The sequence below is a fragment of the Amycolatopsis sp. MEPSY49 genome (genome assembly GCF_051337345.1).
GTDB lineage: Bacteria > Actinomycetota > Actinomycetes > Mycobacteriales > Pseudonocardiaceae > Amycolatopsis.
Genome location: NZ_JBDLYJ010000004.1, coordinates 1 through 57671 on the forward strand (window position 1 = coordinate 1; position 57671 = coordinate 57671).

Here is a 57671-nt window from a genome sequence, read left to right on the forward strand (position 1 = left end):
ACGCGGTGGATGATCATTCCCGGCTGGCCTACAGCGAGATCCTGCCGGATGAAACCAAGGAAACCGCGGTCGCGTTCTGGGTACGAGCTCAGGCGTTCTTCGCCGCCGCCGAGGTCACCGTCACGCGGGTGCTGACCGACAACGGGTCCTGCTACAAGTCCTATCTCTGGCGCGACACGCTGCGCGACGCGCACATCGCCCACCAACGCACCCGTCCCTACCGGCCGCAGACGAACGGGAAGGTCGAGCGGTTCAACCGCACCCTGCTCGAAGAGTGGGCCTACGCCCGCCCTTACCGCTCAGAACGCGAGCGGCGGGAGGCCTACCCGGGGTGGTTGCACACCTACAATCACCACCGCGGCCACACCGCACTCGGCGGCAAACCACCCGCCAGCCGCGTCCCCAACCTCACAGGGCACTACACCTAGGCGATCCGCTGCGCCTCCCGCAGGTCGAGCTTGGAGAGCTTCCCGGTCCCCGTCTTCGGCAGCACGGGCAGGAAGATGAATTCGTCGGGCAGCCACCACTTCGCGACCAGCGGCGTCAGGTGCCGCAGGAGGTCGTCGGCCGTGGTGGCGCTGCCCTCGCGCAAGGCGACGTAGGCGACGGGCCGTTCCATCCACCGCGGGTCCGGGCGGCCGATCACCGCCACCTCGACGACGTCGGGGTGCGCCGCGATCGCGGCCTCCAGCTCGACCGAGGAGATCCACTCGCCGCCGGACTTGATCAGGTCCTTGATCCGGTCCACCAGCCGCAGGTAGCCCGCGCCGTCGATGGTGGCCAGGTCGCCGGTGCGCAGCCAGCCGTCGCCGGTGAAGCTGCCGGCGGCGTCCACCCGGAAGTAGCCGCCGGCCACCCACGGGCCCGCGACCTGCAGCTCGCCGACGGCGCGTCCGTCGCGCGGCAGCTCGTCGCCGGTCTCGACGTCGACGATCCGGACGTTCACCAGCGGCAGCGGCTGGCCTTGGGCGGCCCGCACGGCCACCTGCTCGGACTCGGCGAGACCAGCGTGCTGGGACCGCGTACCGCCGATGACCCCGACCGGGCTGATCTCCGTCATCCCCCAGGAGTGCGTGATGGGGACGCCGATCGCGGCCCGGTAGGTCTCCGACAGCGCCGGGGGAACGGCGGAGCCGCCACCGAGGAGGAACCGCGTCGCGCTCAGGTCGTGCGCGCCCAGCTCGGGAGCGAGGCTCGTCCAGACCGTCGGGACGGCGCCGGCGACGGTCACCCGCTCGGCCGCCATCAACCGCAGCAGGTGCGCCGGTTCCGCGGACGGGCCGGGCAGCACCAGCGACGCGCCCGCCATCATCGCGCCGTAGGGCAGGCCCCACGCGTTGGCGTGGAACATCGGGACGATCGGGAGCACGACGTCGCTTTCGCAGAGGCCGATCAGGCCGGCCGCGAGGGTGCCCAGGCAGTGCAGCACCGTGGACCGGTGGCTGTAGAGCACGCCTTTGGGCGGTCCGGTCGTGCCGGAGGTGTAGCAGAGGCCGGCGGCCAGGTTCTCCTCCGCGAGCGTGAAGCCGGCCTCGAACGAGCCCGTGACCGGCTCGGCCGCCGAGATCAGCTCGTCGTAGTCCAGAATCCGGGGGTCCGCGGGGAGTTCGGTGTCGGTGCCGTCGGGCAGCACCACCCAGTGCCGCACCTTCGGCAGTTTCCCGGCGCTCGGCCAGATCCGCGGGAGCAGCCCGCGGTCGACGAACACCACGTCGTCCTCGGCGTGGCCGACGATGTACTCGAGGTGCTCCGCCGAGAGCCGGATGTTGATCGAGTGCAGCACCCGCTTGGTGGCCGGCGCGGCGAGGTAGAGCTCCAGGTGGCGGCGGGTGTTGCTCGCGAACGTCCCGACGCGCGCGCCTGCCGGGACGCCCAGTGCGTCCAGTGCGGCGGCGAGGCGGCGGACGTCGCCCAGCACGTCGGCGTACGTGCGCCGTTCGTCCGGCGTCACGACTTCCTTGTGCGCGAAGAGCCGCTCAGCCCGGTCCAGGATGTGGGCGATGGTGAGCGGCCGCGGCTGCATCAGCCCGTCCATGATCGTCTCTTTCGGTCGTCGGGTTGCCGGCAGGCACGACCTTAAGCGCGGTCACGGGAAGCCGAAGAGGGCGGAAGATCCCACTCATCCGCCCTCTTCGGTGTCAGCTACCTCCACTCAGCCGCACGCCTTCCCGTCGACCGCGAAGGCCGAGGGGTTCGTGTTGGTTCCGGTGTAGCTGCCGTTGAAGCCGATCGACGCCGACTGACCCGGCGCCAGCGAACCGTTCCAGGGCAGGGACGCGGCGGTCACGTTCGCGCCCGACTGCGCCCACGTCGCCGACCACCCCTGCGTCACCTTCTGGCTGCCCGGGAACGTGAAGCCCAGTTTCCAGCTCGTCCACGGCGTCGTGCCGGTGTTCTTCACCGTGACGGCCGCCGTGAACCCGCCGTTCCACGTGTTCGCGGAGTACGTCACCGCGCAGCCGCCCGCCGGTGTCGCGGGCTGGGTCGTGAACTGCGCCGACGGCGAGTCCTGGCTCGTCAGGCCCGCGCCGTTGCGGGCCACGACGACGACGGTGTACGCGGTCGACGGCGCGAGGCCGGTGAGCGTCGCCGTCGTGCCGGTGACGGTGGCGAGGACCGTCCGAGTCGAGCCGGCCACGCGGACCACGTCGTAGCCCTTGACGCCGCTCTCGGGGTCCGCGGAAGCCGGCCAGGTCACCGTGGCGCCGCCGCTCGTCACCGCGGACACGGCGGGGGTACCCGGCGCGGCGGGCGCCGTCGTGTCCACAGTGGACGACGTCTTCTCGGCTACCCAGCCGGAAAGCCAGGCCAGCGCCGAGTTCCAGTTGATCGCGACCTCGTTCACCGAGTACGCCTGGATGTCGTCGACGAAGCAACGCTGGGGCGCGCACCCGGCGAGCAGCCGCGCCGCGGTCGGGTCCTGCAGGCCGCTGTTGGGGCCGCCGGACAACGCGCCGGGCGGGGCGGTCGGCAGCGACGCGTCCAGCTGGTGCGCCCAGAACCGGTGGTGCACGTTGCGCACCGGCTGGTCGCCGTGACCGGAGACGTACGAGTAGTTCGCCGGGTTGCGGCCGAGCAGGTAGTCCATCGCCGCGAACGCGCCGTCGCGGTACTTGTCCTGCTTGGTGAAGTCGTACGCCAGCGCGAGCACGACGCCGTTGTTGGCCACCAGGCCGTTGGAACCCCATTCGTACGTGCCGTCGGCCGTCCGGTACGGCGCCGGGTAGCCCATGGTCGCCAGCTGCGCCAGGTGGCTGTCGGCGGTCGTGGTGATGGCCGTCCTGATCGCGGCGACGTCCGCCACGGGCAGGTCGGTGGGTACCAGGGCCAGGGTGATGTCGCCGAGCGCGCCCGTCGAGGCCCAGTCGAAGCCGTGCGTGGTGAAGCTCTTCCCGCGGTAGAGCGCCGAGCCGGTGACGTCGGTGCGGTACGCGCTCTTGCCGGTGGTGGCGAACAGTTCCGCGGCCGCCCAGTAGAACTCGTCGGTCACGGTGTTGTCGCTGTAGGTGCCGCCGCCGGTGCCGTCGTTCGGGTCGGCCAGGACGTTCGGGTTGGCCTTCGCCGCCGCATAGGCCTTCTCGGCCGCGGCGAGCAGCTTCGCCGAGTACGTGGGATCGATGGTCTGCCACAGCCGGGACGCCTGCGCCGCGACCGCGGCCATGTTCAGCGTCGCCGCCGTGCTCGGCGCCGACAGCCGGCGCGGCTGGCTGTCCTGCTCGGGCCGGGTGGGCAGGGCCGTCCACTCCGCGTCGTGGATCTTGTGGTGCACCATGCCCGCCTTCGGCTGGCCGTCGGGCACCTGCATCGAGAGCAGGAAGTCGACCTCCCAGCGGGCCTCGTCGAGGATGTCGGGCACGCCGTTGGCGCGTTCCGGGATCGCCAGCTTGCCGTCGCCCAGCGCGCTCGCGTCGCCCAGGCGCACCGCGCGCTCGTACTCGTCGAGCAGCTCCCACGCGGCGATCCCGCCGTTGACGACGTACTTGCCGTGGTCACCGGCGTCGTACCAGCCGCCGCGCACGTCGAGGGTGTACCCGCAGTTCAGGTCCGACCGGCAGGGGACGTTGTCGTCACCCTGGTTCGGCGCCACGTTGACGTGCCCGGCGGGACGCGCGTAGTCGGCGCCGACGTACGCGGCGTCGATCGCGATCCCGCTGCGCTGGTGGTAGAAGAACGCCAGCGAGTCGTACCGCAGCTTCTGCGGCCCGGCCGTGGAGATGTCGAACGGGAAGCTGGTCTCGGACCCGACGCTCAGCGTGTAGCCGGTCCCCGCGGTGTCGTAGGCGGAGAAGTCGATTTCGTGCACGTTCTCGCCGGACGCCGCGTCCGCGCCGCGCGGGCGGGTCTGGCCGGCGGCGACGGCGGTGCCGGCGGAGTTCTTCAGCGTCCAGGTCTGCGCGGTGGCCGAGTCGCTGATCAGCGTGGCCCGCTTGGGCAGGCCGGGCGCGTAGCTTTCCTGGTTCACGCGGATGCCACTGGTCGGCGGCAGGCCGCCGGGCGGGACGACGCCGCCGATGAGCGAGATGTTGTCCAGGCACACGGTGTTGGCGGCGGCCTGGCCGCCGAACCAGAACGCCAGCTGGCCGTTGCCCGCGGCCGGGAAGTCCAAAGTGGACGTGAAAGTTACACTGAAGTGCTGCGTCGAGGGGGTGACCGTCAGGTCGGTCCGCGAGATCTGCCGGTACGGCGAAACGGCTTCGCCCGCGACGGCGGAGATCTGCTGGGTGGTCGTCGCGTGCGCGTCGAACGTCAGGGTGTACTGCTGCCCCGCCTCGAACGGCACGCCGTTCTGGCCGGCCAGCGCGTCGTACCCGTTGGCCGTGCCGCCGGGGACGTCGGTGCAGAACTCGCCGGCGGTGACGTGGCCGGTCGTGCCCGACCCGGCCCACCACGGGTCGAGGGTGCCGCCGGAGAACGTGCCGTTGAGCAGCCGCTCGTAGTCCGCGGCGGCCGCGGGCGCGGTGCCTCCCGCCAGCCCGAGCGCCACCGCGACCAGCAGGGCCGGTCCGGCCCGCAGCTTTCTTGCCCGCATTCGCCATCTCCTCGTCTTCGTCGGCGTAACGATGGTGATCCCGGACTGAGAGCGCTCCCAGGTGACGGTAACCGCTTCTCCTCGCGATTGGCAATGACGGCGAAACTTTCGAAGGGTGCCCGGAAAATTGATCACCGATCAGGTCTTTGCTCGCCGGTTCCGGTGTGGTTTCATCGAGAACGGTCCGAGCTGAGAGCGCTCCCAGAAGCGTTCCCCACGACGAAGTGGAGCGGCACGTGAAACTGAAGCACGCCCTGTCCGCGGTCGCCCTGTTCACGGCCGGCCTGCTGGCCCCGGTCGTCGGCACGGCGCCGGCCGCCCAGGCGGACACCCTGATCTGCGACCAGTACGGCTCGACCACGATCGGCGGCCGGTACGTGGTCATGAACAACCGCTGGGGCAGCAGCGCCCAGCAGTGCATCAACGTCACGGGCAGCGGGTTCCGCATCCAGACCCAGCAGGGCTCGACCAGCGGCGGCGCGCCCCTGTCGTACCCCGCGGTCTACCTCGGGTGCCACTACGGGAACTGCTCCCCCGGCTCACCCCTGCCGCGGCAGCTGAGCCGGATCGGCAGCGCGTCCTCCTCGATCTCCTACACCTACGTCGGCGGCTCGACCTTCGACGCCTCCTACGACATCTGGATGGACCCGACCGCGAAGACCAACGGCGTCAACCAGATGGAGCTGATGATCTGGTTCAACCGCGTCGGCGGGGTCCAGCCGGTCGGCGGCCGGGTCGGCACGACCAGCATCGGCGGCCGGAGCTGGGAAGTGTGGCAGGGCAACAACGGCGGCAACGACGTGGTCTCCTACGTGGCCCAGTCCGCGATTTCGGGCTGGTCGTTCAACGTCATGGACTTCGTCAACGACGTCGACAACCGCACCCGCGTGGACCGGTCCTGGTACCTGACCAGCATCCAGGCCGGGTTCGAGCCGTGGAGCGGCGGCGTCGGCCTCGCGGTCAACTCCTTCTCCGCGAACATCGGTTGAGGCGGCCATGAAACCCGCATCGCGCGCAGCGCTCGCATCCGCGTTCTTGGCGACGTCGCTCGGGGTCTCGCTGGTGCTGGCCACCTCCGCCGGGGCGGCTTCGACGCTCGGCGCGTCGGCCGCCCAGACGGGCCGGTACTTCGGCACCGCCGTCTCGGCCGGAAAGCTCGGCGACTCGACGTACGTCGGCATCCTCGACCGCGAATTCACTATGGTGACGCCGGAAAACGAGATGAAGTGGGACGCGACCGAGCCCAGCCAGGGCCAGTTCTCGTACTCGGGCGGCGACCGCATCCTGAACCAGGCGGTCAGCACCGGCAAACGCGTGCGCGGCCACGCTTTGCTGTGGCACCAGCAGCAACCCGGCTGGGCTCAGGGCCTCAGCGGTTCCGCCCTTCGCCAGGCCGCGATCAACCACGTCACGCAGGTCGCCACCCACTACAAGGGGAAGATCTACGCGTGGGACGTCGTTAACGAAGCCTTCGCCGACGGCGGTGGTGGCGGGCGGCGCGACTCGAACCTGCAGCGCACCGGCAACGACTGGATCGAGGCCGCCTTCCGCGCCGCGAGGGCCGCCGATCCCGGCGCGAAGCTCTGCTACAACGACTACAACACCGACGGGGTCAACGCGAAGAGCACCGGCATCTACAACATGGTGCAGGACTTCAAGGCCCGCGGCGTGCCGATCGACTGCGTCGGCTTCCAGTCGCACCTCAGCAACTCCGCGCCGAGCGACTACCAGGCCAACCTGCAGCGGTTCGCCAACCTCGGCGTCGAGGTCCAGATCACCGAGCTGGACATCTCCGGGTCGAACCAGGCCGCGGTGTACGGCACGGTCACCCGGGCCTGCCTGGCCGTTTCCCGGTGCGCCGGCATCACGGTCTGGGGCATCCGCGACACCGATTCGTGGCGCACCGGCGAGAACCCGCTCCTGTTCGACGGCAACGGGAACAAGAAGGCGGCGTACACCAGTGTCCTCGACGCGCTGAACGCCGGCGGCACCACCACGACGCCGACCACACCCACCACCCCGACGACCCCGACCACGCCGACGACCCTCACGACCCCGGGGCCGAGCGGCTGCACCAGCTCGGTGTCGCTCAACTCGTGGAACGGCGGTTTCGTGGCGACCGTGCGGGTGACGGCCGGGTCGAGCGCCCTCACCGGCTGGTCGGTGACGACGAACCTGCCGGCGGGCGCGGCCGTCACCAACGGCTGGAGCGCCGGGAACAGCGGCACCAGCGGGGCGGTGACCTGGACCAACGTGAGCTACAACGGCAGCGTCGCGGCCGGTCAGTCCACCGAGTTCGGTTTCCAGGGCACGGGCAGCGCCGACGGCGTCACGTCGACCTGCGCGGCTCGCTGACCTCCACTGTGGACAGAGCGTCGCCCGGGCGTCACGCCGCCCGGGCGACGCTCACCGCTGCCACGGGCTCGCCGGGCGCGCCGAGCTTCTCGCCCTTGCGGTAGCCGCCGAAGATCAGTCCGAGCACGACGATGACGACGACGATCACCAGGATCCACAGCCACACGGACTTGCGCACACCGGACACCGTACCGCCGGGCCCGCTTGACCGCGCGCCGACCTGGGTAACCTTCCGGCATGGGTGCTTGGGGCAAGCGGCTGGTCGCGGCCGGGGTGGCAGTGGTCCTTTTGGCGGTGGCGGTGCTCGTCGCGTCGGCGGTGCACCTGTTACCCCAGTTGCGCAACCCGTTCGCCGAGAAGACCGAGGAGCGCTCGGGTCCGGTGCTGCTGCAGTCGATCGTCGAGCTGTCCCGCTACGAGGCCGCGAGCGGGTCGTTCCAGGTGATCGTCGACATCGAGACGAGTTCGATCCTGCCGAGCTTCCTGGTGGGCAGCGACACGATGTTCGTCGGCGTGGGCACGGACAACGCGTACGTGGACTTCTCGGGCCTGAAGGGCGAGGCGGTCAAGGTCTCCGAAGACCGCCAGTCGGCCACGATCACCCTGGGCCACGCCCAGCTGGAGCCGGCGACCCTGGACGTCAAGGAGTCCTATGTGTACGCGCAGCAGCAGGGCCTGTTCACCCGGATCAACGACTTCCTGAACGGCAACCCGAATTCGCAGCAGGCGCTGTACGAGCTGGCCCAGAAGAAGATCCAGGAGGCGGCCGGCAAGAGCACGCTGGTGGCCGACGCGGAGCGGAACACGAAGACGATGCTGGTCGGGTTGCTGCAGTCCCTCGGGTTCAAGAACGTCACGGTGACCTACGCGGACAACGCGACCGGCTGACCGGCCTCGGCCGGACGAGGGCCCGGGCCGAAGCCCGGGCGCCCCGCCGAGGTCAGCCGGCCGACATCCGTTCCCGCAGGCTGCGGGGACGCATGTCGGTCCACACCTCGTCCACGTGGTCCATGCACTCCTGCCGGGTCCCGCGCGTGCCGTCGGGCCGCCAGCCGGCCGGGACCTCCTTGTCCGCCGGCCAGAGGGAGTACTGGCCCTCGTCGTTGACCAGGACCTGGCAGGTGGTGTTCTCGTCCATCAGGACTCCTTGTTGTTGACGGTTTCGACATCGGACACGGACGGGAAGCCGCGCAGGGTCCGGCTGAACGTCGTCAGCACGGTGACCGCCGCGATCGCCCCCGCGCAGGTGAGCACGGCGGCCGGGTCGGGGAGCAGGTCGACGAGCCAGCCGCCGAGCGCCGGGCCGAGCGCCGCGGCCAGCCCGCCCGTCACGCCCATCACGCCGCCGAGGCGGCCGCGCAGCTCGTCGGGCGTGAAGAGCAGCTGGTAGGTGTTGATGGTCGTGTTCGCCGCCGGGGCCAGGAACGCCATCGCCGCGAACAGCAGGCCCATCAGGTAGCCGTCGTGGACGAACACCGCCAGCGGCGTCAGCAGCGTCAGCCCCCAGAACACGCCGATGATCAGCGCGTACGGGCTGAGTTTGCGGTGCAGGTACGGCGCGGCGAGCGCCCCGGCGATGCCGCCGCCGCCGAGCATCGCGGCCATCACGCCGATCTCGCCGGGCGGTACGCCGCGCTCGTTCGCCAGCACGATGATCACCAGGTAGTACGCCGCGAAGAACAGGTTGAGGACGATCGCGCACACCGCCGTGACGCGCACGCGCGGCTGGTGCCACACCCAGCGCAGCCCCTTGACGATCTCCCGGCCCAGGTGCGCGGGCGGGCGCTCTTCCGCCGGCTCCGGGCGCGCGGGCAGGCGGACGAACACCAGCGACACGAACGCGACCACGTGCGCGACGACGTCGAAGACGAACGGCACGAGCCGGCCCAGCGCGAACAGGAACCCGCCGAGCGCCGTGCCCGACAGCTGGCCGGCGCTCGTGCGCGCCGCGTTCAGCGCCACCGCCGACGGGACCTGCCCGGTGCTCACCAGGTGCGGCAGGCTGGCTTCCTCGGCGGGCTCGAACAACGCCCGGCACAGCCCCATCACGACGGCGACGACGACGAGCTGCGCCACCCCGGCCACGCCCCACCACAGCGCGAGCACGAGGCTCGCCGCCCCGAGCGCCTGCACGGCCTCGCAGCCGAGCATGATCCGCTTGCGCGACCAGCGGTCCACCAGGGCGCCGGCCGGCAGCCCGGCGACCAGCTGCGCGATCGCGATCGCGCCGAGCACCAGCCCGGACTGCGCGGCCGAGCCCGTGATCGCCAGCACCAGGAGGGGAAACGCGATCGTCGTGGTGCTGAACCCGGCCTCGGACACGACCTGGCCGGTCCACAGCAGCCGGTAGTCCCGGTTGCGGGACAGCTTCACCTCGCTCGGCGCGCTCACGCTTCCTCCCCCCGGCAGTCGGCGGCGATGCGCCGCAAGGCTTCCGCGAAACCGGCGGCGACGGCCTCGACCGTCGCGCGGTCGTGCCGGTCCGGCCGGAAGAACCAGGTGAACTCCAGCCGGCCCGCCCGCACGCCGCCGACCACCTCGAGCAGGTGCGCGGGGACGTTCGCCGGGTCCTGCTCGCGGCCGATCGGCGGGTGCGACGCGCGGAAGAGGCCGTCGCCGCCGCCCGTGCCGTCGCCCTGGCCGAGGTAGTTGAACGCCAGCTGCGGGGTGTTCGCGCCGAGCTCCGGGAACCGGTAGGAGCGCAGGACGCCGTGGCCGAACCCGTTGCCCGGCACCGCCCGCAGCTGCCGCCGCACGGACTTGACCAGCGCGCGCCAGTCGGCGTCCGGGTCGATCGTCAGCCCGACCGGGAACAGCGTGGTGAACCAGCCGACCGTCCGGGACAGGTCCACGCCGTCGAAGACCTCCTCGCGGCCGTGGCCCTCCAGGTCGATCGCGACCGAGTCCTGCCCGGTCCACCGGCGGACGGCCCACGCGAGCGCGCTGAGCAGCACGTCGTTGATCCTCGTCCGGTACGCCCCGGGCGCCAGGTGCAACAGGGCGTCGGTGTCGCGCTCGCCGACCTCGAGCGGCACGGACTCGACCGCGGCCGGCCCGTCGCCGGTGTGGTCGAGCGGGAGCGCACAGCCCGGCAGGTCGCGCGCCCAGAACGCGCGCTGGTCGTCCAGGCCGCCGCCTTCGGCGAACTCGCGCAACCGCCGCGCCCAGTCACGGAACGACGTCGTCTTCGGACCGAGGTCCGCCTTCTCCCCCGCCTGGATCTGCCCGTAGGCGCGTTCGACGTCCTCCACGAGGATGCTCCACGACACCGCGTCGACGACCAGGTGGTGCGCCGCGAGGAAGAGCCGGTCCGGCTCGAACAGCACCGCCCGCAGCTGCGGTGGCCGCGCGAGGTCGAAGCTCGCGTGCACTTCGTCGGCGACGGCTTCGAGGTCCGAAGTGGACACTGTCCGCAGGGGGACCGCCGCTTCGGGCGCGTCGTTGTGCTGCCGCCACTGCCCGCCGTCCCGGGTGAACCGCAGGCGCAGGGCGTCGTGGTGGGCGACGACGGCGTCAAGCGCCTGCTGCAACGCCTCCTCGTTCGGCGGCCCGGCCAGTTCGAGCAGGACAGATTGGGTGAAGTGGGCCGGGTTCGCCGGCTCCGCGTCGAGGAACCACCGCTGGATCGGCGTGAGCGGCACGTCGCCGACGACGGCTTCGTGCTGCGCCCGTTCGTCGTCGGCCGCGGTGACCACGGTCGCCAGCGACGCGACGGTCTGGTGGGCGAACAGGTCCTTCGAGCGCATCCGCAGTCCCGCCAGCCGCGCGCGGTGCACGATCTGGATGCTGAGGATCGAATCCCCGCCCAGCTCGAAGAAGTTGTCCCGCGCACCGACCCGCTCGCGGCCCAGCACCTCGGCCCAGATCGCCGCCAGCGCCGTCTCGACCGGACCGTCCGGTTCGACGTACCGGTGCTCTTCCGCGTCGGCGTCCGGCAGCGCGGCCCGGTCCAGCTTCCCGTTGCGGGTCACCGGCAAGGCGTCCAGCGCGACGATCGCCGAGGGCAGCATGTACTCCGGCAACGACCGCCCGAGGAACTCGCGCAGGTCCGGTTCGGCGTCCGGCACGACGTAGGCGATCAGCCGTCCGTCCCGCGCGAGCACGGCCGCGTCGGTGACCGCGGGGTGCGCCCGCAGCGCGGCCTCGATCTCGCCGGGTTCGATGCGGTGGCCGCGGATCTTGACCTGCTCGTCGGCGCGGCCGTGGTAGACCAGTTCGCCGTCCGGCCGCCGGGTCACCCGGTCGCCGGAGCGGTACATCCGCTCCCCCGGCGGCCCGAACGGGCAGGCGACGAACCGCGACGCCGTGAGCCCCGGCCGGTCGAGGTAGCCGCGGGCGAGCCCATCGCCGGCGATGTACAGCTCGCCGGGGATGCCCGGCGGCACCGGGTTCAGCCCAGCGTCGAGCACGTAGAGCCGGGTGTTGCGGATCGGGTGGCCGATGGGAACCGGGCCGGCGGGGACGGCGTCCCCGGGTTCGACGCGGTACTCCATGCAGCCGACCGTCGTTTCGGTCGGTCCGTACTCGTTGATCACGGTCGCGGCCGGGTGCGCCTGCCGCCACCGGTCGAGCACGTCGCCGAGCAGCTGCTCGCCGCCGACGACGAGGTCCCGCGGGTCGCCCACCAGGACGGGCAGGTGGCTGGGCGTCGCCTTGAGGAACGTGCACGGCACGGGCTCGGCCTCCAGCACGTCGGCGACCCGGATGCGGCCGCCGGCCAGGAGCGGGCCGAACAGCGTCGTGACGGTGAGGTCGAACGACACCGAGGAGTGCAGCACGGCGGTGCCGCCGAGGCCCGGGTACGCGGCCACGGCCCAGCGCAGGTAGTTCGCCGCCGCGCGGTGGCTCACGACCACGCCCTTGGGCCGGCCGGTCGAGCCGGACGTGTAGATGACGTAGGCCGGGTGCTCCGGGTCGAGGGCGACTTCCGGGGCGTGATCCGGGAAACCGGCCGCGTCGACGTCCTCGACCACGCAGACCGGACGCGCGTCTTCGAGCATGTAGGCGATCCGGTCGGCCGGGTAGCCCGGGTCGATCGGGACGTACGCCGCCCCCGTCTTGAGCACCGCCAGCAGCGCCACCAGCAGGTCCGCGGACCGCGGCAGCAGCACCCCGACCCGCGTCTCCGGGCCGGCCCCGGCGGCGATCAGCTTGTGCGCCAGCCGGTTGGCTCGGACGTCCAGTTCGCGGTGGCTGAGGGAGACTCGGTCGTCGGACACGGCGACGTCGTCGGAGTCGTGGCGCAGCAAGGCGGGCAGGGCGACATCCGGCAGCGGGTCGGGCGGGGCCGTGGCCAGCACGTCCTCGCGCTCGCCCGGCAGGAACAGCGAAAGGTCGCCGACGGGCCGGTCCGGGTCCGTCGCGGCTTCGGTCAGCAGGACCCGCAGCCGTGCGGCCACCCGCTCGATCGCGGCCGTGTCGAACAGGCCGGTGCTGTAGTTGATCGCGCCGCGCAGCGCGCCGTCGTGCTCCTCGAACTGCGCGAGCAGGTCGAAGGTCGCGGTCGTCATCGGCAGCGCGACCTCCTCGGCGGAGAGGGTGCCGCCGCCGGTCTCGTCACCGGTGTTCTGCAGCGCCACCATCACCTGGAACAGCGGGGTCCGGCTCGAGTCGCGGACCGGCTGCACCGCGTCCACCACCCGCTCGAACGGCACGTCCTGGTGGGCGAAGGCGTCGAGGACCGTGGTACGCACCTCGGCCAGGAACTCGCGGAACGGCCGTCTTCCGTCCACAGTGGACCGCAGGACCAGGGTGTTGACGAAGAAGCCGATCAGCCGCTCCAGCTCGGGTCGGTCCCGGCCGGCGGTGACCGTGCCGACCGCGACGTCCTCCTGCCCCGCCCACCGGGCGAGCAGCACCTGGCAGGCGGCGACCAGGGTCATGAACAGCGTGCCGTCGCCTTCGCCCGCCAGCTCCTTGAGCCGCGCGGTGACCTCGGCCGGCACGGTGAACTCGACCCAGCCGCCCTCGGTGGTGCGCACGGGCGGGCGCGGGCGGTCGGTCGGCAGTTCGAGCGGCGCCACGCCGTCGAGGCGCTCGCGCCAGTGGCCGAGCTGCTCGGCGAGCACCGGCCCGTCGAGGGATTCCCGTTGCCAGACGGCGAAATCGGCGTACTGCACGGGTAGTTCGGGCAGGTCCGGTTCCGCGTCCTGAGTGAACGCGGTGTAGCAGGCGTCGAGCTCCGACGTCAGCACGCCGGAGGACCAGCCGTCGGTGACGATGTGGTGCAGCACCAGCAGCAGCACGTGCTCGTCGGGCGCCTGCCGGAACAGGCGCGCCCGCAGCAGCGGCCCGGTGCGCAGGTCGAACGGCTCCCGCAGCTCGCGTTCGAGGGCCGCTTCGGTGAAGTCCTCGACCGGCAGCTCGACGTCGTGCGGTTCGTGCACGAGCTGCACGCCCCGGCCGTCGACGGTGGCGAACGTCGTCCGCAGCGACTCGTGCCGCGCGACGACGGCGTTCAGCGCCCGGCGCAACGCGGGCACGTCCAGCTCGCCGCGCAGCCGCAGCGCCGTCGGCGAGAGGTATTCGGTGCTGCCCGGTTCGAACTCGTCCAGGAACCAAAGGCGTTGCTGAGCGAAGGAAAGCGGCAGGGCACCGTCCCGCGGGACCGCCGGGATCGGCCGCGCGGTGGCCTGGACCGCGGGCAACCCGGCGGCGAACCGGCCGAGGGTGGGCGCGGTGAACAACGCGCGCGGCGAGACCTCAACGCCGAACTCCGCCCGGACGCGGGAGGTGATCCGCATGCTCGTGATCGAGTCGCCGCCGAGCTCGAAGAAGCTGTCGGTGAGCCCGACGCGCTCGACGCGCAGCACGTCGGCCCAGATTTCGGCGAGCCGGATCTCGGTCGTCGTTTTCGGGGCGACGTACTCGGCTTCGACGTCGCGCTCGGGGGCGGGCAGCGCGTGGCGGTCGATCTTCCCGTTGCGGTTCAACGGGATCGCGGGCAGGGCCACGAACGCCGACGGCACGAGGTAGTCCGGCAGGCGGCCGCGCAGCCAGGTCCGCAGGTCGCGCGTTTCGCCGACGACGTAGGCGACGAGCCGGCCGTCGCGGGCCACCACCGTCGTGTCGGTGACCGCCGGGTGCTGCCGGAGCGCGGCCTCGATCTCGCCCGGTTCGACGCGGAAGCCGCGGATCTTGACCTGGTCGTCGACGCGGCCGAGGTAGTCCAGCCGCCCGTCGGCGGCCCGGCGCACGCGGTCGCCGGTCCGGTACATCCGGGTGCCCGGCGGCCCGAAGGGGTCGGCGACGAACCGGTCGGCGGTCAGGCCCGGCCGGTTCAGGTAGCCGCGGGCCAGCTGGGGTCCGGCGAGGAACAGCTCCCCCGCCACGCCGTCGGGCACCGGGTGGCCGGCGGTGTCCAGCACGTAGCCGGCGAGGTTGGCCAGGGGCCGCCCGATCGACGGCCGGCCACCGGTGACGGGGGCGTGCGTGGCGTCGACGGTCACCTCGGTCGGGCCGTAGTAGTTGTGGGCGACGACGCCGGACCCGGCCAGCTCGCGCCAGAGGGCCTCGCCGGTCGCTTCGCCGCCGACGAGCACGGTGGCCGGGCGGTGTTCGCCGGTGAGAAGGCCGGCGCCGAGGAGCTGCTGCAGGTAGGTGGGGGTGAGATCGAGCAGGTCGATCCGGTGGTCGCGGACGTACCGCACGGCGGCGTGCGGGTCGAGCCGGGTGTCGTCGTCGAGGACGTGCAGCTCGTGGCCTTCGATCAGGGCGAGCAGCGGTTCCCAGGAGGTGTCGAAGGAGAACGACGCGGTGAGCGCGGCCCGGGTCCGCGGTCCGCCGAGGAAGACGCCGCGGTGGTTGGCGAGCATGTTCGTCAGTCCGCGGTGCTCGACAAGGACGCCCTTCGGGCGGCCGGTGGAGCCGGAGGTGTAGAGGACGTAGGCGGTGTTCGCGGGGCTGGGCCGGGCGGCGACGGCCGCAGACGGCGCCGGACTGGTGGCCGCGGCGGCAACGAGCCTTGACCCGGCGGCCGCTCCTGGTGCCGGCCGCGCGCCGCCGGCGGCCGCATCCGATGCGGCCGGCAGGTCGGTGCCATCCAGCACCACCACCGGGCGCGCGTCCTCGACCAGCAGCCGCACCCGGTCTTCGGGCAGACCGGGATCGATCGGCAAGTAAGCCGCCCCGGCCTTGAACGCCGCCAGGATCGCGATGACCGCCTCCGCCGAGCGTGGCAGCCGGATCGCCACCACTCGCTCGGGCCCGGCCCCCGCCGCACGCAACCGGTGGGCCAGCTCGGCCGCGCGCGCGTCGAGTTCGGCGAACGTCAGCCGGGTGTCGCGGAAGACCAGCGCCGTCTCGTGCGGGGTCCGCGCGGCCGTCGCTTCGAAGGCGTCCAGGACCGTGCCCGCCGGGACATCGAGCGCGGCACCCATCCCGGCTTGAACCAGGGAAAGCCGTTCTTCGGGCGTCGCCAGGGACAGCTCCCCCACCCGCCGATCCGGCTCGGCGGCGATGGCGCGGACCAGCTGGGCGAGCTGCCCGGCCAGCCGCCGGACCGTCGGCTCGTCGAACAACCGCGGGTCGTAGGACAGCTCGAGGCCGAGCCGGTCGTGCAGGAAAGCCGTCAGGTTGAGCGGGTAACTCGTGGTGTCGAGCGAGCTGACGTCCAGCACGCGCACGCCGTCCTGCCCGCTGTCCTCGATCGGGTAGTTCTCGAACACCACCACGCTGTCGAACAGTGCCGTGCCCGCCGGGACGGCCGTGAACGCCTGCAGCCGCGACAGCGCGAGAAAGTCGTAGCGCCGCGCTTCGGCCTGCGCGCCCTGGATCCCCCGCAGCCACTCGGCCACCGGGAGTCCATTGTGGACGGAAACCCGGGTCGGCACGGTGTTGATGAACATGCCGATCATCGCCTCGACGCCGGGCAGTTCGGCCGGCCGGCCGGACACCGTGGTGCCGAACAGGACGTCGGCTTCGCCGCTGTGCCGGGCCAGCAGCAGCGCCCACGCGCCCTGGACGACCGAGTTCACCGTCAGCGCGGCCGCCTTCGCCACCTCGCGCAGCCGAGCCGACTCGTCGGCGGACAGCTCGACGAGCACCTCCGCGGCCGACTCGGCGCGGTGGGCCTCCTGAGGACGGCGGTCGTACGGCAACGGCGTCGGGGCCGCGAAGCCGCCGAGCACCGCGCGCCAGTGGCGTTCGGCTTCGGCGTGGTCCTGCGCCGCCAGCCACGCCAGGTAGTCGCGGAACGGGCGCCGCGGGGCCAGCGAGGCGGTCCGGCCGCCGGCGATCGCCGCGTACTGCTCGGCCACCTCGCCGAACACCTGAGCCGTGCTCCAGCCGTCGAGCAGGACGTGGTGCGACGTCCAGACCAGCTGGACCTCGTCGTCGGCGACGCGCGCGATTTCCAGGCGCATCAACGGCGGTGCCGTCAGCTCCATCCCCGCGGCCTGGTCGGCTTGGAGCAGCGAGACCAGGGCCGTCTCCTGCTCGGTCTCGGCCAGGCCGCGCCAGTCGTGCTGCCCGACCGGGACGCGGACGTGCCGGTGGACGCGCTGGAGCGGCTCGTCGACGCCGTCCCAGACCATGCTGCTGCGCAGGATCGGCGTCCGGTCCACCACGCGCTGCCACGCCTCGGCGAGCGCGCGCGGGTCGCGGACGCCGGCCAGCCGCAGCCGGAACTGGTCGAAGTACGCGCTCGAATCGCGGTCGACCAGGCTGTGGAACACCATCCCGGCCTGCAACGGGGTGAGCGGGTAGATGTCCTCGACGTCGCGGCCGTCGCCGGCGAGCCGGTCGACGGTGTCCTGGTCGAGCCGCGCCAGCGGGAAGTCCGACGGAGTGCGGCCACCGGCTTCGGCACAGTGGTCCACCACCTCGGCCAACGCCGAGACCAGCTCCGAAGCGAGCGCGCGGACAGTGGATTCGTCGTGCACCTCTTCGGAGTACTCCCAGGTGAAGTGCAGCTCGCCCGCTTCGACCACGCCGACGACGTCGAGCAGGTACGGCCGGGTGCCCTCCGGGTCGCTGTCGTGCCCGAGGGGCTCGCCGCGGCCGGAGTACCAGCCGTCCCCGTCGACGTCCCAGCGGCCGTGGTAGTTGAAGGAGATCCGCGGGGCGGGGTCGTCGCGAAGCGCGGCACCGGGCGCGTCCGGCGGGCTCAGGTAACGCAGGGCTTCGTAGCCGGCACCCTTGTCCGGCACGGCACGCAACTGCTCCTTGACCGCCTTGAGAACGTCACCCCAGTCCCCGGCGGGCTCCGTCAGAACCACCGGGTACTGGGCGGTGAACCAGCCGATCGTCCGGGACAGGTCCAGCGGGGCCGCGATTTCCTCGCGGCCGTGGCCTTCCATCGCGACGACGACGCGCGGACGGCCCGTCCAGCGGGCGAGCACCCGGCCGAGGGCGCTGAGCAGCACGTCGTTGACTTCGGTGCGGTACGCGGCCGGCACGTCCTGCAGGAGCGCGGCGGTCTCGGCCCGGCCAAGTGACACCGAGACCGCGCGCGCCGACTTCGCGCGGTTGCGGCCGGAGCGGTCGACCGGGAGGTCCGTCCGCGCACCGCGAAGGGCAGTTTCCCAATACGCGGTGTGCTTGTCGAGGTGTCCCATTTTCACGTGCTCGGCCAGCGACCGGGCCCAGTGCGTGAACGAGCTGCCCACCGGTTCCAGTGCTTCGCCGTGGTAGGCGCGGTCGAGGTCGCCGAGCAGGACGCGCCAGGAGACGCCGTCCATGACGAGGTGGTGGGCGGTGAGGAACAGCTGGGGCGCGCGGTCGGCGAAGGTGAACAGCACGACCCGCCAGACCGGGCCGTCCGCGATGTCCAGTGATGTCTGCGCGCGGACGGCTTCGGCGTGCATCGCGGCGACGACGTCGTCCACTTCGGACAGGTCGACGTGCCGGAGGACGTCGGCGGCCTCCGCGGCGGCGGGTTCCTGCCGCCAGACACCGTCCACCCGGGAGAACCGCATGCGCAGGGCGTCGTGCCGGTCGGTCACCGCGGCGACCGCGCGGACGAGTCGCGCTCTGTCCACAGCGGACAGCACGACGTGGACGGACATGGTCAGCCGCCACGGCTCGTCGAGGTGCTCGAACAGCCACGACTGGATCGGGCCGAGCGGCGCGGGCCCGGCCTCTTCGACGACCACGGGTGCCGCACTCGGGGTGGCGACCCGGGCCAGCTCGGCGACGGTCTGGTGCTGGAACAGGTCTTTCGACGAGATCCCCAGCCCCGCCTGGCGGGCGCGAGCGACGACCTGGATGCTGAGGATCGAGTCGCCGCCGAGGCCGAAGAAGTTGTCCTCGACGCCGACCCGGTCGACGCCGAGCACCGCCGACCAGATGTCGGCCAGCACCGCTTCTTCGGGTGTGCGCGGGGCGACGTAACGGGTTTCGGTCCGCGCGCCGGGTTCGGGCAGCGCCTTGTGGTCGAGCTTGCCGTTGGCGTTGAGCGGCAGTTCGGGCAGGGCGACGAACACCGCGGGAACCATGTGCGCGGGCAGGGAGCGGCCGAGGAACTCGCGCAGCGCGGTGGTCCCGGGCACGGTCCCGGTCAGGTAGGCGACGAGCCGGCGCGCGTCCCCGGCGCCGTGGGCGACGACGGCGGCACCGGTCACGTCCGGGTGCGCGGTCAGCGCCGCCTCGACCTCGCCCAGTTCGATGCGGAAGCCGCGGATCTTGACCTGGTGGTCGGCGCGGCCGCGGTAGGCCAGTTCGCCCCCGGAAGTCCAGCACAGCAGGTCGCCGGTGCGGTACATCCGGGTGCCGGGCGCCCCGAAGGGGTCGGCGACGAACCGGGAAGCCGTCAGGCCCGGCCGGTTGAGGTAACCGCGGGCGAGTCCGGCACCGGCGACGTACAGCTCGCCGGTGACGCCGGGCGGGACCGGCGCGAGGTCCGCGTCCAGGACGTAGGCGCGCAGGTCCGGGATCGGCACGCCGACGGTAGCGCGGTCGTCGTCGAGGACGCGGTGGGTGACGTGCACGGTGGTCTCGGTGATGCCGTACATGTCGACCAGCCGCGGGCCGTCCGGGTGCCGCCGGCGCCAGTCCGCCAGCCGCACCGGATCCAGTGCCTCGCCGCCGAAGACGACGTACCGCAGGCTCAGCGGCGGCGACGGCAACGTACCGAGCCGGTAGAACGCCGACGGCGTCTGGTTCAGCACGGTCACGCGCTGCTCGGCCAGCAGGGTCAGGAAGTCCTCGGGAGCGCGGACGACGTCGGCCGGGACGACGACGAGCCGGCCGCCGTGCAGCAGCGCGCCCCACAGTTCCCACACCGAGAAGTCGAAGGCGTAGGAGTGGAAGAGCGTCCACACGTCCTGGTCGTCGAAGCCGAACCAGTGCGCGGTCGAGGAGAAGAGCCGCGTGACGTTGGCGTGCGGGACCAGCACGCCCTTCGGCACGCCGGTCGAGCCGGAGGTGTAGATGACGTACGCGGTGTTCTCCGGGTCCACCCGCGCCCCCGGGTCGGTGTCCGGCCAGTTCTCGGCATGCACGTCGTCGACGACGCAGACCGGCCGGGCGTCGGCGAGCGTCGCCTCGATGCGCGCGGCCGGGTAGTCCGGGTCGATCGGCAGGTAGCCGGCGCCGGACTTGAGCACGCCCAGGACCCCGACGACCAGGTCGGCCGAGCGCGGCAGCCGCAGCGCGACCAGGCGCTCCGGCCCGGCGCCCTCGGCGATCAGCCGGTGGGCCAGGCGGTTCGCCCGCCGGTCCAGTTCGCGGTAGGTCAGCTCGGCGCCCTCGTGCGTCACGGCGACGGCGTCCGGCGTGCGCGCGGCCTGCGCGGCGAACAGCTCGGGCAGCGTCGGCTGCGGCTCGGGCTCGCCCGCCGGATTCCAGTGGCGCAGGACCAGTTCGCGCTCGGCGCCGGTCATCCACGGCAGTTCGCCCAGGGGGCGCGACGGTGCCGCCGCGATGCCCTCCAGGAGGGTGCGCAGCCAGCCGGTGAGCCGCTCGATCGTGGCCGGGTCGAACAGATCGGTGTTGTAGTTGACGAGCGCGTCGAGCCGGCCGGCCGTCTCCTGGAAGTGCACCATCAGGTCGAAGCCGGCGGTGACGACCGGCGGGGCCAGCTCTTCGACGTCGAGGCCGGGCAGGGCGGGCCGGGCGTCCGGGGTGTTGTGCAGCACGACCATCACCTGGCACAGCGGCGTGCGGCCGGTGTCGCGCTCGGGCTGCAGGTCGTCGACGACGCGGTCGAACGGGACGTCCTGGTGGGCGAAGGCGTCCAGCACGGTGTCGCGCACGTCGCCGAGGAAGGCGTCGAACCCCCGATCGAGGTCCACAGTGGACCGCAGGACGAGGGTGTTGACGAAGAAGCCGATGAGGCCTTCCAGTTCGGTGCGCTCGCGGCCGGTGACGACGGTGCCGACGGCGACGTCGTCCTGCCCCGACCAGCGGGCGAACAGCAGCTGGCAGGCGGCGAGCAGCGTCATGAACAGCGTGCCGCCGTGCTGCCGGGACAGTTCCTTGAGCCGCGCGGTGGTGCCGGCCGGGACGCTGAATTCGTGCAGGGCGCCGTTCTTGGTGCGGACGGCCGGGCGCGGCCGGTCGGTGGGCAGGTCCAGCACCGGGACGCCGTCGAGGCGGTGCCGCCAGTAGCTGAGCTGCTCGTCGAATTCCGTGCGATCCCGTTGCCAGACCGCGTAATCGGCGTACTGCAGCGGCAACGGCGGCAGCGCCGGGTCCTCGCCGCGGGTGAACGCGGCGTAGAGCGTGGCCAGCTCGCTCAGGAGCACGCCCGAGGACCAGCCGTCGGTGACGATGTGGTGCAGCACCAGCGTGAGCACGTGGTCGCCGGGCGCGATCCGGGTCAGCGCCGTGCGCAGCAGCGGGCCGGTGCGCAGGTCGACCGGGCCGGTCGCGCAGTTCAGCGCGGTGGCGAGGTCGGCGTCCGCCACCGGGACGTCGACCGCGTACGGCGGGTGGATGATCTGGACGCCGCGGCCGTCGACGGTCGCGAACGTCGTGCGCAGCGATTCGTGCCGGGCGACCAGCGCGGTGAGCGCCTGGTTCAGTGCCGCAGTGTCCAGCTCGCCGCGCAGGCGCAGCACGGTCGGCGAGACGTACTCGGTGCTGCCCGGCTCGAACTCGTCGAGGAACCACAGCCGTTGCTGGGCGAAGGAAAGCGGCGCTTCAAGGGGCCCGCCGTCGCGTGGCAGGAGCGGGATCGCCGCCTGCGGGGCGGCCGCGTCGGGCAGCCGCGCGGCGAGCTGCGCCGGGGTGGGCGCGGTGAAGACGAGCCGGGCCGGGACGTCGGCGCCGAGTTCGTCCCGGAGCCGGGAGACGACCCGGATGCCGAGCAGCGAGTCGCCGCCGAGGTCGAAGAAGTCGTCGTCGACGCCGACGCGGTCAGCACCGAGCACCTCGGCCCAGACCCGGGTGACCAGCCGTTCGCGGTCGTCCCGCGGAGCGACGTACTCGGTGGCCGCGGCCAGTTCCGGCTCCGGCAGCGCCCGGCGATCGAGCTTGCCGTGCCGGGTCAGCGGCAGCCGGTCGAGGCGCACGAAGGCCGACGGCACCAGGTGCGCGGGCAGGGTGCGAGACAGTTCGGCTTTCAAGCCGGCGGCGTCGCCCACGACGTAGGCGACCAGCCGGCCGCCGCGCACGTCCACCGCCGCGTCGGTCACGAACGGCCGCAGCGCCGCCTCGACCTCGCCCGGTTCGATCCGGAACCCGCGCACCTTGACCTGGTCGTCGATCCGGCCCAGGTGCTCGAGCTGCCCGTCCACCCAGCGGACGCGGTCACCGGTGCGGTACAGCCGCTCTCCCGGGCCACCGAAAGGGCTGGCGACGAACCGGTCCGCGGTCAGGCCCGGCCGGCCGAGGTAGCCGCGGGCCAGCTGCGCCCCGGCGAGGCAGAGTTCACCCGGCACACCGGGCGGGACGAGCCGCAGGTGCTCGTCGAGGACGTACGCACCGACGTTGCCGAGCGGGCGGCCGATCAGCGGACGGTCACCGGTCACCGGCGCACAAGTCGCGTCCACAGTGGACTCGGTCGGCCCGTAGTAGTTGTGCGCGGCCGTCTCCGAGGCAGCCAGCTCCTGCCACAGGTCGCGATCCACGGCTTCGCCGCCGACCATCAGGAACCGCGGGCGGTGCTCGCCGGTCAGGAGCCCGGCGGGCAGCAGCTGGCGCAGGTAGGACGGTGTCACGTCGAGGAAGTCGACGCGCGAGTCGCGGACGTACCGGGTGAGCGCGGCCGGGTCGAGCCGGGTTTCGTCGGTGATCAGGTGCAGTTCGTGGCCGTCGGCCAGCAGCAGCGGGCCTTCCCACGAGGTGTCGAACGACAGCGTCGCGGTGAGTGCCACCCGCATCGGCTCGCGCCCGAACACGGTCCGGTGGTTGGCGAGGAGGTTGACCAGGGCCGCGTGCTCCACGACGACGCCCTTGGGCATGCCGGTCGAGCCGGACGTGTGGATGACGTAGGCGGCGTCGGATGGGCGTGGCCCGGCCGGTCTCGACCTTCCGGTGGGCACGACGGTACCGTCCAGCACGACCGCCGGCCGCGTGTCGGCCAGCAGGACGCGGATGCGTTCCGCCGGCAGCCCGGGGTCGATGGACAGGTGCACCGCACCCGCCTTGAGCACGGCGAACAACGCGACGATCGCCTCGGCCGACCGGGGCAGCAGTACGGCTACGACGCGGTCCGGCCCGGCACCGCGCGCGGCCAGGTCGGCGGCGAGCGCGTCGGTGCGGGCGGCGAGTTCGGCGAAGCTGAGCCGGACGTCGCCGCAGACCAGCGCGATCGCGTCCGGCCGGGTCCGCGCCTGGTGGTCGAGGAGGTCGACGACGGTCGTCGCGGGGACGTCGAGCGCGCTGGTCCCCCACGCCAGCAGCGTGGCTTCTTCGGCTTCGGTCGTCAGCGGCAGGTCGGCGATCCGGCGCGCCGGGTCCGCGGCGACGCCACTCAGCAGCCGCAGCAGGTGGGTGAGCAGGCGGTCGATCGTCGCGGCCCCGAACAGCTCGGTGCTGTACTCGACGAGCCCGGCCAGCCGCCCGCCGGACTCCTCGAACTCGATCGAGAGGTCGAAGTTCGACGAGTCCCGGGCCACCTCGGCCGGTTCGGCGGTGAGGCCGGGGAACGACGGGCCGCCGCCGGAGTTGTGCAGCAGCACCATGACGTCGAACAGCGGGTGCCGGCCGGGGTCGCGGCCGGCGTGCACGGCGTCGACGAGTTCTTCGAACGGGACGTCGTCGTGGGCGAACGCGTCCAGGACCGTCTGCCGTGCGATGTCGAGGTGGTCCGCGAACGGCAGCGATACGTCCACTGTGGACCGCAGGACGACGGTGTTGACGAAGAACCCGACGACCCGTTCGAGTTCCGGCCGGTCGCGGCCCCGCACGACGGTGCCGAGCGCGATGTCGTCCTGCCCGGTGTAGCGCGCGAACAGCGCCTGGCACGCGGCGACGAGCACGGTGAACAACGTGGTCTCCGACGCGCGGGCCAGCTCGGCCAGCCGCCGGGCGACGTCGTCGGGGACGCTGAACTCGCGGACCGCGCCCGCAGTGCCGCGGGTGGCCGGGCGCGGGTGGTCGGCCGGCAGGTCCAGGGGCGTGATCCCGGCGAGCTGCTCCTTCCAGTGCTCGAGCCCGGCCGCGCGGGTCGGCCGGTCGTGCTGCCACCGCGCGAAGTCCGCGTACTGCAGGGGCTGCGGCGGTAGCTCGGCGTGCGAGCCGTCGCGGTAGAGCAGTCCGAGTTCTTCGGTGAGCACGCCCATCGAGGCGCCGTCGGTGGCGATGTGGTGCACGCAGACGAGCAGCACGTGCTCGGCCGGACCGAGGCGCGCCAGCAGAGCACGCAGCAGCGGCCCGCGGCCGAGGTCGAACGGCCGCACGTACTCCTCGCGCAACACGGCGTCGAGGTCGGCCGGTTCGACGTCGACGACGGGCAGCGGCACCTCGTACGGCGGCCCGATCACCTGCGCGCCTTCGCCGTCGACCTCGGTGAAGGTGGTGCGCAGCGGCTCGTGCCGGGCGATAAGCAGCCGCAGCGCGGTGGCCAGGGCGCCGGTGTCGAGTTCGCCGGTCAGGCGCAGGGCGAACGCGCTGTTGTACTCGGGGTCGCCGGGCCGCAGCCGGCTGAGGAACCAGAGCCGGCGCTGGGCGGACGACAGCGGGATCGGGCGGGAGCGGTCGGCGGCGGCCGGGATCTCCGGCGTGCGCGCCCCCGCTCCCGCCATCCGCCGGCGCAGCGCTTCCTGCAGGTGGGCGGGCAGCGCCGCGATGCGGTCCTGTCGGGACGTGGTCATGGAGCAGTCCTCACGCTTCCTGGTCGAAGGCGAGGCTTTCCAGCTCGCCCAGGATGAGTTCCTCGACGGTTCCGGCCAGCCCGGCGACCGTGCGCGCGGTGAGCACGTCGGCCGGGGTGAGCCGGACGTCGAACAACGCGCTGGCTTGGGCGGCGATCTGCAGGCTGCGCAGGGAGTCGCCGCCGAGGGCGTAGAAGCTGTCTTCGGCGCCGACCCGGGCCACGCCGAGCACCTCGGCCCAGATCCCGGCGAGCGCGCGCTCGGTCTCGGTCTCCGGTTCGACGTGCCGGGTTTCCGGCGTCGCGGGGGCGGGCAGCGCGCGGCGGTCGACCTTGCCGTTGGCGCTGACCGGCAGCCGGTCCAGCGCGACGAAGGCGGTCGGCACGAGGTAGTCCGGCACCGTGCCGGCCAGGAACTCCCGCAGTGCGCCTTCGTCCACATCGGACACGACGTAGGCGACGAGTTGCTTGGCGCCCGGCTGGTCCTCCCGCACGACGACCGCGGCCTGCGCCACGTCCGGGTGCCGGGCCAGCACGGCCTCGACTTCGCCCGGCTCGACACGGAACCCGCGCAGCTTGACCTGGTCGTCACGGCGGCCGAGGAACTCCAGCGTGCCTTCGTTGGTCCAGCGGACGAGGTCGCCGGTGCGGTACATCCGCTCCCCCGGCGCACCGAACGGGTCCGCGACGAAGCGGTCCGCGGTGAGGCCGGGCCGGTCCCGGTAGCCGCGGGCCAGGCCCGCACCCGCCAGGCACAGTTCGCCGGGGACGCCCGGCGGCACCGGGCGCAGATCCGCGTCCACGACGCGGGCCCGCACCCCGTCGAGCGGCCGGCCGATCGGGATCCGGTCCGGGACGACGTCGGCCATGGGGTGCGAAGTCGCGAACGTCGTGGTCTCGGTCGGGCCGTAGCCGTCGACGACCCGCAGTCCGGGACACGCGGACAGGACCCGCCGCACCGACGTGGCCGGGACGACGTCGCCGCCGGTCCAGACTTCGCGCAGACCTTCGAAACAGTCCGGGGTTTCCTGGGCGAGAACGCGGAACAACCCGGCGGTGATCCACATCGCGGTCAGGCCGTGCTCGCGCACGAGGTCCCGCAACGCCGGCGCGTCAACGCCTTCGCCCGGGGCGACGACCACCCGGCCGCCACCCAGCAGCGGCACCCACAGCTCGTACGTCGTGGCGTCGAAGGCCAGCGGCGAGTGCAGCAGGACGCGCTCGTGGGCCCCGCCGCGGAACCGCCGGTCGGCGGCCAGCGCGGCGACATCGCGGTGGCGCACCACGACCCCCTTCGGCACGCCGGTGGAGCCGGAGGTGTACATCACGTACGCCGCCTGGCCGGGATCGACGGCGACTTCGGGGTCCGCGCTGGATTCGTCGTCCACAGAGGACAGCAGCACCGTCCGCGCGAGCGGGTGCTCGTCCGCCGCGATGACGAACCGGACGCCGTCGAGCAGCAGCTTCCGCCGCTCGGCCGGGGCGCGGGTGTCGATCGGCAGGTAGGCGCCGCCCGCCTTGACCACGGCCAGCTCGGCGATCACGGCGTCCGCGCGGCCCACGGCGAGCCCGACCGGTTCCTCCGGCCGCAAACCCAGGCCCACCAGGCGGTTCGCGAGCCGGTTGGCCCGCCGGTTCAGCTCGGCGTAGGTGACCGCCTCGCCGTCGAGGACGGCCGCGACCGCGTCCGGCCGGGTGCGGACCTGCTCGGCGAACAGCTCCGGCAGCGACCGCGCCGGGGGCTCGTCGCCGGTCGCCGACCACTGCGCCAGCAGCTCGGTCTCCTCCGGGGTGGTCATGGTGACCGCGCCGAGGGCCCGGTCGCCGTCCGCGGCCAGCTCGCCGAGGACGGTCAGCAGGTGCCCGGCCAGCCGGGACACCGTCGCGGCGTCGAACAGGCCCGGGTCGTACCCGACGTCGACCGACAGCTCGGCCCCCGGCGACGCGACCACGGTGAGCGGGAAGTTGGTCGTCTCCCGCGCCGACAGGCCGCGCACGGTGAGGCCGTGGCCGGCGGACGCGCCGGTGATCGGGTAGTTCTCGAACACCACCAGGCTGGCGCACAGGTCGACGCCGCCGGGCAGGCCCGCCCAGCCTTGGACCCGGGCGAGGGGCACGTGGCCGTGCCCGCGGGCCTCCGCCTGCGCGGCCTGCAGGCCGGCGAGCCAGTCCGCCACGCGGGCGCTGCGGTCGACGGCGGCCCGGACCGGCAGGGTGTTGATGAAGATGCCGGTGATGTCGTCCACGCCGGGCACCTCGGCCGGCCGGCCGGAAGTGGTGGCGCCGAACACGACGTCGTCGCGTCCACTGTAGACAGACAGCAGCAGCGTCCACGCCCCTTGCAGCACGACGTTGTGGGTCAGGCCGTGGCGCTTGACGAACGCGTCGAGGCGGGCCGTGGCGGTCTCGTCGAGCCTGACCGGCAGCCATTCGGCCGAGCAGGGCGCGTGGCCCGGGGCCGGCGTCCGGTCGGCGGGCACCGGGGTCGGGCCGTCGACGCCGTCGAGCGCGGTGCGCCAGAAGCGTTCGGCGTCCGCCTGGTCCTGGCGGCCCAGCCAGGCGAGGTACTCGCGGAACGGCGGGCGGGCGGGCAGCGGCTGCCCGGCGTAGGCGGTGCAGACGTCCGAGAGCACCTGGAAGACGCTCCAGCCGTCGAGCAGGACGTGGTGGAACGTCCACAGCACCTGGACTTCGGTGGCGGAGAGCCGGGCCAGCGCGACCCGGGCCAGTGGCGCCGTCCCGAGGTCGAGGCCTTCCGCGCGGTCCTCGGCGAGGAGCTTGCGCAGTTCCTCGTCGCGGTCGTGCCCGGTCCAGTCGAGCCGCCGGACCGGCAGGGTGACGCCGCGGTGCACGACCTGGACCGGCTCGGCGACCCCGGCCCAGACGAAGGCCGTGCGCAGGATCGGCGTGCGGTCGACGACGAGCTGCCAGGCTTCGGCGAGCCGGCCGACGTCGGTGACGCCGTCGAGCACGAACGTCGCCTGCTCGAAGTACAAGCCTTGGGCGGCCTGGGAAAGACCGTGGAACACCATGCCGCCCTGCATCGGCGTGACCGGGTAGACGTCCTCGGCGCCGCGGGCGACCAGTTCGTCCACTGTGGACTGGCTCAGCGGTACCAGGGGGAAGTCCGACGGGGTCCGGCCGCCCGCGCCCGGCTCGGCGCAGTGCGCGACGATCTCCCGCAAGGCCGTCAGCATCCGCTCGGCGAGGTGCTCGACGGTGCTGCGGTGGTGCACGTCGGCGATGTGCGACCAGGTCAGCTCCAGCTCCCCGCCCACGACCCGGCCGACGACGTCGAGGGCGTGCGTGCGGGGTGCGTCCGGGTCGACGTCGGCGTCGAGCCCGCCGGCGGCGTCGTCGAACCGGCCGAGGTAGTTGAAGCTGACCAGGGGGTCGATCGCGGGAGCCGTGCCGGTCAGGTACCGCAGGGCGCCGTAGCCGATGCCGCGCCGCGGAACCGCCCGCAGCTGCTCCTTGACCGACTTCAGCGCGGCTCCCCAGTCGTCCGGGACGTCCAGCGCGACCGGGAACATGGTGGTGAACCAGCCGACGGTCCGGGAGAGATCGACGTCGTCGAACAGCTCTTCCCGGCCGTGCCCTTCCAGGTCGACGACCGGGGTGTGCCCGGTCCAGTCCCGCAGCACGCGGCCGAGCGCGGTCAGCAGCACGTCGTTGACCTGCGTCCGGTACACCTCGGGGACGTCGTGCAGCAGCGCCCGCGTCTCCTCGGCGGTGAGCCGGACGGTGACTTCGCGGCTGTCGGCGATGGTGGCCGGGCCCTCGCCGTCGGCGGGGAGCGGCGGCACCGGCGGCAGGCCGCGCCAGTGGTCCAGTTCGTCGTCGAAGCCGCCGGCCTCGGCGTAGTCGGCCAGCCGCCGCGCCCAGGCGAGGAAGGACGTCGTCTTGGGCGCGAGCTGTGCACCGCGGTAGGCGGCGTGGAAGTCCTCCAGGAGGATCCGCCACGAGACGCCGTCGACGACCAAGTGGTGCGCGGCCAGCAGCAGCCGCCGCCCGTCGAGGACGGCGTTCAGCAGCGGCCCGCGGCCGAGGTCGAAGGACACGTGGTCGGTGCGCAGTTCGGCGGGCCACACCGGTTCGCCGTGCTGGACCCCACCCTCGAACCGCAGGCGGAGAGCGTCGTGGTGCGCCCACACCGCTTCGAGCGCACGGCGGAGAGCCTCCTCGTCGACGTCCTCGGCGAACTCGAGGACCACGCGCTGGTCGAACCGCGCGGGCTGCGTCTCGAAGTACCACCGCTGGATCGGGGTGAGCGGAGCCTCGCCGGTGACCGGGCCCTGCTCGGCTCGCGGACCGTCGTCCTCGCTCGCGTGCGCGGCGAGCGCGGCCAGGGTCGGGTGCCGGAAGACGTCGTGCGGCAGCAGGGTCAGGCCGGCGCGGCGGGCGCGGGAGACGACCTGGATGCTGAGGATCGAGTCGCCGCCCAGCTCGAAGAAGTTCGTCTCGGCCCCGACGTCCTCGACGCCGAGCACGTCCGCCCAGATCGCGGCCAGCGCCCGCTCGGCCTCGGTCGACGGCGCCCGATGCGTGCCGGCCGCGGCGAAGTCCGGGGCGGGCAGGGCGTTCCGGTCGAGTTTCCCGTTGACGTTCAACGGAAAGCGCTCGAGCCGGACGAACGCCGCCGGAACCATGTAGTCCGGCAGCGTCTGCCCGAGGAACTCGGCCAGGTCGTCCGCGTCGCCGGTGAAGTACGCGACCAGGCGTTTGACGCCGTGGTCTTCGCGCGCCACCACCGCGGCCTGGGCGACCCCGGGGTGCGCGGCCAGCGCCGCTTCGATCTCGCCGGGCTCGATCCGGAACCCGCGGACCTTGACCTGCTCGTCGGCGCGGCCGACGAATTCGAGCGCGCCGTCGCCGGTCCAGCGCACCAGGTCGCCGGTGCGGTACATCCGCTCCCCCGCCGGCCCGAACGGGTCGGCGACGAACCGCTCGGCCGTCAACCCGGGCCGGCCGAGGTACCCGCGTGCCAGGCCGTCTCCGGCGAGGTACAACTCACCCGGGGCGCCGGGCGGGACCGGCCGCAGGTCCGGGCCGAGGACGTAGGCGCGCATGTTGTCGAGGGGCCGGCCGATCGGGACGACGTCCGGGACCGCCCCGGGCATCGGGTACACGGTCGCGAAGGTCGTGGTTTCGGTGGGGCCGTAGACGTCGGCGACCACGGTGTCCGGGCAGGCCTCCCGAACCCGGCGCAGGGCCGCGGCCGGCACCGCGTCGCCGCCGGTCCACACCTCCCGCAGGCCGGCGAACACCGCCGGGGCCTCCTGCGCGACCAGCCGGAACAGCCCGGTGGTGAGAAAAGCGCCGGTCACGCCGTGCATGGTCAGCAGCCGGCCGAGGGTGTCGACGTCGAGGTCGCCCGGCGGCGCGACCACGACCGTGCCGCCGCCGAGCAGCGGCACCCAGAGTTCGTACGTCGAAGCGTCGAACGAGTGCGGCGAGTGCAGCAGCACCCGGTCGTGCGGGCCGAACCGGTGGTCGGCGGCGAGGGCCACGACGTCGCGCCGGCGCACGGCCACGCCCTTCGGTATCCCTGTCGAACCGGACGTGTACATCACGTACGCGAGGTTGTCCGGGTCCGCCGTGGGCAGCGGTACGTCCGCCGTCCGGCCGTCCGGCACGACGACGAGTCCATTGTGGATCGCCCGGGCGGTCCAGGCCCAGGTGTCGTCGGCTACGAGGATGGTGACGCCGGCGAGAAGGGTCTTGAGACGCGGCGCCGGCGCGCGGGTGTCCAGCGGCAGGTAGGCCGCGCCCGCCTTGATGATCGCCAGTTCGGTGACGAGCAGCCGGGGCGAACGTTCCATGAGCACCGCGACCAGGCGTTCGGGCCCGGCACCGAGCGAGACCAGGTATCGCGCGAGCCCGTCGGCAGCTTCGTCCAGCTCGGCGTAGGTCAGCTGGAAGTCGTCCCCGGTCAGCGCGATTGCGTCCGGGGTACGCGAGACCTGCGCGGCGAACAACTCCGCCAGATCACCCTCGGGCAGCGGGTGTGCGGTGGCGTTCCATTCGACCAGTACCTGGTGGCGTTCGGCGTCGTGCAGCAGGCCGACGTCCGCCAGGGGCCGGTGCAGGTCCGCGGCGAAGGCGTCGAGGACGCCGGTCAGCTGCCGGGCGATCCGCTCGGCCGTCGCCGTGTCGAACAGGTCCGGGTCGTAGCCGACGTCGAGGGTGATCCGCTCCCCCGGCGAGGCGACCACGCTGAGCGGGTAGTTGGTCGTCTCGGCCGCGTCGACGTCACGCAAGGTCAGGCCGTGCGCCGCCGCGGTGTCGGCCGGGTAGTTCTCGAACACGACGATGCTGTCGAAGAGACTCCCCGTACTGCCGCTCCACGCCTGCAGCTTCGTCAGCGGCAGGTGCCCGTACCGGCGCGACTCGACCTGGCGCGCCTGCAGCGCCGACAGCCACTCCGCCACCGAGTCGCCCGCGACGGTGACGCGCACGGGCAGGGTGTTGATGAAGATGCCGGTGACGTCGTCGGCGCCGGCCAGCTCGACCGGACGGCCGGAGACCGTGGTGCCGAAGCAGACGTCCGGCTCGCCGCCGAGGCGGGCCAGCAGCAGCGCCCACGCGCCCTGCAGGACGGTGTTCACCGTGAGCCCGGCGCGGCGGGCCGCGTCCCGCAGCCGCTCGGAGTTTTCGAGCGGGATGCGCAGCCACTCCGAGGACCGGGTGGTGTGCGCCTGCGCGGGCACGCGGTCGAAGGGCAGCCGGGCGGGTTCTGCCAGGTCACCGAGTTCGGCTCGCCAATGCCGTTCGGCCTCGGTGTCGTCCTGGCGGGACAGCCAGGCCACGTAGTCACGGAACGGCGGCCGGTCGGGCAGCTCACTGCCGGCGTAGGCGGCGAAGACGTCGGACAGCACGCCGAAGACGCTCCAGCCGTCGAGCAGGACGTGGTGGAACGTCCACAGCACGCGGACTTCGGTGTCGGACAGGCGTGCGAGCGCCAACCGCAGCAACGGCGTCTCGGTCAGGTCGAGGCCGCGGGCGCGGTCGGCGTCGAGGAGGTCCCGCCAGGCCTGGTCTTGCTCGTCCGAGGTGTGGCCGCGCCAGTCGTGGTGGGTGACCGGGACGTCGGCGTGGCGCTGCACGACCTGGACGGGCTCGGGCACGTCCTCCCACACGATCCGCGTCCGCAGCACCGGGGTCCGGTCGACGACCCGCTGCCACGCCCGTTCGAGCACAGCCGGGTCGCGGACGCCGTCGAGCACGAAGGCGACCTGCTGGAAGTAGACGCGTTCCTCGCTTTGGGACAGCGCGTGGAAGACCATGCCGGATTGCATCGGCGTCAGCGGGTAGACGTCCTCGACCGCGCGCCCGTCGCCGACCAGTTCGTCCAGAGTGGACTGATCGAGCTCGGCCAGGGGGAAGTCGGACGGCGTGCGGCCACCCGCGCCCGGTTCCGCGCAGTGCCGGACGATCTCGCGCAGGGCGTCGAGCATCGCGGTGGCGAGTGTGTCCACAGTGGATTTCCGGTGGACACCCTCGGCGTAGTACCAGGTCAGCTCCAGTTCACCGGCTTCGACGCGGCCGACGACGTCGAGCAGGTGCGCCCGCGCCGAGCGGGGGCTCTCGTCGGATTCGAGGCGGCCGGAGCCGAATTGCCCGAGGTAGTTGAAGCTGACCTGGGGGTCGATCGCCGGGGCCGTGCCGGCCAGGTAGCGCAAGGCGCCGTAGCCGATGCCCCGCCGCGGGACCGCGCGCAGCTGCTCCTTCACGGCCTTGAGCGCGGTGCCCCAGTCGTCCGGGACGTCGAGGGCCACCGGGAACACGGTGGTGAACCAGCCGACCGTTCTCGACAAGTCGACATCGGCGAACAGGTCTTCGCGGCCGTGCCCTTCGAGGTCGACGACGGGGGTCGCCCCGGTCCAGTCCCGCAGCACCCGGCCGAGCGCGGCCAGCAGCACGTCGTTGACCTGCGTCCGGTAAACCGGCGGGACCTCGCGCAGCAGCGCGTTCGTCTCCGGCTCGGACAGCCGGACGGTGACCGATCGCATTCCGGCGACCGTCGTGTCCCCGTCGCCGTCGAGCGGGATCGGCGCCGCTTCGGGCAGGCCGCGCCAGTGGGCGAGTTCGTCGTCGAAGCCGCCGGACTCGGCGTGCTCGGTCAGCCGGCCGGCCCACTCGCGGAACGACGTCGTCCGCGGGCCGAGGTCGATCGGTTCGCCCCGCAGCGCCTGCTCGTAGGCGCGTTCGAAGTCCTCGATGAGCACCCGCCAGGACACGCCGTCGACGACGAGGTGGTGCACGGCGAGCTCGACGTCGTGTTCGGAGACGTCCAGGCGGACGAGCGGGGTCTCGGCGCCGACCGGGCCGTTCTCCTGGTGCCGGCCGTCTTCGTCGTGGGTGAACCGCATCCGGAGGGCGTCGTGGTGCGCCAGCAGCGCGTCGACGGCCTGGCGAGCCGCGCGGACGTCCACTGTGTCCGGTCCCAGGTGGACGAACTGGTGGAAGTGGTCCGGCGCGGCGGTCTGCGTCGCGAAGAACCAGCGCTGGATCGGCGTCAACGGCACCGAACCGCTGACCGGGCCGCGCTCGGCGGTCTCGGTGGCGGTGCGCGCCGCCGCGGCGAGCGCGGCCGGCGTGCGGTGGGCGAACAGGTCACCCGGCAGCAGCTCCAAGCCGGCCCGGCGGGCCCGGGACACGACCTGGATGCTGAGGATCGAGTCGCCGCCGAGGGCGAAGAAGTCGTCGGTCGCGCCGACGCGCTCGACGCCCAGCACCTCGGCCCAGATGTCGGTGACCACGCGTTCGCGGTCGGTCCGCGGCGCCACGTGCTCCCGGCCGCCGAAATCGGGCGCGGGCAACGCGTTCCGGTCGAGCTTGCCGTTGACGTTCACCGGGAACCGGTCCAGCCGGACGAACGCGGCGGGCACCATGTAGTCCGGCAGCGTCCGGCCGAGGAACTCCGCCAGCCCGGCGGTCTCGCCGACGACGTAAGCGACCAGCCGCTTCACGCCGCCGTCCGCGCGGGCCAGCACCGCGGCCTGCACGACGTCCGGGTGCTCGCCGAGCGCCGCCTCGATCTCGCTCGGCTCGACGCGGAAGCCGCGGACCTTGACCTGCTCGTCGACGCGGCCGACGAACTCGAGCGCGCCGTCGTCGGTCCAGCGCACGAGGTCGCCGGTGCGGTACATCCGCTCTCCCGGCGGCCCGAACGGGTCCGCGACGAACCGGTCGGCGGTCAGGCCCGGCCGGCCCAGGTAGCCGCGCGCCAGCCCGGCGCCGGCGATGTGCAGCTCGCCGGGCGCGCCGGGCGGGGCCGGCCGCAGGTCGCCGTCGAGCACGTAGACCCGCGTGTTGTCCAGGGGCGCGCCGATCGGGACGACGTCGGGGATTTCGCCGGGCAGCGGGTGCACGGTCGCGAAGGTCGTGGTTTCGGTGGGGCCGTAGACGTCGGCGACGAGGACGCCGGGGCAGGCGGCCTGGACCCGGCGCAGGGCGGCGGCGGGCACGGCGTCGCCGCCGGTCCAGACCTCGCGCAGCCCGGCGAAGACCTCGGGGGCTTCCTGGGCGACCAGCCGGAACAGCCCGGTGGTGAGGAACGCGCCGGTGACGCCGTGCGTGGTGAGCGCGCGGCCGAGGGTGTGGACGTCGAGGTCGCCGGGCGGGGCGAGCACGACCGTGCCGCCGTTGAGCAACGGCACCCACAGCTCGTAAGTGGAAGCGTCGAAAGCCTGCGGCGAGTGCAGCAGCACCCGGTCGTGCGCGGCGAACCGCCGGTCCGCGGCCAGCGTGACGACGTCGCGGTGCCGCGCGGCCACGCCCTTGGGCTTGCCCGTCGATCCGGAGGTGTAGATGACGTAGGCGAGCTGGTCGGCCTCGATGGCCACGTCCGGCGGCGTTTCCGGCTGGTCGTCCGCACCGTTCACGATCGGTCCACTGTGGACCTCGCGGGCGGTCGCCAGCCAGGTCTCGTCGGCGACCAGTACGTCGGCCTCGGCTTCGGCCAAGAGCAGCCGCAGCCGGTCGGCGGGCGCCCGCAGGTCCAGCGGCAGGTACGCGCCACCGGCCTTGAGGATCGCCAGCTCGGCGACGACGAGCGCGGGCGAGCGGTCCACCAGGACGGCGACCCGGTCCTCCGGCCGGACACCGAGGTCGAGCAGCCGGTGGGCCAGCCGATTCGCGCGAACGTCGAGTTCGCCGTACGTGACGCTCTGGTCGTCGGTCACCAGCGCGATCGCGGCCGGGTCGGTGCGCGCGCGGGCCGCGAACAGCTCGGGCACGGTCCCGGCCGGCACCGGGGCCGCGGTGTCGTTGCGCTCGGTGAGCAGCTGCCGGACCTCGGCGGCCGAGAGCATCGGCACGTGCGTCACCGGCTCGTCCGGGGCGGCGACCATGCCCCGGACCAGGGCTTCGAGGTGGGCGGCGAGCCGGGCGGCGACCGCCGGGGCGATGACGGCCGGGTCGTGGGTCAGCACCAGCGACAACCGGCGGCCCGGGTAGGCGACCAGGCCGAGCGGGTAGTTCGTGCGCTCGGCGGCGACGACATCGCGCAGCCCGGAGACTTCGTCGACGGGGTAGTTCTCGAACACGACGATGCTGTCGAACAGGCTGCCGCCGCTGCCGCTCCACGCCTGCAGCCGGGGCAGGCCGACGTGGCCGAACCGCCGGGATTCCGCCTGCGCGGCCTGGAGGTCGCGCAGCCAGGCGGCGACGCCGTGGTCCCGGTCGAGCCGGACGCGCACCGGGAGCGTGTTGATGAACAGGCCCGGGATGTCGTCCGCGCCGGGCAGTTCGGCCGGGCGGCCGGACACCGTCGCGCCGAAGCAGACTTCGGTTTCGCCGCTGTAGCGGGAAAGCAGGGCCGCCCAGGCGCCTTGGACAAGGGTGTTCACGGTCAGCCGGTGGCGGCGGGCGAAGGCGTAGACCGCCGCCGACCCGGCGTCGTCGAGTTCGAGGGGAACTCGGGCGCTGGAACTGGCCGAGTGGGTGCGCCCCGAGGCCCGGTCGCCGGGCAGCGGCGTGGGCGTCACGCCGGCGAGTTCGGCGCGCCAATACGTCTCGGCGAGGGTGTCGTCCTGGTCGGCCAGCCACGCCGCGTATTCGCGGAACGGCCGTCGTGGCGGCGGCTGTTCGCCGCGCAGCAGCGCGACGACGTCGTTGAGGATCCCGAAGACGCTCCAGCCGTCGAGCAGGACGTGGTGGAACGTCCAGATCACGCGCACGGCCGTGCCGGAGAGTCTCGCGATGGCCAGCCGGGCCAGCGGCGCCTTCGTCAGGTCCAGCCCTTCGGCCAGGTCCGCGGCGAGGTACTCGGCTTCGTCGACGGCGTAGGTGACCGGGAGCTCCGCGGTGCGCTGGACGATCTGGAGCGGCTCGGGCACGCCGTCCCAGACGATCCGGCTGCGCAGCACCGGCGTCCGGTCGACGATCCGCTGGAACGCCTCGCCGAGCCGGCGCGCGTCGGGGACGTCGTCGAGGGTGAAGGAGATCTGTTCGAAGTAGACACGTTCGCCGGGCTGGGCCAGGTCGTGGAAGACCATGCCGGCCTGCATCGGCGTCAGCGGGTAGACGTCTTCGACTTCGCGACCGTCGCCGACCAATTCGTCCACAGTGGATTGATCGAGACCCGCGAGGGGGAAGTCCGACGGCGTGCGGCCGCCCGCGGCCGGGTCCGCGCAGTGCGCGACGATCGCCCGCAACGCGGCCAGCATTCCCTCCGCCAGCCGCTTGACGGTGGCCTCGTCGTGGACGCCTTCGGCGTAGTGCCAGCCGAATTCGAGCGTGTCGCCGTCGACCCGGCCGACGACTTCGAGGAGGTGCGGGCGGCTGTCGCTGGGGTCGGCGTCCAGGGACAGCTCGCGGTGCAGCCCGGTGCAGAGGTCGCCGGGCAGGTCGAACTGGCCGAGGTAGTTGAAGCTGACCGGCGGGGTGATCACCGGCGCCGTCCCGGTCAGGTACCGCAGGGCGCCGTAGCCGATGCCGCGCCGCGGAACCGCCCGCAGGTGCTCCTTGATCGACTTCAAGGCGGTGCCCCAGTCGTCCGGGACGTCCAGGGCCACCGGGAACATCGTGGTGAACCAGCCGACCGTGCGCGAGAGGTCGGCGTCGAACAGTTCCTCGCGGCCGTGGCCTTCGAGGTCGATCACCGGGACGTGCCCGGTCCACTCCCCCAGCACGCGGCCGAGCGCGGTCAGCAGCACGTCGTTGACCTGCGTCCGGTAGACCTCGGGCACCTGCCGCAGCAGCGCCCGCGTCTCCGCCGCGGTGAGCCGGACGGTGACCGCGCGGGCCCGGCCGACCGTGTTCGCGCCGTGGCCGTCGACCGGGATCGGGGCCGCCTCGGGCAGGCTCCGCCAGTGGTCGAGTTCGTCGTCGAAGCCGCCCGCTTCGGCGTGCTCGGCGAGCTTGCCGGCCCAGTCGCGGAACGACGTCGTCCGCGGGCCGAGGTCGACCGCTTCGCCGCGGGTGACCTGGTGGTAGGCGCGGTCGAGGTCTTCGAGCAGCAGCCGCCAGGACACGCCGTCGACGACCAGGTGGTGCGCGGCCAGGTGCAGCACGCGCCGGCCGGGCTCGCCGGACAGCGTCCACCGCAGCATCGAGTGCCCCTCGCCGACGAGGGCGTTGTACTGCCGCCAGCCGTCTCCGTCGGGCTCGAACCGCATGCGCAGGGCGTCGTGGTGCTCGGCCAGCGCGGCCAGGGCCGTGGCGAGGGCGACCTCGCCGGCGTTCGCCGCGAGCTCGACCGCGATCGCCTGGTCGAACCGGTACGGCACCGCCGAGGTCTCGAAGAACCAGCGCTGGATCGGCGTGAGCGCGACCTCGCCGGTCACCGGCCCGCGGTCGGGGCTCGTCGCGGCGTCCCCGATCACCGGGGCGAGCGCCGCGATGGTCTGGTACCGGAACAGGTCGGCCGTGGTCACGGCGAGGCCCGCGCGCCGGGCCCGGGCGCTGACCTGGATGCTCAGGATCGAATCGCCGCCGAGGGCGAAGAAGTTGTCCTCGACGCCGACGCGCTCGACGCCGAGCACGTCGGCCCAGATGCCGGCGAGGACGGCTTCCCGCTCGGTGCGCGGCGTCCGGTCCCCGGCGGACTCGAAGCGCGGCTCGGGCAGGGCGTGCCGGTCGACCTTGCCGTTGGCGTTGAGCGGCAACGCGTCCAGGACGACGATCGCCGACGGCACCATGTAGTCCGGCAGCGTGCGACCCACCGCGCGTCGCAGTGCGTCGACGTCCACAGTGGACTCGTCGACCGGGACGACGTACCCGGCCAGCTGCTTGCGCGCGCCGGTGACGCGGACGGCCACGACGGCCTGGGCGATGCCCGGCTGGGCGGCCAGCACGCGTTCGACCTCGGCGGGTTCGACGCGGAAGCCGCGGATCTTCACCTGGTCGTCGGCGCGGCCGGCGAACTCGAGGGTGCCGTCGGTGCGCCAGCGGCCGCGGTCGCCGGTCCGGTACATCCGGTCGCCCGGCGCGCCGAAGGGGTCGGCGACGAACCGCTCGGCGGTCGCGCCGGGCCGGGCGAAGTACCCGCGGGCGAGTCCCGCGCCGGCGACGCAGACCTCGCCGAGCGCGCCGCGCGGCACCAGCCGGAGCCGGTCGTCGAGCAGGTAGATCCGCATGCCGGCCAGGGGCGTGCCGATCGGGACGGTCTCGGGGACCGCGTCGGCCGACGGCATCGGGAACGACGAAGCGAAGGTGGTGGTCTCGGTCGGGCCGTAGCCGTCGACGACCGTAAGCCCTGGGCAGCCGTCGAGGACCCGGCGTGCGGCGGCCGGCGGGACGACGTCGCCGCCGGTCCAGACCTCGCGCAAGCCGGCGAAGCACTCCGGGTCGTCCTCGGCGAAGAGCCGGAAGAGCCCGGCGGTCAGCCACAGCGCGGTGATCCGGTACTCGGCCGTGAGCCGGCGGAGGGCGTCGGCGTCCAGGTCGCCGGATGGCGCGACCACGACGGTGCCGCCGTTCAGCAGCGGGACCCACAGCTCGTAGGTCGAGGCGTCGAAGGCGAGCGGCGAGTGCAGCAGCACCCGCTCGTGGGCGCCGCCGGCGAACCGGGGATCGGCGGCGAGGGCGGCGACGTCGGCGTGTCGCACGGCCACGCCCTTCGGGACGCCGGTGGAGCCGGAGGTGTACTCGACGTAGGCGAGGTTGTGCGGGTCCAGGACCACGTCCGAAGTGGACGTCGGCTCGTCGACGTCGGTGACCACGAACGGGGCCGGGTGGACGTCGGCCGCCGTGTCCTGCCACCGTTGGTCGGTGAGCAGCAGCGGGGTGCCGTCGAGGACCAGCCGCATCCGGTCGGCCGGGGCGCGCAGGTCGAGCGGCAGGTAGGCGGCGCCGGCCTTGAGGATCGCGAGTACCGCGACGACCTGGTCTGCCGAGCGGTCCATGAGCACGCCGACGCGGTCCTCCGGGCGGACGCCGAGGCGGATCAGCCGCCGCGCGAGCCGATCTGCGCGGTTCTTCAGCTCGCGGTAGGTCAGCTCGGCTTCGCCTGCCACCGCCGTCGCGTCCGGGTGGCGGTCGGCGCGGCGGTCGAAGAGGTCCGGGACAGTGCCTTCCGCGCTTCTCGTGCTCGGCGGGAGCAGGAAGCGGCGATCCTCGTCGGTGAGCACGGGGAGGTCACCCACCGGGCGCGCCGGGTCGGCGGCGATCCCGGTCAGCAACGTCTCCAGGCTGTGCGTGAGGCACTCGATCGTGGCCGCGTCGAAGAGCGCGGTGGCGTACTCGACGGTGACGCGCAGGCCGTCGGCGTGCGGCCAGAACTCGACGACCAGGTCGAACCGGGCCGACGGGCGCGGCAGGTCGTACTCGGTCACCCGCAGGTCGCCGGCCTCGCGAGGCTGTACGAGCGGGGTCTGCAGGACGACGACGGCCTGCACCAGCGGCGTCCGCGAGGGGTCGCGGTCCGGCTGCACCTCGTCGACGACGCGGTCGAAGGGGACCTCGCCGTGGGCGAACGCCGCCAGCACGGTCTCGCGGAACTCGCCGAGGAAGTCATCGAACGACCGGTTGGAGTCCACAGTGGACCGCAGGACGAGGGTGTTGACGAAGAACCCGGTCAGCGACTCGAGTTCGGCGCGGTCGCGGCCGGCGACCGCGGTGCCGACGGCGATGTCGCGTTGCCCGCTGTAGGCGGCCAGGAGCACCTGCACCGCGGCGGTGAGCGTCATGAAGAGCGTGGCGCCACCGGCGCGGCCGGCGTCGGCGATCCGCCCGACCAGGTCGGCCGGGAGGTCGTGCCGGTGCACCGCGCCGTCGGTCGTGCGCTGCGGCGGGCGGGGCCGGTCCGTCGGCAGGGCGAGCGGTTCGATGCCTTCGAGTGTTTCGCGCCAGTAGCCGAGCTGGTCGTCCGAAGTGGACTCCAGGCGCCAGTGCGTGTAGTCGCGGTAGTCCAGGGTCAGCGGCGGCAGGGTCACGCCGATGTAGAGGTCGAGGAGTTCTTGGGTGAGCACGCCGATCGAGCGGCCGTCGGTGACGATGTGGTGCTGGCACAGCAGGAGCAGGTGCTCGCCCGGGCCGAGCGGGAACAGCGTGGCGCGGGTCAGCGGGCCGGCCCGCAGGTCGAACGGCTCGCTCAGCTCGGCCTTCAGCACGTCGTCGTCCGGCGGTTCTTCCTTGACGCGCAACGGGATATCGCCGGTGGGCGCGATCCGCTGGACGCCTTCCCCGAACGTCGTCCGCAGCGATTCGTGCCGCGCGCAGAGCGACGCCAGGGCCCCGCGCAGGGCGTGGACGTCGAGCGGGCCGGACAGCCGGAGCCCGACCCCGGTGTTGTACTCGGCGCTGCCCCCGGTCAGTTCGTCGAGGAACCACAACCGCCGCTGGGCCGGGGACAGCGGGATGACGTCGGACGGCGGCGCGACCGGGATCGCGGCCTCGCCCGGCGCCGCTTTCGCCAGGACGCTCGCCAGCTCGGCCACCGTGGGCGCGTCGAACAGCGTTCGCGCCGACAGCCCGGCGCCGAACTCCCGGCGCAGCCGCGAAAGCGCTTGCACCGCCAGGATCGAGTCACCACCGAGGGCGAAGAAGTCCTCGTCGACACCGAGCCGCTCGACGCCCAGCACTTCCGCCAGGACGCCCGCGACGGCACGTTCGGTGCCCGTCCGCGGCTCGGTGCTTTCCGCGGTCTCGGCCGGCGGCGCGGGCAGGGCACGGCGGTCGACTTTTCCGTTGCTGCTCAACGGAAGCGTGTCGAGCACGACGAACGCCGACGGCACCATGTAGTCGGGCAGCGCCGCGGCGGCGACCGCTTCGAGGCCACCCGGCTCCCCCACCACGTAGGCCACCAGGCGCTTGACGCCGGGCCGGTCCTCCCGCGCCACCACGACGACCTCGGCGACGCCGGGAGCGGCGGCGAGCACGGTCTCGATCTCGCCCAGCTCGACCCGGAACCCGCGGACCTTGACCTGGTCGTCGACCCGGCCGAGGAACTCCAGCTCGCCGTTTCCGCTGCGGCGCACCAGGTCGCCGGTGCGGTACATGCGGTCGCCGGGCGCGCCGGCCGGGTCGGCGACGAACTTCTCCGCCGTCGCACCGGGCCGGGCCCAGTAGCCGCGGGCCAGCCCGGCGCCGGCCAGGTGGAGTTCGCCGGGTTCGCCGTCGGCGGCCGGGGTGAGGTCACCGTCCAGGACGTACGCGCGCACGCCGTCGATCGGCCGGCCGATCGGTACCGCCGCCGGTACCCCGTCCGCCGACGGCAGCCGGTGGGCCGTGGCGAAGGTGGTCGTCTCGGTCGGGCCGTAGCCGTCGACCACGGTCAGGCCCGGGCACGCCCGCAGCACGCGCCGCACGGACTCGGCCGGGACGACGTCCCCGCCGGTCCAGACCTCACGGACGCCGCGGAAGCAGTCCGGTGCTTCCTGCGCGACCACGCGGAATAGTCCAGCCGTCAGCCAAAGCGCCGTCACGCCGTGTCGCGTGAGGACGGTCCGCAGCGTCTCGACGTCCAGGTCGCCGGGCGGGGCGACCACCACGGTGCCGCCGTTCAGCAGCGGCACCCACAGCTCGTACGTCGACGCGTCGAAGGCGACCGGCGAGTGCAGCAGCACGCGCTCGTGGGCGCCGCCGGCGAAGCGGCGGTCCGCGGCGAGCGCCACGACGTCGCGGTGCCGGACGGCGACTCCCTTGGGCGTGCCGGTCGATCCCGAGGTGTGCATCAGGTACGCCAGCCGGTCCGGGTCGCCCTGCGGCAGCACGAATTCCGCGTCCGGCAGCGGTTCCGCCGCGTGCACGGTGAGTCCACCGTGGATCGCGGCGGCCCGGTCCGGGTCGTCGGTGACGAGGATCGGCACCCCGGCGTCGGCCAGGAGAGCGCGCTGCCGGGTGTCCGGCGCGCGGCCGTCGAGGGGCACGTACGCGCCCCCGGCCGTCACGACGGCCAGCTCGGCGACGACCAGCTCCGCCGACCGGCCGAGCAGGAGCCCGACCCGGTCCTCCGGCCGCAGGCCGAGCCGCACGAGGTGCGCGGCGAGCCGGTCGGCCCGCTCGTGCAGCTCGCCGTACGTCAGCCGGAGGTTCTCGCCTTCCACGGCGACGGCGTCCGGCGCCGAAAGCGCCCGTGCGGCGAACAGTTCCGCCAGGCCGGCGGTTCTCGGCGCGGTACCGTCCGTTTCGGCCGGCGTGTCTTGCACGGTCATCGTCTTCGCTACCTTCCGGGCACGACGGGGAACCCGCCGCTACCGGCGGGGAGGGAGAGGGGTTTGCTTCAGCGGCGCCCGGCCAGGCGGCCGCCGATTTCGACCGCGGCCGCGGCACCGGGCTCGCCGCGGAACCGGCCGCAGGGAGTGACCCGGCCGGTCGCCGGATCGCGGACGGTGAACGTCCGGTCGTCGCGGAGCACCAGCTCGGGGAACACTTCGCCGTCGACGACGAGGCGGTCGGCGGTGATCACGTACTCGATGGATCCGTTGTAGTAGGCGCCGAAGTCACCGGATGGCATCGGAACCACGCGCGTCGCGGCGGTGGCCTGGGCGGCGCGGGACGGGACGTCGATGCCGAGGTCGGCGAGCCCGGCGGCCAGCGCGTGCCACAGGTCCGCGCCGGTGGTGCCGTTGGTGGTCAGCGCGACCACGCAGGCGCCGGCCTGGTCGATCCGCAGGTGGCAGGAGGTGCCGTCGGCGGTGCCGTCGTGCCCGAGCCAGCCGTTGTCCGGGTCGCCGAAGTGGGCGATGCCGAGTCCCCAGCCGTCGGCCAGGCCGAACGGTTCGGCGCCCGGGACGCGCCGGTGCATGTCGGCCGCGGTGACGACGTCGAGCAGGCCCGGTTTCCCGAGGTGGACCCGGCCGAGCGAGACGAGGTCGGCGGCGCTCATCGCGAGCGCTCCCGCGGGGTCGAGCATCGGCGGCAGGATCTGCTCGACCGGGCGGTCGCCGGCGTGCCCGGACACGACACCCGGGTCGTCGACGAAGACGGGCTCGATGTCCAGCGGGCGCAGGACGATCGCCTCGGCCGCCTCGCGCCAGCTCATCCCGGTGATCTCCTCGATCACCTCGCCGATCAGCGCGTAGCCGAGGTTCGAGTACGAGAAAGCCGTCCCGGGTGGACAGACGGGTGCGGCGCCGCGCACTTCTTTCAGCACCGAGCCGGCGAGGTCGGCCGGGTCGGAGGGGAGACCGCCGGTGTGGCTCAGCAGCCGCCGGGTGGTCAGCTCGGCGGGCAGCCCGGAGACGCCCAGGACGTCGCCGACGGGTTCGTCCAGGTCCAGGTCGTCGTCCGCGACGAGCACCATCGCGAGGGTCGCGGTGACCAGCTTGGTGATCGACCCCACCGGGACCGCGGAAGCGGGGAGCATCGCCCCGGGTCGGTGGTGGTGCCGGACCCCGGCCTGCACCACGGCGGCTTCGTCACCCTGCCACACCGCGAGCTGCGCCCCCGGCACCCGGTGGCCGCGGACGAGCCCCGCGAGGAGCGCGTCCAGCCGGGCGGCCGGCACCGGACGGGTTCCCGCCCGCCGGTCGAGGACATCTCTGTCGGACTGCATATGAGCGAACCTTTCGAGCTCCTTGTGGGCCGTGCCGGGAATTGCGCACACCCCGCACCGCACCGTTGTCGTCCCCCGTCAGCCTGCGACTCCCGCCCGGCTGGAACACTTACGCTGCCGCGCGCACCGTGATCGTCAGTACCGCCAATAGTGGGATTCGATCGGCGCCCGATCCGCATTCGCGAACACGCCCCGTCGCGACATTACGGACACCATTCCGGAAGGTGAACCACCGGATACCACAATCGGGCAGCACGGAAACCCGCCACGACAATCGACGTGCCGACCGGCCACGCCGCCCGTTCGCCCCTGCTCCCTTCGCTCACTCCGGCCGCTGCTCGCCGCTCGCCTCGACACTGCGGCCTCTTCACCGCCGATGCAGTCTTCCCAGCGATATCGCCTCTCAAACGCGCCGATCGGACCCATGTCCCGGCCAACCGGAGCCCGTTTCGAAAAAGATCATCACCACATTCTTCGACAAGGCCTGGAACTGCGTGGATACGTCCCGAGATCAGGTGGACCAACCGGATCGACCAACTGGTCGCACGCGCATTCTCGTGTGCATCCAACACCTGTCGACATCTGTGCCACAGGGTCCCAGAATGCGAGAAATGCTATTTTTAAGATCACACGATTGGCCTGTAACGAAATCCGGTCGCGCTTTTTCCCGACTTTCGGCCCTTACCGAGCCCGCCACGGCGGCGATGCCAGGTAGGTGTGCCGCGAATGCCGAGCGGCCGCGACCGCGGCCATTTCCCCTCCGAGACAAGCGATTCAGAAGGCGGCAAGATGGGCACACACTCCGCCGGCCGCCATTCGAACTCCACACCCGCGCCAGGTCGACGACGACGCCGTGGGAACAATGGCCAGTGAACTCGCGGGACCAGGCGAGGGCGCCCCTCGCGGCACCGACTCACGATTCGCCGGCCAGCACTCCGGCCTCTGGCCAGTGTCGCGCGTCGCAAGTTGTTCGACGTGTGGGACGGGCCCGGCGCTGGAACGCCGGCCCTGCCTCGGCCAGGCTCGGCAACCTTGATCAAAAGTCTTGAATGAGTCATTCAAGGCGTTCGCACTCGCCGCGGCCCTGTCAACGAACCTCGGACGCACGACGCCAGGGGCGATCCGCCCCGGCACAGCGCCCGCCCGCCCGGCCGCTGCCCGACACCTCGCCAGCCGACCGAGGACACTCTCCCCGCGCCGGCGGCCACCCGGCCGCCACTCCGAGTCTCGCCGGCCGACCGCAGGCGTCTCTCCCACACCAGCGCCGCGACCGCCACTCCGCGGCCTCGCCAGCCAACCGAGACCGCCCTCCCTGCACCAGCGCCGCGACCGCTACTCCGCCGCCTCGTCCGCCGCGGCGGCCAAGTGATGCGCGACCACCCGGCGCAGCATCTCCCGAAACTTCCCCTGCTCACCCTCATCGAGCGGCCCGAGCACAGCGGCCTCGGCAGCGATGATCGCGGCCCGCGTCTCCTCCAAGCGCACGAGCCCCGCCGGCGTGCCGCGGATCAGTTTGTTGCGCCGGTCCGCGGGGTCGATCGCGCGCTCCACCAAGCCGGCCGCCACGAGGTCGTCGATCAGGTAGACCATCACCGTCCGGTCGATGTCCAGCTGCCTGCCCAGTTCGGCCTGGTTGCGGGCGCTTCCGTGCACCGCTCCGCACAGCGCCTGGAAGCCCCGCAGGCCGTGCGGGATCTCCGCCAGCGCGCGCTCCAGCACGGATCCGTGGGCCCGGCAGGTCTGGGCCAGCAGCCAGCCGAGGTTGTCCTCCAAGCCGACGGGCAGCCGGCCGGCCGCGGGGGCGGCCACCGATTCAGTCACCCCTCCAGGCTAGCGCACCCCGACTCGAGTCAGATAATCTGCGACACAGACGATCTGACTGAAAGAGCATCTGCGGTCCAGCAGGTGCCTACCCCGGAGGTCCCTCCCATGTCCGAACTCGCCCGGCAGGCCGGTAAATCGCGGCAGCTGGCGCTCGTGGTGCTGTGCCTGGCTTCGCTGATGGTCGTGCTGGACGGCACGATCGTGGTCGTCGCCCTGCCGTCGATCCAGTCCGACCTCGGGTTCTCGCCCCCGAACCTCGCCTGGGTGGTGAACGCCTACCTCGTCCCCTTCGGCGGCTTGCTGCTGCTGTCCGGCCGGCTCGGTGACCTCGTCGGGCGGCGGCGGGTCTTCCTCATCGGCCTGTTCGTGTTCACCCTGGCGTCGCTGGCCTGCGGCCTGGCCACCAACCAGGTGATGCTGATCGTCTTCCGGTTCGTCCAGGGGGCGGGCGGCGCGCTCGCCTCGTCCGTGGTGCTGAGCATGATCGTCACGCTCTTCCCTGAGCAGCGCGAGCAAGGCAAGGCGCTCGGCCTGTTCAGCTTCGTACAGGCCGGCGGCGCGTCCATCGGCATGATCCTCGGCGGCGTGCTCACCCAGGGCCTGTCCTGGCACTGGACGATGCTGGTCAACGTCCCGATCGGCGTCGTCGTGGTGGCGGCGTCGTTCGCATTGCTCGAACGAGACCGGGGCGCGGGCCTGCGCGCCGGGATCGACGTGCTCGGCGCCGTCCTGGTCACCGCCGGCGCGATGCTGCTGGTCTACGTCATCGTCGACACCGGGGCGCCCGCGCGCCGCTGGTCGCTGTTCGCCGCGGCCGTCGTGCTCCTCGCCGCATTCGTGGTGCGCCAAGCGAAAGCCGCGACGCCGCTGCTGCCGCTCGGGCTGTTCCGCGCCCGCCCGGTGACCGCCGGGAACATCGTCATGGTCCTGCTGGTCGCGGGCATGATGGGCTTCCAGTTCCTGACAGCCCTGTACCTGCAGCAGGTCCTGGGCCTCGACGCGCTGGCGACCGGCTTCGCGTTCCTGCCCACCCCGGTCGCGAACGCGCTGGTGTCCCTCGGGTTCGGCCCGCGCCTCATCGCGAAGGTCGGCGCCCGCAAGGTGCTCGCGGGCGGCATGCTGATCGCGGCGATCGGCCTGGTGCTGCTCGCCCGGGTACCGGTCGACGGCAACTACTTCACCGACGTACTGCCGGCCCTGCTGCTGGCCGGCATCGGCATGGGCGCGGCGGTCCCGGCGGTGGTCGGCGCGGGCATGTCCGCCGGCTCGCCCGAACACGCCGGCGTCGCCTCGGGCCTGGTGAACACGACGCTGCAGATCGGCTCCGCGATGGGCACGGCCGTCCTCGCCACGGTCGCGGCCACCCGCACGGCCGACCTGGTGGGCTCCGGCTCCGCCCGCCTCGACGCGGCCGCGGCCGGGTTCCACCTGGCCTACCTCGGCAGCACGGTGTTCGTGGTGCTGGCGATCGTGGCCGCGGTGGTCCTGGTCCCCCGGCGCTTCGGCATGACCGACACGCCGGCGGAAGTACGGCCCGAAGTGCAGCCGGAGGCGCACTGACGGCACCCGGCTCACCGGAGTCCCGTCTCCCGGCGGGCCTCCGGTGGGCCCCGTCAGCCGTCGCCGGCGAAGCAGGGATCGGTCATCGCGTAGACCAGATCGGAGCGCCCGGGAATGCCCAGCTTGCGGTACACGCTCGACAGGTGCTGCTCCACGGTGCCGACGGTGAGGTTCGCCCGCTCGGCGATTTCCTTGTTGCTCAGGCCCGCCCGCGCCATGCTGCCGATCCGGGCTTCGCTGTCGGTCACTGTCGGCGCGTCGCCGGCCCGCCTCACCTGCCGCACCGCGGCGCGGGCCCGATCGGCCCAGATCCCGCTGCCGGCGGCGTCGGCCAGCTCCCACGCCAGCACGAGCACCTTTTCCGCCTCCTCGAACGAAAACCGCCGCCAGAGGAAGACGCCGAGGTCGAAGCAGACCCGCACCTGCTCGGTCCGCGTCGCGCCGTCGAAGATCTTCGCGGCGGCTTCGCGCAGGTGCCGGATCCCGGATTCGTCGCAACGGGAAAGGCCGAGCGCGTGCAGGGCCGTCGCACGAGTCCACGCCGTCCCCCACGCGCCGGCGTGGAAGAGTTCCTGCTGTGCCAGGGAAATCGCGAGATCGCGGTGGCGCAGCGCGGAAGCGCACAACGCGGCGGGCGACCGCCAGCGCACCACGGCCGGGTTGAACACACCCCAATCGCCGAGTTCGCGGCCACAGGTGAGGAAGTCGTCGAGGCCGCTGTCGAACCGGCCGGTGGCGAGTGCCAGCGCACCCCGTGCGGCCAGGATCGCCGCCCGGTCCCCGTCGTCGCGGATCGGGCCGAGCAGGCCGTGGACGTGCAGCAGATCGGTCGCCTCGACGACCTCGCCGAGCTCCACGAGGACCTCGACGAGCCAGGCGACGGCGAGCCGACGGCAGGCTCCGCCCGCGGCGGCTTTCGCCAGCAGGATCGCCGCTTCCCGCAGCGCGCCCGTCCGGGCCAGGATCCGCCCGCGGACGAGCGCCAGCACGTCCCGGCGCTCGGCGGTGCGCGTCCAGAACTCCGAGGAAGCCGCGTCCGCGCACGCCCGCTCGGCGGCCGCCAGCTCGTCGGCGTAGATCAACGTCATGAGGGCGCACCGGAAGGAGGTGACGTCGCGGCCGCCCGACTCCTCGAGCGAACGCACGGCCAGCGCGACCGCCTCCGACCGGCGCACGCCCCGGTTGGCCAGCATCAGCGCCTCGGCCGCGTGACCGCGGGCGCCGGGCGGGCTCGCCCGCTCGTCACCTGTACCGCCGGCCCCCGGTCCGCCCGGCAGGTAGACCAGGCTCGGCAACGCCGGGGTGCGGCCGGCCCCCGGCTCCGGGGCCTTGTCGAGAACCTCCCGTACCACGTCGCTGGCAGCGGCCCAGCGGGCGTGGTGGGCGAGTTCGGCGCGGCGCTCCCCCGCGGCCGTGATGTAGTGCCCGTCCATGACGAACGGTCCCTTCTGTGACGATTACCCAGGCGGACCGCGCCCCCACTCACGTGCCCGCACTGATCGGCCGCGAAGGGTTCGCCACGCTGCGAAGGGGGGCACGTCGGTTGCGATCGCGCCGGCGGAACGGCCGCGGCCGCGCCGGCGAAGGCTCAGCGCGCGGAGCGCACGACCTCGAAGCACAGCTCGGCCGACGAAGGCAGCTCGCGACGGCCGGTAATGCCCAGCTTCCGGTAGATCGACGAAAGGTGGAACTCGACGGTCCGCCGGGCCAGCGAGAGCTTCTCGGCTATTTCGTCGTTGCTGTAGCCGGCGCTCGCCAGCTTCAGGACTTCGCTCTCCTGCCGGCTCAGCTTCTTCGGCTCGACCACGAGGCGGAGCGCCGCGGCCGCCTCGCCCTCCCAGTAGCGGTCCCCGCACTCGCGGGCGACGACGACCGCGCGGCGGAGCTGCTTGCGGGAACCCCCGGTGTTGTTGCGGTCGTGCAGGAGCTTGCCGTGGACGGTGAGCGCGCGCGGCAGCTCCCGGCGGGCGTGGGCGAGTTCCAGGAGGCTGATGGCCTCGCCGGCCCGATCGGCCGCGTAGCTGCCACCGTGGGCCAGCGCGGTGACCGAGAGGGCGCGGCCGATGCCGGCGGGCGCACCCCACTTCCGGGCCGCCGCGAGTTCCCGGCACCCCAGGGTTTTCGCCAGTTCGACGTCACCGCAGGCGAGTGCGGCGAGCGCCGCCGGTGCCCGCCACGGGACGACCGCGGGGTTCGTGACCCGCCGGGCGGCGAGGTCGCGGCCGCAGGCGGTGTACTCGGCCAGGCCGTCGGCGAACCGGCCGCCGGCGACCGCGATCGCGCCGCGGGCCGCGTGCAGCTGGGCGCGCCCCGGCGTCGAACCCGGCAGTGGACCAGCGAATTCCCGTTCCGCCAGCAAGGTTTCCGCCGCCTCGACGCGCCCGAGCCCGACCAGGGACTCCGCGAGCCAGCCCACCGCGGTGGCCAAGGTGGCCCCGCGCGGCCCCGACTCCAGCACCTCGCCGAAGTGCGCCAGCGCACCCTCGGGGTCGCCGACGATGTGGCAGATCCGGCCGCGCACCAGCGCGAACACCTGGCCGGCGGCCGGCGAACCGCGCCAGTGCGCCATCGCCGTCAGCCGCGCGCAGTGCTCGTCCGCCAGGGGCAGGTTGTCCGAAGCGACGAGGGTGAGCAGCGCCTGGCCCGCGCAGCCCAGGTGCCGGAGGCAGTCCGGCTCCGACAAGGCCTGTTCGGCGAGGGACACCGCCGGAACCCAGTTCACCCCGCCGGCCGTCAGCCGGGCGGCCTGCGCGGCCGCGCAGTTCCCGTACCTCTGATGCGCGCATTCCCCGCCCTCGGCGCAATCGGAATGCCCGAAGAGCTGCCCGAAAAGCACCGGCGAAGCCCGGTGACCCGCACCGGGGTGTTCCGCCATTGTCGGCCTGCCGCCGCGCGAAGCGTGTTCCCGGTGTCTCGGCCACGGCGCGTGCCGGATCCCCCCGGGAATGGCCCGAACCGGGGAAACCGACGCCGAAGACGCCTCGAACAATGCCTCCACCTGGTCATGGCCGCAAGTCATGAGCCCCCTCCCCCTGTGGCCGCCGAAGCACACCCGGCGCCCGGCTTCCGGGACGGCTCAAAGGGACGAACTCACCACACCGCGGCCCCCGCGCCAACCTATCCCGGCCTCGGTGGGAATATTACCAGCAGCCGAGTGGAGTGTCCATCAGCCGACGACCACAATGCATTTCGCGGAGCGCAAAACAATGGCGCCAATCGCTTGACAGGAATAACGCCGAATGCCGACCGGAACAAGCGGATCGGCGGTTGCGGCCGGTGCTCGCCGGTGGTATTCACGCCCGCGGGTGCCCGTCACGCGGACATCCCGCCGTCGACGGCGAGTGCCGCGCCGGTGATGAACCGCGCTTCGTCGCTGAACAGGAACGCGGTGAACGCGGCGACCTCGCCGGGCTCGCCGACCCGGCCCACCGGGGTGTGGGCCGCGGCGTCGGCGACGATCGCGACGCGGTCCACGTGCCCGGTGGTCGAGGTCAGCGCGGGGGTGTCGACCGGCCCGGTCACCAGCGCGTTGACGCGCACACCGTGCGCGGCGAACTCGAGCGCGGCGGCCCTGGTCAGGCCCACGACCCCGTGCTTGGCGGCCACGTACGCCGACGCCCGGGGCGTGCCCCGCACGCCGAGCAGCGACGCGTTGTTCACGATCGCGCCGCCACCGCCCGCCACCAGCGCGGGGATCTGGTGCTTCATGCCCAGGTAGACGCCGCCGAGGTTGACCTCGACCTCGTTCCACCAGTCGGCGGTGTCGATTTCGGTCAGCAGCCCCTTCGCCCCGAGGACACCCGCGTTGTTGAACACGCAGTCGAGGTTTCCGTAGGTGCTCAGCGCGCGCTCCACCAAGGCCGCGCAATCCGATTCCGCGGTCACGTCACACCGGGCGAAGAACGCCGTTCCACCCTTTTCCCGGATCGTCGAAACCGTTTCTTCGCCTGCTTCTTCGTTGCGCCCCGCGACCACGACCCGCGCGCCGTCGGCCGCGGAACGCAACGCCGTCGCCCGGCCCATCCCGGACGTCGCCCCGGTCACCAGGACCACCTTCGAACAGAGGCTTCCGGCGGTGACCATCGATCGTCTCCTCCACGGGGAAAGCGGCGCCTCAGAAATAGGTCGTATTGGGCTCCAAACCGCACAGGTGCCTGCCGTAGAGCTCGATGTTCGTCTGCGGATTGAAGAACCCGTGCAGCAGCATAGCGTGGATATCGCGGTGTATCCGGGTGATCGGCACGCCACGGAAGACGGAAGACCCGCCACTCGCCGAAGCCAGGATTTCCACCGCCTGCTTGCCCAGCTGACCCACCCGGCCGATCTGCACGCGCGACCGGATCCGCTCCGCGACGGTCCACGGTTCGTTCGCCGCCGTTTTCGCCGACACCGTCCCGGCGAAGCCGTGCGCCCGCGCCTGCGCTTCTTCGACCAGCATGGCCGCCTCGCCGACCTGGAGGTGCGTCACGCCGGCCTCGCGCTGGCTGGTGTGGTCGGTGTAGCTGATGCCCCGTCCGGGAAGCCGTTCCAGGAAGCTGCTCAACGCGTATTCCGCCGCGCCGAGCAGGACGCCGACCATCGCGACCGTCGCGGTGACCGGGATCGGGACCTGGTAGAGGCCCTTGGCCGAGTTCACCGCCGACCGGCACGGGTTCGCCGCGAACTCGGCCGCGTCGATGATGTGGTGGTCCGGCACGAACACGTCCTCCGCCACGGTCGTGACGCTGCCGGTGCCCTCCAGCCCGATGGTCTGCCAGTCGTCGCGCAGGCGCAGGTCCGCCATCGGCATCAGCGCGAACACCCCGCCGTCACCGCCCGTCCGCGCCGCGCTGAGCTTCCAGTGGCTGTGCCGCGCCCCGCTGGTGAACGCCCACTCCCCGGTGATCCGGTAACCGCCCGCGACCCGGGACGCGGTCGCGGTCGGCGCGCCGCCCCCGCAGACCCGCACGTCCGGCTGGGCGAAGACCTCGTCGAGCACCTCGTCGGCCCACAGGCCGGTCATCCAGTTCTGGAGGGAGTAGACGGCGACGCAGAAGGCCGCCGATGTGCTGCCCCGGGCCAGCTCCGCGTGCACTTCGACGAGCGTGCGCGCGTCGGACTCGAACCCGCCGTACTGGCGGGGCGCCTGCATCCGGAACAGGCCGGCCTCGCTCAGCGCGTCGATCACCTCGTCCGGGAGCCTGCCGTTCTCGTCGATCCAGAGCGCCCGTTCGCGCAGCAGCGGGACCAGCTTGGCCGCTCGTTCCACGAGTTCTTCCCTGGTCGGGACTTCCGTTTTCGACATCGGTCTGCCTTCCGTTCGATCGATCAGGACAGGGCGGCCGCTTCGCCCAGCAGCTCCGCCTGGCGGTGCCAGCCGCCGGTGAACGGCACGCCCACCACGCGGGTCGCCCCCGCGGCGGCGAACGACGCCAGCGCCTCGGCGGCGTCCTCGGCACCGCCGGTCAGCACGGCGGCCCGGGCGGCGGCTTCGGAGACGCCGTGGCCGGCGATGATCCGGACCTGCCGGTCGACGTCCTCCGCGGGCACGTCGCCCAGCGCCAGCCCGACGGTGATCACCACCCCCGGCGCGGGGACGCCGGCGCGCTCGGCCGCCTCGGCGATCCCCGGCAGCGCGGCGAAGACGGCGGACGGCGCGTCGATGCCCGCCATCCAGTCCCCGCCGAAGCGCAGGCACCGGCGCACGGCGGGGGCCCGGCCGCCGAACAGCAGCGGCGGCATCGGGGCACCCGGCGACAGCCGCACGGGTTCGCCGTCGAGCACGCAGGGCTTGCCCCGCACCAGATCCGGCAGGACCGCCAGTGCGTCGTCGGTGCGCCGGCCGCGGGTCCGGTGGTCGAGCCCGGCCGCGCGGAAGCCTTCCCAGCCGTGCTTCTCGTCGCCCACCCCGATCCCCAGCAGCACCCGGCCGCCGGAAAGCTGCTGCAGGCCCGCGATCTGCTTCGCCGCCCAGGCGACCGGCCGCTGGCTCAGCACCATGACCGCGAAGCCGAGCCGGATGCGCTCGGTGGCGGCCGCGGCGGTCGCCAGGACGAGGGTGCTGTCCAGCATCGGGGCGACCGCGGACACGAGCTGGTCGCCGGTCCAGAGCGAGCCCAGTCCCGCGGCCTCGGCGTGCCGGGCGTCCCGCGCCAGCGCCCGGCCGGGGTGCTCGGCGTCCGCGTGCCCGTACCCCAGTGCTATCCCGACTTCGAGCATCCGTCGTCCTCCCTGCCCGCGGCGACGAGCGTTCCGGTGATCCAGTGGGCGTCGCCCGCGACCAGCGCGGCGACGACGTCCGGCAGTGGCGCGTTCCCGGTGCCGCCGGGGACGACGTGGTTGACGGTGATCCCGCGCGGCCCGAGCCGGCGGGCGAAGCCCTTCGCGAGCGCTTCGGCCGCGGCGGCGGCGACCTCCGCGGCGACGCCGTCCGCTTCGGGGACGGGGGCGATCGTGACGATCCGGCCGCCGTCGGGCACGAGCGCGAGTGCCCGGTCGACGAGCCGGAAGGGGCCGGCCGCGGCCGTCGCGAGGAGCGGGCCGAGCTCACGGCCGGCCGGCGCGCCACTGGTGACGAGGATGTCGAGCGTCCTGGCGCACGTGTGGGCCAGCTCGCGGACGAGATCGTCCACGGCGGCGGGATCGCCGAGGTCCGCCCGCACGGCGAACGCCCGCCCGGCGGCCGCGACGACCTCGTCGGCGGCTTCCTTGTCCTCGGCCCGGTCCCCGGCGAAGTGCACGGCGACGCGCGCGCCCCGGCCGGCCAGCCGCAGTGCGACCGCCCGGCCGGGTCCGCGCCCGGCTTCGGTGACGAGCGCGGTCTTGCCCGCCAGCGGCAGGTCCCCGGTCCGCGGCGAGCCGAACCAGCGCCGCAGCGCGGATTCCGCGGACACCGGCGTGCCGGACACCCAGGCGACGTGGCCATCGGGCCGGACCAGCACGGCGGACGGCAGCCCGGCAACGGCCCCGGCGGCGACGACCCGCACGCGATCGCTCCAAGCGTCGGCGATCCGGCGCAGGTCGGGGTGCTCGCCGGGGCCGGGTGAGTGCGGTGGGCCGGCGGCGGGACCAGGGCTGGTGCCGGAACCGGGCGAACCGTCGGCGGAATCGGGGCTGCCACCCGATCCGGGCGAACCGGCGGCGGAATCACGACTACCGCCGGCTTTTCGCCAGCCACCGGCCGAATCGAGAGGGCCATCGGAACCGCCCGACCCACCGGCAGAACCGCCGTTACCACCCCAACCGCCCAGCGCGGGCAAACCGACAGCGGAGCCGACCGAACCGCCGACGAAACCAAGGCTGCCACTCAACCCGGCCGAGCCGTCGGCATCGCCGAGCAGAAGCAACAACCCCCGCCCTTCGCGCAGCAGTGCCGCCGTCTCCACCGGACCCGAGGCCGTGACCAGCTCCCCCGGCGGCAGGCGCGCGCCCACCACCTCCGGCAGCCCTTCGCCGAAGTCGTAACGGACGTCCAGCCCGGTGACCATCCCGGCGAGCCGGGCCTGGGTCGCCGGTTCCGCCATCAGCTCGGCCAGCACCGAGCGCAGCGGCTCCACTTCCGGGCCGCCGAACAGCAGGCCGGCCTGGGCGGCGATGTTGGCGAGCGTCCGCGCGCCCGCCGGGTGGCGTTCGGTGTGGTAGCTGTCGAGGAGGTCGTCGGGCGCGCCGGTCACCGTCGCCGCCAGCTTCCAGCCGAGGTTGGCCGCGTCCTGGAGGCCGAGGTTGAGCGCCTGGCCGCCGATCGGGGGCTGGCGGTGCGCCGCGTCGCCCGCGAACAGGACCCGGCCGTCGCGGTAGCGGGTCACCTGGTCGATCGCGTCGTCGAAAGCGTTGACCCACAACGGTTCCCCGCCGCCGATGTCGTCGCCGGTGACGCGCTGCCACGCCTCGGCGAGCTCCCGGAAGGCCGGCTCGCCCCGGCGCCGCGAGGGTGGCCGGCCGAACTCGCGGACCATCACCCGCGTGACACCGTCGGGCCGCCGGGCGGCGATCGCGAGGCCGCCCGGCAGCCGCTGGAACCGGCGGTCCGGCACCTCGATCCCCGCCACGTCGCCGCGGAGCAGCTCGCAGCCGGCCTCGCGGCCGGTCGTCTTCGCCCCGGTGAGCCGCCGCACGGTGCTCCGCTCGCCGTCGCACGCCACGACGTAGTCCGCCCGCAGCCGGACCCCCGCCGCTCCGACCTCGACGTGGTCACCGTGGACGGCGAGGGCGTCGACCGCGTGCCCGCGGCGGATGTCCGCCCCGAGCCGCCGGGCCCACTCCGCCAGCACCTGCGCGGTCCGCGCCTGCAGGACCTTCCACTGCCCCGGGTACGGGCCGGGCAGCGTCAGGTCGAGCGGGATGCCGCCGAAGTGCCCGCGCGGGTCGCACGGCGGCCGCCCGAGCGCGTCGAGCAGGCCGCGGCTGTCGAAGATCTCCATCGTGCGGGCGTGCAGGGTCGACGCCCGCGACTCCGCCGACGGCTCGGCCAGCGCCTCGAGCACGACGACCTCCGCGCCGCCGAGCCGCAGTTCGCCCGCGAGCAGCAGCCCGACCGGTCCCGCGCCCACCACGACGACCTGCGTTCGCTCGGTGCTCACCGGCGTGCTTCGGCGTGGGACTTGGCGTGGTTGAGGGTAGCCGTGCTGTTCGTGCTGAGCGCGTCCCGCACGAGTTTCTTGGCCGTGTCGACGTCCATGCCGTCGGTGAGGTTGTCCGGGTTGAGCACGACGGTGTGCTGCGACGAGGCCAGCACGCCCGGCCCGCTCTCGCGGAACGTCCAGTACCCGGTGTGCAGCGCCATCAACGCGGGCAGGGTGACCTGCTTGTAGGCGATCTTGTACGCCGGGAGGCACACCCGGTAGGACTTCGTGACGTGGGTGGAGCCGTCCTTGGCCCGGGTCTCCATCTCCAGCGTCTGGAGGCCGGGGGCCGGCTCGTCGAGCCGGACCGAAGCCACGTGCGGCAGCCGCTCGGCCCACCGGTCCGCTTCGTTGACGAAGTCGAAGACGTCCTGCGCGGAGGCGTCGATGCGGACGGTGTCCTCGAACGAGAACGTCAGCTCCTCCGCCCGCGTGGCCGCCTCCAGGTTGGCCTTCAACGCGGCCAGCTCGCTGCGCGAGTTGGTGTCGACGGCCTGCGCGATCCGCGCCAGGTCCGCCGGGTCGTCGTCGATCGCGCGGTAGTCGTGCAGCAGGCGCAGCCGGCACGCGGTCTCGCCGCGCGGCTCGATCACCCACGCCCCGCCCATCGACGCGATCGGCGGCGGCGACACCTCCTGCCGGAACTCGATCCGCAGCGCGGCGGGGTCGAGCACGCGGCGCGACACCCAGTTCCGCACTTCGCCGTTCGCGGTGGCCCAGATCCGGATGCGCTCTTCGGTTTCCCCCCGCTCGACGTGTTCGACGTGGATGGTCGGCGGGAAGATCCGCGGCCAGTTCTCCACCTCGGCGATCAGCCGGTAGACCGCGGCGGCCGGGGCGGCCACGGTGATCTCGTGCTCGACTTCGCTGCTGCGACCGGCACCGGTCATCGTCGTCGTCCTTTCCACGGGTCAGAAGTTGCCGAGGCCGCCGCAGACGTTGAGCGCCTGCGCGGTGATGGAGGCGGCCAGGTCCGAGACGAGGTAGCCGACGAGCCCGGCGACCTCTTCGGGCGTGGAGTAACGGCCGAGCGGGATCTTCGCGACGAACTTCTCGAGGATCGCCGCCTCGGTGGTGCCGAACGCGTCGGCGTACCGCTCCCGCACGCCCTGGGCCATCGGGGTCTCGACGTAGCCGGGGCACACGGCGTTGACGGTGATCCCGGTCGGCGCGAGCTCGTTGCCGAGCGCCTTGGTGAACCCGACGACCCCGTGCTTGGACGCCGAGTACGGCGCCCCCAGCACCACCCCCTGCTTCCCGGCCGTGGAGGCGATGTTGACGATCCGGCCGCGTGCCTTGTCCCGCATGCCGCCGGTGGTCAGCACCTCCCGGGTGACGCGGAAGACGCTGGTCAGGTTGGTTTCCAGCACGTCTTCCCACAGCTCGTCGGCGATCTCCGCGGTCACCCCGCCGCCGGCCCGGCCCGCGTTGTTCACCAGCACGTCGACCGGGCCGAAGCGGGACACCGCGGCCTCGACGAACCGGGGGACGTCCGCGGCGGAGCGGACGTCGATCGGGGCGCCGTCGACGTCGTACCCGTCTTCGCGCAGCGCCTTCACCGTCGCCGTCACGTTCTCCGCGGTGCGCGCGCCGAGGAACACCCGGTGCCCCTGTTCGCCGAGCCGCCGGGCCACGGCCAGGCCGATCCCGCTGGTGGCCCCGGTGACCAGGGCGACCGGTTCGTGCGTCTGCGTCATCGTTCCTCCGGTTGTCACGGCGGGTCAGCCGACCGCGGTCGCGGCCAGGCCCTCGTTCACGACGCGGATCAGCTCCCGCGGCGTGCCGACACCGGTCAGCACCGAGTCGTCGAGGTCGACCCCGAACTGCTGTCCGATGAGGACGGTCGCCTCCAGCAGGGCGAGGGATTCCAGGCCCAGCTCGGCGAACGAGGTGTCCAAAGTGGATTGTTCGATCCCGCCGTCCTCGCCCGCGCCTTCGCGGAGGATGCGGGCGAGGTCGTCGACGGTGAAGGACTGGCTCATGGTGGTGGTTTCCTTCCGTTGGCGGTTCAGGCGGCGCGGACGACGGCGGCCGCGTTGAAGCCGCCGAAGCCGCGGACGAGCACGACGGCGGCGCGGACCCCGGCCGGCCGCGGGTGTCCGGTCACCAGGTCGAGGTCGTAGTCCGGCGCGCAGTCGACGTTGACCGTCGGCGGGATGACCC

At 73.0% G+C, this 57671-nt stretch carries 24 protein-coding genes (1 of these 24 running past the window's edge); 5 read left to right on the plus strand and 19 right to left on the minus strand.

What is annotated here, in order from left to right; all coding sequences use genetic code 11:
- A partial coding sequence (locus ABFJ78_RS19620) for an integrase core domain-containing protein (RefSeq protein WP_436387807.1) occupies positions 1–428 on the plus strand: 428 nt, incomplete at its 5' end.
- On the opposite strand, the gene ABFJ78_RS19625 is transcribed toward ABFJ78_RS19620, so the two are convergent.
- Positions 425–2035: a long-chain fatty acid--CoA ligase gene (locus ABFJ78_RS19625; protein WP_436387808.1), complete on the minus strand. Its 1611-nt coding sequence runs from the start codon at positions 2033–2035 to the stop codon at positions 425–427. The two genes, ABFJ78_RS19620 and ABFJ78_RS19625, sit on opposite strands and share 4 nt — an antisense overlap.
- 117 nt (positions 2036–2152) lie before the next feature.
- Positions 2153–5029, minus strand: coding sequence for a glycoside hydrolase family 9 protein (locus ABFJ78_RS19630; RefSeq protein ID WP_436387809.1), 2877 nt, complete (start codon positions 5027–5029; stop codon positions 2153–2155).
- Positions 5030–5265: 236 nt separating this feature from the next.
- On the opposite strand from ABFJ78_RS19630, the gene ABFJ78_RS19635 reads away from it, so the two are divergent.
- Complete coding sequence (locus tag ABFJ78_RS19635) at positions 5266–6018, plus strand: GH12 family glycosyl hydrolase domain-containing protein (RefSeq protein WP_436387810.1); 753 nt, start codon at positions 5266–5268, stop codon at positions 6016–6018.
- Positions 6019–6025: 7 nt separating this feature from the next.
- Positions 6026–7384: an endo-1,4-beta-xylanase gene (locus tag ABFJ78_RS19640; RefSeq protein ID WP_436387811.1), complete on the plus strand. Its 1359-nt coding sequence runs from the start codon at positions 6026–6028 to the stop codon at positions 7382–7384.
- A 31-nt stretch (positions 7385–7415) separates the two neighbouring features.
- Here ABFJ78_RS19640 and ABFJ78_RS19645 read toward each other — a convergent pair whose 3' ends face one another.
- Positions 7416–7562 (minus strand): hypothetical protein, encoded by a 147-nt coding sequence (locus ABFJ78_RS19645; RefSeq protein WP_436387812.1) that lies wholly within the window; start codon positions 7560–7562, stop codon positions 7416–7418.
- A gap of 59 nt (positions 7563–7621) precedes the next feature.
- On the opposite strand from ABFJ78_RS19645, the gene ABFJ78_RS19650 reads away from it, so the two are divergent.
- Positions 7622–8272 (plus strand): DUF4230 domain-containing protein, encoded by a 651-nt coding sequence (locus tag ABFJ78_RS19650; RefSeq protein ID WP_436387813.1) that lies wholly within the window; start codon positions 7622–7624, stop codon positions 8270–8272.
- 52 nt (positions 8273–8324) lie between these two features.
- Here ABFJ78_RS19650 and ABFJ78_RS19655 read toward each other — a convergent pair whose 3' ends face one another.
- The 6 genes from ABFJ78_RS19655 to ABFJ78_RS19680 form a co-directional block, all read right to left on the minus strand.
- A complete protein-coding gene (locus ABFJ78_RS19655) occupies positions 8325–8522 on the minus strand; it encodes an MbtH family protein (RefSeq protein ID WP_436387814.1) in 198 nt (65 codons plus the stop codon).
- Complete coding sequence (locus ABFJ78_RS19660; RefSeq protein WP_436387815.1) at positions 8522–9775, minus strand: MFS transporter; 1254 nt, start codon at positions 9773–9775, stop codon at positions 8522–8524. The genes ABFJ78_RS19655 and ABFJ78_RS19660 overlap by 1 nt, the downstream gene beginning before the upstream one ends.
- Positions 9772–24582 (minus strand): non-ribosomal peptide synthase/polyketide synthase, encoded by a 14811-nt coding sequence (locus ABFJ78_RS19665; RefSeq protein WP_436387816.1) that lies wholly within the window; start codon positions 24580–24582, stop codon positions 9772–9774. Before ABFJ78_RS19665 ends, ABFJ78_RS19660 begins: the two co-directional genes overlap by 4 nt.
- Before the next feature lie 10 nt (positions 24583–24592).
- Positions 24593–42175 carry a non-ribosomal peptide synthase/polyketide synthase gene (locus tag ABFJ78_RS19670; RefSeq protein WP_436388406.1) on the minus strand — a complete coding sequence of 5861 codons (17583 nt, stop codon included), beginning with the start codon at positions 42173–42175 and terminating at the stop codon, positions 24593–24595.
- Between the two features lie 74 nt (positions 42176–42249).
- Positions 42250–43524, minus strand: a complete 1275-nt coding sequence (locus ABFJ78_RS19675; RefSeq protein ID WP_436387817.1) for a serine hydrolase domain-containing protein — start codon at positions 43522–43524, stop codon at positions 42250–42252.
- 1332 nt (positions 43525–44856) lie between these two features.
- Entirely contained in the window at positions 44857–45345 is a 489-nt protein-coding gene (locus tag ABFJ78_RS19680; protein ID WP_436387818.1) for a MarR family winged helix-turn-helix transcriptional regulator, read from the minus strand.
- Between the two features lie 108 nt (positions 45346–45453).
- Here ABFJ78_RS19680 and ABFJ78_RS19685 point away from each other — a divergent pair, with 108 nt between their 5' ends.
- A complete protein-coding gene (locus ABFJ78_RS19685; protein ID WP_436387819.1) occupies positions 45454–46908 on the plus strand; it encodes an MFS transporter in 1455 nt (484 codons plus the stop codon).
- Between the two features lie 53 nt (positions 46909–46961).
- Here ABFJ78_RS19685 and ABFJ78_RS19690 read toward each other — a convergent pair whose 3' ends face one another.
- The 10 genes from ABFJ78_RS19690 to ABFJ78_RS19735 form a co-directional block, all read right to left on the minus strand.
- The gene (locus ABFJ78_RS19690; protein ID WP_436387820.1) at positions 46962–48341 is read right to left on the minus strand and encodes a helix-turn-helix transcriptional regulator; all 1380 of its coding nucleotides are present in this window, start codon (positions 48339–48341) and stop codon (positions 46962–46964) included.
- A 155-nt stretch (positions 48342–48496) separates the two neighbouring features.
- Positions 48497–49612 carry a helix-turn-helix transcriptional regulator gene (locus tag ABFJ78_RS19695; protein ID WP_436387821.1) on the minus strand — a complete coding sequence of 372 codons (1116 nt, stop codon included), beginning with the start codon at positions 49610–49612 and terminating at the stop codon, positions 48497–48499.
- 608 nt (positions 49613–50220) lie between these two features.
- A complete protein-coding gene (locus ABFJ78_RS19700) occupies positions 50221–50991 on the minus strand; it encodes a glucose 1-dehydrogenase (protein WP_436387822.1) in 771 nt (256 codons plus the stop codon).
- Positions 50992–51022: 31 nt separating this feature from the next.
- Complete coding sequence (locus tag ABFJ78_RS19705) at positions 51023–52192, minus strand: acyl-CoA dehydrogenase family protein (protein WP_436387823.1); 1170 nt, start codon at positions 52190–52192, stop codon at positions 51023–51025.
- 23 nt (positions 52193–52215) lie between these two features.
- Complete coding sequence (locus tag ABFJ78_RS19710) at positions 52216–53106, minus strand: LLM class flavin-dependent oxidoreductase (protein WP_436387824.1); 891 nt, start codon at positions 53104–53106, stop codon at positions 52216–52218.
- Positions 53088–55466: an SDR family oxidoreductase gene (locus ABFJ78_RS19715; protein ID WP_436387825.1), complete on the minus strand. Its 2379-nt coding sequence runs from the start codon at positions 55464–55466 to the stop codon at positions 53088–53090. The genes ABFJ78_RS19710 and ABFJ78_RS19715 overlap by 19 nt, the downstream gene beginning before the upstream one ends.
- Positions 55463–56398 carry an aromatase/cyclase gene (locus ABFJ78_RS19720; RefSeq protein ID WP_436387826.1) on the minus strand — a complete coding sequence of 312 codons (936 nt, stop codon included), beginning with the start codon at positions 56396–56398 and terminating at the stop codon, positions 55463–55465. The genes ABFJ78_RS19715 and ABFJ78_RS19720 overlap by 4 nt, the downstream gene beginning before the upstream one ends.
- A 21-nt stretch (positions 56399–56419) precedes the next feature.
- Positions 56420–57205: a 3-oxoacyl-ACP reductase FabG gene (gene fabG / locus ABFJ78_RS19725; RefSeq protein WP_436387827.1), complete on the minus strand. Its 786-nt coding sequence runs from the start codon at positions 57203–57205 to the stop codon at positions 56420–56422.
- Positions 57206–57229: 24 nt separating this feature from the next.
- Positions 57230–57490 (minus strand): acyl carrier protein, encoded by a 261-nt coding sequence (locus tag ABFJ78_RS19730; protein WP_436387828.1) that lies wholly within the window; start codon positions 57488–57490, stop codon positions 57230–57232.
- A 26-nt stretch (positions 57491–57516) separates the two neighbouring features.
- A protein-coding gene (locus ABFJ78_RS19735) for a ketosynthase chain-length factor (protein ID WP_436387829.1) crosses the window boundary here: on the minus strand, positions 57517–57671 show its final stretch. The gene runs 1039 nt beyond the window's last position; 155 of the gene's 1194 nt are visible here — the last part of the coding sequence; the start codon falls outside the window, past its right edge; its stop codon occupies positions 57517–57519.

Bases quoted from the DNA above. Each gene is read 5' to 3' on its own strand.
- ABFJ78_RS19625 (WP_436387808.1), bottom strand. From the start codon at position 2,035: ATGGACGGGCTGATGCAGCCGCGGCCGCTCACCATCGCCCACATCCTG.
- ABFJ78_RS19630 (WP_436387809.1), bottom strand. From the start codon at position 5,029: ATGCGGGCAAGAAAGCTGCGGGCCGGACCGGCCCTGCTGGTCGCGGTG.
- ABFJ78_RS19640 (WP_436387811.1), top strand. From the start codon at position 6,026: ATGAAACCCGCATCGCGCGCAGCGCTCGCATCCGCGTTCTTGGCGACG.
- ABFJ78_RS19650 (WP_436387813.1), top strand. From the start codon at position 7,622: ATGGGTGCTTGGGGCAAGCGGCTGGTCGCGGCCGGGGTGGCAGTGGTC.
- ABFJ78_RS19655 (WP_436387814.1), bottom strand. From the start codon at position 8,522: ATGGACGAGAACACCACCTGCCAGGTCCTGGTCAACGACGAGGGCCAG.
- ABFJ78_RS19665 (WP_436387816.1), bottom strand. From the start codon at position 24,582: ATGACCACGTCCCGACAGGACCGCATCGCGGCGCTGCCCGCCCACCTG.
- ABFJ78_RS19675 (WP_436387817.1), bottom strand. From the start codon at position 43,524: ATGCAGTCCGACAGAGATGTCCTCGACCGGCGGGCGGGAACCCGTCCG.
- ABFJ78_RS19685 (WP_436387819.1), top strand. From the start codon at position 45,454: ATGTCCGAACTCGCCCGGCAGGCCGGTAAATCGCGGCAGCTGGCGCTC.
- ABFJ78_RS19690 (WP_436387820.1), bottom strand. From the start codon at position 48,341: ATGGACGGGCACTACATCACGGCCGCGGGGGAGCGCCGCGCCGAACTC.
- ABFJ78_RS19700 (WP_436387822.1), bottom strand. From the start codon at position 50,991: ATGGTCACCGCCGGAAGCCTCTGTTCGAAGGTGGTCCTGGTGACCGGG.
- ABFJ78_RS19705 (WP_436387823.1), bottom strand. From the start codon at position 52,192: ATGTCGAAAACGGAAGTCCCGACCAGGGAAGAACTCGTGGAACGAGCG.
- ABFJ78_RS19710 (WP_436387824.1), bottom strand. From the start codon at position 53,106: ATGCTCGAAGTCGGGATAGCACTGGGGTACGGGCACGCGGACGCCGAG.
- ABFJ78_RS19720 (WP_436387826.1), bottom strand. From the start codon at position 56,398: ATGACCGGTGCCGGTCGCAGCAGCGAAGTCGAGCACGAGATCACCGTG.
- fabG (WP_436387827.1), bottom strand. From the start codon at position 57,205: ATGACGCAGACGCACGAACCGGTCGCCCTGGTCACCGGGGCCACCAGC.
- ABFJ78_RS19730 (WP_436387828.1), bottom strand. From the start codon at position 57,490: ATGAGCCAGTCCTTCACCGTCGACGACCTCGCCCGCATCCTCCGCGAA.